Origin of the sequence: Gilliamella sp. Pas-s27, assembly GCF_009795865.1 — a bacterium.
GTDB lineage: Bacteria > Pseudomonadota > Gammaproteobacteria > Enterobacterales > Orbaceae > Gilliamella.
In genome coordinates, this window is sequence record NZ_WTEW01000001.1 from 173,015 (window position 1) to 230,685 (window position 57,671).

The following is a 57,671-nucleotide window of genomic DNA, read 5'->3' on the forward strand; positions in this document are numbered from 1 at the left end:
GTTGTATACAATAAGGAACACTGGCAAAGATACCGCTAACAATTACATTACCTTGATTATCCTTAACTCCTTCAAGTGTTTCTTTAATTGATTTTGGTCTACCAGGTAAGTTTATGATTAAACATTTTTTGCGAATAACACCAACTTGTCTTGATAAAATTGCGGTTGGTACAAAATGTAAACTGATTTGCCGCATTTGTTCTCCATACCCGGGCATTACTCGATCCGCGATTGCTAATGTTGCATCTGGTGTTACATCTCTAATTGCAGGGCCTGTACCGCCAGTGGTTAAAATTAAATGGCAATGTAGATTATCAACAAGTTCACATAATGTTTTTTCAATGACTACCTGTTCATCCGGAATAATATAATTTTCGGTTGTAAATGGTGTTTTTAATGCGGTTTGTAACCATGAAATTAAAGATGGTATACCTTCGTCTTGGTAAATGCCGTTTGAAGCTCTATCTGATACTGAGATTAACCCAATTTTAAACATGATACTTATTCCTTAAGAAGGTAATCACACTCAGTTCAAAATCGAAACCAAACTGCTAATACCTCTAATGTCTAATTAAAAATATGTGTTAATTTATTGATATAAGTAAGACTAAAATTTTTTGTAATAATTGGTTATATTGTCTGTTCTTTTAACATGATATCATACTATTCAAATAACAATTTATTCTATTAAGGTATATTCATGCCACTAATTCCTGCGCTTGAGTTGATCTCACTCAAAAAAATCTATAAAAATGGTGTAGTAGCTTTAAAAGGCATCGATTTGACTGTCGAGGCGGGCGATTTTTATGCTTTGTTAGGACCAAATGGTGCTGGAAAGTCAACAACTATCGGTATTATTAGTTCATTAGTGACTAAATCCTCAGGACAAGTTAAAATTTTTGGACATGACTTAGATACTGATGTTGTAAATGCAAAAAGACAATTAGGATTAGTGCCGCAAGAATTTAATTTTAATCAATTTGAAGAAGTGCTACAAATAGTTACTAATCAAGGTGGTTATTATGGCTTGCATCGTAAGCTTGCATTAGAACGTGCTGAAAAGTATTTGCGAGTTTTAGATTTATGGGATAAACGTCACAGCCGAGCTAGTATGTTATCAGGTGGTATGAAAAGGCGATTAATGATAGCTAGAGCCCTTGTTCACGAGCCGAAATTATTGATTCTTGATGAACCAACTGCCGGTGTTGATATTGAATTACGCCGTTCTATGTGGGATTTTCTACGTGAAATAAATCGTCAAGGTATCACAATTATTTTAACCACCCATTATTTAGAAGAAGCCGAAATGTTGTGTCGAAATATCGGTATTATTCAAAGCGGTCAATTGATAGCAAATTCATCAATGCGTGAGCTTTTGGCAAAAAGTCAATCTGAAACTATTGTTATTGATTATATTCCAATACCTAAACGGATTGAATTAAAGGATTATAATTATTCTGATGTTGAACAAGGTATGTTAGAAGTAAAAGTAGATAAACAACATGGATTAAATCAGTTATTTGAGCAACTAAATCAACAAAATATTAAAGTGATCAGCGTACGAAATAAAGCAAATCGGTTAGAAGAGTTATTTGTTGATTTGTTGCATAATGAGAACAAACAAAAGGAAAGTATTAATGAATAATTTATACTGGATTGCTTTAAAAAGTATTTGGCGTAAAGAAGTAACACGATTTTTAAGAATTTGGATCCAAACTCTAATCCCCCCCGTTATTACGATGTCACTTTATTTTATTATTTTTGGTAACTTAATTGGTTCTCGTGTTGGTGATATGGGAGGTTTTAGCTATATGGCTTTCATTGTGCCAGGTTTAATAATGATGTCTGTTATCACTAATTCTTATACTAATGTCTGTTCATCCTTTTTTAGTGCTAAGTTTCAACGTAATATTGAAGAATTATTAGTGGCGCCTGTTCCAACTCACATTCTTATTTTGGGATATGTGGGGGGAGGGGTGATGCGTGGTATTTTAACTGGTATTTTAGTTACTATTGTATCGTTATTTTTTGTTCGTTATGAAGTGCATTCCTGGTTATTTATTATATGCATATTATTACTGACCTCGATTCTGTTTTCATTGGCTGGTTTACTAAATGCAGTCTTTGCCAAGACATTTGATGATATAAGTCTTATTCCAACGTTTGTGTTAACACCATTAACTTATCTCGGTGGTGTTTTTTATTCAATTTCTATGTTACCAATATTTTGGCAATGGCTATCAAAAATTAATCCAATCGTTTATATGATTAACGGTTTTCGTTATGGCTTTTTGGGGGTGACAGATGTACCGTTATGGATCACTTTTTTGATGCTAATTTTGTTTGTGACCCTACTTTATGTTATTGCATGGCGACTTATTGAAAATGGGCGAGGATTGAGAAGCTAATAAAGTAGATCATTAGTAGTTATCCGCCGATATTGTATCGGCGGAGTATAAGGGTTATTGTGCACCAGTAATGGCTTCTTTTGCCATTTCAGTAATTTTAGCAAAATCACCTTTTGCAATTGCATCTGTTGGAATAAACCAAGTTCCACCCACGCATAGTACATTATCTAGAGCCAAATAATCACGGTAGTTTTTAGGATTTACACCGCCAGTAGGGCAAAACTTCATGTATCCACAAGGGCCAGAAAATGCTTTTAATGCTGCAACACCACCATTGATTTCAGCTGGGAAGAATTTTAATGCTGTTAGGCCATATTCTTGCGCTGTTAATAGTTCTGAAATAGTTGCAATACCAGGAATAACAGGGATAGGACCTTCAACTGCAGCTTTTAAAATAGTATCAGTAATTCCCGGTGTAATAACAAACTCAACTCCTGCTTCAGTAACCTGTTTTAGTTGTTCAACACTAGTAACTGTTCCTGCTCCTACAACTGCTTCAGGAACTTCTTTAATGATTTTCTTTATTGCATCAATCGCACAAGCCGTTCTTAGTGTCACTTCCAGTACTTTTACTCCACCAGCAATTAGAGCTTTGGCAAGAGGTACAGCATCTTCAATTCTTTCAATGACAATAACCGGAACAACAGGCCCCATGGTTAAAATTTCTTCAGCGCTTTTTTTCCAATTTTTCATTTATTTCTATTTATACCTTATTTATAATTAAATATAACAATAATCCCTAATAAATAGGGATTACTTTGTTACTCATAAATGCCTAGTTTTTTTTCTAAATAATGAATATTCGTGCCACCTTTTTGGAAACCTTCATCATTCATAATTTCAATATGGAGATCAATATTGGTTTTGATACCGTCAATAACTAGTTCAGCTAATGCATTTTTCATACGAGCAATGGCAACTTTACGGGTTTCACCATAAGAAATCAATTTACCAATCATTGAATCATAGTAAGGAGGAACAGTGTAACCAGCATAAATATGTGATTCCCAACGAATTCCAAGACCACCTGGAGCGTGGAAACGCGTAATTTTTCCTGGTGATGGCATAAAGTTTTTTGGATCTTCGGCATTAATTCTACATTCGATAGCATGACCTTTGATTTCAATATCACTTTGTTTGATCGAGAGAGGTTTTCCTGCAGCGATTAAAATTTGTTCTTTTATTAGATCAACGCCGGTTATCATTTCGGTAACCGGATGCTCTACTTGAATACGAGTATTCATCTCAATGAAATAAAACTCACCATTTTCAAATAAGAATTCGAATGTTCCTGCACCACGATAGCCAATCTCAATACATGCTTTAACGCAACGTTCGCCAATAAATTTACGCATTTTGGGAGTAATACCGACAGCCGGCGCTTCTTCAACAACTTTTTGATGACGTCTTTGCATTGAACAATCCCGTTCGCCTAAGTAAACGGCATTACCTTGTCCATCAGAGAGAACCTGAATTTCAATATGACGAGGGTTTTCAAGGAATTTTTCCATGTAAACCATATCGTTACTAAAAGCTGTTTTTGCTTCTAGCTTGGTCATTTTGATTGATTGTTCAAGATCTTTTTCTTCACGAACAATTCGCATACCACGACCACCACCTCCTCCTGAAGCTTTGATGATAACAGGATACCCAATCTGTTTTGCTATTTGTTTATTGGTTTCGATATCATTACTTAAAGGACCATCAGAACCAGGTACACAAGGAACCCCAGCTTTTTTCATGGCATGAATTGCAGATACTTTATCTCCCATTAGACGAATCGTATCCGGTTTTGGGCCAACAAAAATAAAGCCAGAACGTTCAACTTGTTCGGCAAAGTCTGCATTTTCAGATAAAAATCCGTATCCAGGATGAATTGCTGCTGTTCCTGTTACTTCAGCAGCAGAAATTAATGCAGGAATATTGAGGTAACTTTTAGAGGAAGCTGCTGGACCAATGCAAACAGTTTCATCTGCAAGAAGTACATGTTTTAAATCTTTATCTGCCGAAGAATGAACTGCGACAGTTTTAATTCCAAGTTCTTTGCATGCTCTCAAGATACGCAGAGCAATTTCTCCACGATTAGCAATAAGAATTTTATCAAGCATATCCAATCTCTTAATTTATAAATAAGTTTATATTATTCAATAATGAATAGTGGCTGATCAAATTCAACTGGTTGGCCATTTTCAACTAAAATAGCTTTAATTGTACCGGCTTTTTCTGATTCAATTTGGTTCATCATTTTCATAGCTTCAACAATACAAAGCACATCACCAATATTTACAGTTTGTCCTACTTCGACAAAAGCTTTCGATTCAGGGCTTGGTGTGCGGTAAAACGTTCCCACCATAGGTGATTTTATGGTTATGCCTGTAGAAACAATATTATCTGAATTTGTGACAACTTCTTCAGTTCGTGTACTTGGTGCCATAACGATCGGAGAAGATTGAGGAATTTGAATGTTTTGTATTGGTGCTGAATAGTTTGTTGTAGGTACAGAACGACTAATTCTAACTGATTCTTCACCTTCAGAAATTTCAATTTCTGAAATACCTGATTCTTCAACTAGTTCAATTAATTTTTTAATTTTGCGTATATCCATGAATTACACCGTGTTTATTTGATATAAGTAACAATTATTTAATGCACCCCTAATATCTTAAAAGCAATCTTTTAACGAGATAATTAAGGCAGTAACTCAACATTAACGGGAGAGCATACACTGTAAAACTGATTTTGTCATTATATATCTCATTTACAAACACTTGTTATACTATTTTCTAGGTATTATTTTATAATTGCGATACAATGGTAGACCTAAATTACTATTAAGGTTGGTCATGGTTTAAAAGGATTAAATAACGTTTTATTTAATTCAACTAATAAAGTTGAAAATATATATTTTTTGATTCCATGGTTTGTTTTTAAAAACTTAAATATACTTAAGCAAGATTAATTTTAGGAAGAGTTTTTATTATGTTCAAAAAAGTTCGTGGCTTGTTTTCAAATGATTTATCGATAGATTTAGGTACTGCAAATACACTTATTTATGTAAAAGGACAAGGTATTGTATTAAACGAACCTTCAGTTGTAGCGATTCGTCAAGATCATCGTACAGGAACACCTAAAAGTGTTGCAGCTGTTGGGCATGCTGCGAAACAAATGTTAGGGAGAACACCTGGTAACATTGCAGCTATTAGACCAATGAAAGATGGTGTTATTGCTGATTTTTCAGTTACTGAAAAAATGTTACAGTATTTTATTCGCCAAGTTCATAGTCATGGTTTTTTAAGACCAAGCCCACGAGTACTTGTTTGTGTTCCTGTTGGTGCTACACAAGTTGAACGTCGTGCAATTCGTGAGTCTGCATTAGGCGCAGGGGCTCGTGAGGTGTATTTAATTGAAGAACCAATGGCAGCAGCTATCGGTGCAGATTTACCTGTGTCTGCACCAACAGGTTCGATGGTAGTTGACATTGGTGGTGGAACGACTGAAGTTGCTGTTATTTCATTAAATGGTGTCGTTTATTCTGCATCTGCACGTATTGGTGGTGACAGATTTGATGAGGCTATTATTAATTATGTTCGTCGCAATTATGGTGCATTAATCGGTGAGGCAACTGCCGAAAAAATAAAACATTTTATTGGTAGTGCTTATCCGGGTGATGAAGTACTTGAAATTGAAGTTCGTGGTCGTAATCTTGCCGAAGGTGTGCCTCGTAGCTTCACTTTAAACTCTAACGAAATCTTAGAGGCGTTACAAGAACCTTTAAGTGGTATTGTGAGTGCAGTTAAAGTTGCATTAGAACAATGTCCTCCTGAACTTGCTTCTGATATCTCAGAGCATGGCATGGTTTTAACTGGGGGGGGAGCTTTATTACGTAATATTGATAAGTTATTGTCAGCAGAAACAGGTATTCATGTCGTTGTTGCAGAGGATCCTCTAACATGTGTTGCTAGAGGTGGTGGTAAAGCTTTAGATATGGTTGATATGCATGGCGGTGATTTATTTAGTGAAGATTAATTGCTACTTCATTATGAATTAGTTTTATATGCATGAAACGTCAGTAACAATATTTCATATTTTCTGCCGACATAGTCGGTGGAGTCATGTCTTGAAATAATTGGATCTTGAGCATAAAACAGGTAAGTACTGGACAATGAAATTACTTTTTTCTAAACGTTCGCCTCTTAGTGTACAACTATTTACTTTTTTGGCATTAGCTTTAATGCTAATTATATTAGATATCAATTATCGTCCATTTAGAGAAATTCGTTATTATTTAGATACTATTATTTCACCTATTTATTATATTTCCAATGCGCCAAAGTCTTCACTTGATTCTCTTTATGAGATGTCAAAAACACGAGAAACTTTAATTAATGAAAATACAAAATTGCATACAGAATTATTACAACAAAAAAATGATTTATTACTGCTAGAGCATCTAAAACACGAAAATACTAGGCTTCGCCAATTACTTGGTTCCCCATTAAGACCTGATGAACATAAAATGGCTGCACAGGTGTTGATGGTAGATACTGATCCTTATGTTTACCAATTTGTTGTAAATAAAGGTACACAAGATGGCGTTTATGTTGGCCAACCTGTAGTTGATGAAAAAGGTATAATAGGGCAAATCTATAAAACAGCGCAATCAACGAGCCGTGCGATTTTAGTGTGTGATTACCAACACGCAATTCCAGTGAAAGCTCTTAAAAATGATATTGGTATGATCGCAGTAGGTAATGGATGTGGTAATGATTTGACATTGGAGTTTTTGCCTAATAACGTTGATATAAAAGTAGGTGATGTTTTAGTCACTTCAGGACTTGATGGACGTTTTCCTGAAGGATATCCAGTAGCAATAGTAAGTTCAGTAAAGCTTGATATTAATGATTCAACTCCTATTATTTCAGCTACTCCAACAGCAGATTTGAAACGTTTACGTTATTTATTGTTATTGTGGGGAAATCAAGGAGTGAAAAATGATGGCACGTAATAGAATACTAATTATTTGGATAACACTATTAATTGGTTTATGTTTACAAATTATCCCTTGGTCATCACCATACGACATGTTTAAACCTCATTTGCTGATGCTCTTTTTCGCTTATTGGTTTATTGCTCTTCCCCACCGAGTTGGGATTGGCACAGCTTTTGTGTTTGGATTTATTGTGGATCTTTGCTCAGGTTCAATCCTTGGTGTCCATGCTTTTATTTATTCATTTATTGCTTATTTGCTTATTTTTCGGTTTCAATTGATACGTAATTTGGCACTATGGCAACAGTCGTTTATTATTTTTGGTATTTCGATATGCTATAGTTTTTTAGTATTTTTATTCCAAGTTAGTATTTATCATACTATAACAATATCACCTTTGATTTTATTATCAAGCTTTGTCGATGGGTTGCTATGGATTTTTGTCTATCTATTTTTGCGATTAATAAGAAGAAATTTTTCTATTAATTAAAAGGGAATTTTATGTCTGTTGAATTATTAATGAATATAACGCCATCAGAAACTCGCGTTGCTTATATTGAAGACGGTGTGTTGCAAGAAATTCATGTTGATCGCGAATCTAGACGTGGTATTGTTGGAAATATCTATAAGGGTAAAGTAATCCGTATTTTGCCTGGAATGCAGGCTGCATTTGTAGATATTGGTCTTGATAAAGCTGCTTTTTTGCATGCTTCAGATATTATGCCACATACTGAGTGTGTATCTGATACGGAACAAGAACAATTTCAAGTTAAAGATATCTCTGAACTAGTTCGCCAAGGACAGGATTTAATGGTGCAAGTGGTTAAAGATCCTCTTGGAACCAAAGGCGCTAGGCTTACAACTGATATTACTTTGCCATCGCGTTATTTAGTGTTAATGCCTGGGCCAAATTCTGCGCATGTAGCAACTTCGCAACGAATAGAAAGTGAACAAGAGCGTGAAAGATTAAAATGTATTGTTGAGCAATATGTAACTTCTGAAGGTGGTTTTATTGTCAGAACTGCAGCAGAAGGTGCTAATGCACATGAGTTAGAACAGGATGCCAATTTTTTAAAACGCCTTTGGGCTAAAATTCAAGAGCGTATGGCTCGCCCAGTAAGTAAAAATCTAGTTTATGGTGAATTGGCATTATCACAACGTGTATTACGAGATTTTGTCGGCGATCCCATAGAGAGGATCTTAGTTGATTCAAAATTAACCTATGATTTATTGGTTGATTTTACTCAAGAATTTATGCCAGAAGTGACCAGTAAATTGTCACATTATCGTGGAAGTATACCGATTTTTGATCTTTATGATACCGAAAACGAGATTCAAAGAGCATTAGAGCGTAAAGTTAAATTAAAGTCAGGCGGATATTTAATTATTGATCAAACTGAGGCAATGACAACAATTGATATCAATACTGGTGCATTTGTGGGGCATCGAAATTTAGAAGAAACAATTTTTAATACCAATATTGAAGCGACCATTGCTATTGCTCGCCAGTTACGATTACGCAATTTAGGTGGTATTATTATTATCGACTTTATTGATATGCAAGAAGATCTGCATCGTGAGAGAGTATTAAAATCACTCCAAGATTCCTTATCTAAAGATAGAGCGAGAACTACCGTTAATTTATTTTCTACTTTAGGTTTGGTTGAAATGACACGTAAACGAACACGCGAAAGTATAGGACATATTCTATGCGAGGAATGTCCAGCATGTAAAGGTCGTGGTATGGTCAAATCAGTCGAAACTGTTTGTAATGAAATTTTACGTGAGATAGTTCGTATTTATAAGGCACACCACTCAGAGTATTTTTTGGTTTATGCGTCTGCTTCTGTGGCTAATGCTTTAACTAATGACGAATCTCATGCTTTAGCTGAAGTTGAAGTATTTGTGGGTAAACGTGTTGAAGTAAAAGTTGAACCACTCTATATTCAAGAACAATACGATGTTGTATTAATGTAGAAACAATATTTTATAAAATATCTTTTATCTACAATTAGAATTTAAGGAATTTATGATACTAGCTCAAGTGAGTGAACGACTACTCAATTCAAACAATCTAAGCCAACAAGATCTTTTACATTTACTTGATATGCTGAGTTCAAGGAAAATTGATTTTGGTGATTTGTATTTTTTATCTGGTTATTATGAAAATTGGTTACTCGAAGATGGTATTATAAAAAATGCCTCATTTCACCGAGACCAAGGTGTTGGGGTTAGGGCTGTTGTTGGTGAAAAAACGGGGTTTGCTTATACTGATCAACTTTCATTAGTGAGGTTAGAGCAAAGTATATTAGCAGCAAATTCAATAACAAAAACACAAATCCCTATCAAAGTAACTTCATTTAAATCAGTTCAAATGGCACCAATATACCCATCAATAAATCCGATCAATTTGTTTTCTCAAGAACAAAAAATTGCTTTATTGTGGCAAGTTGATCAATTAGCTCGATCCATCGATCCTAGAGTTGTTGAAGTTTCAGCTAGTTTAACAGGAAGTTATGAAGATATTTTAATAGTAGCAACGGACGGTACTTTATGTGCTGATATTCGTCCTTTGGTTCGTCTATCCATTTCAGTTTTAGTTGAAAAAGATGGTAAACGTGAACGTGGCAGTAATGGTGGTGGTGGGCGATTTGGGTATGAATATTTCTCAACAATCAACCCGAAAACATCAGAGAGTTATGCTGATAGTTACGTACGAGAAGCCGTGCGACAAGCTCTTATTTCTCTTTCAGCTAAAGACGCACCAGCAGGAACAATGCCCGTTGTTTTAGGTTCTGGTTGGCCTGGTGTATTGTTACATGAAGCTGTAGGACATGGCTTAGAAGGCGATTTTAACCGTAAAAATAGCTCAGTTTTTTCAGGTAAAGTTGGTGAAAAAGTCACTTCAGAAGTTTGTACTATTGTTGATGATGGCACAATTAAAAATCGTCGAGGATCACTATCTATTGATGACGAAGGTACACCATGCCAAAAAACAGTGCTTATTGAAAATGGTATTTTAAAAAGCTATATGTTTGATAAACTCAACGCAAAATTGATGAATACGTATTCAACGGGTAATGGTCGCCGCGAAGGATATGCTTGCTTACCTATGCCTAGAATGACTAATACCTATATGTTGGCGGGAAGCTCTTCCTTTGATGATATTATTAGTAGTGTTGATTATGGTCTTTATGCTCCTAATTTTTCAGGAGGACAAGTAGATATCACTTCCGGTAAGTTTGTGTTTTCAACTTCAGAGGCTTACTTGATTAAAAAAGGTAAAATAACAACACCAATTAAAGGTGCGACGTTAATCGGTTCTGGCATTGAAACGATGCAGCAAATATCTATGGTAGGTAATGATCTAGTATTAGACCCTGGTGTAGGTGTGTGTGGTAAAGCAGGGCAGAGTGTGCCTGTTGGAGTTGGGCAACCTACTTTAAAGGTAGATAGTTTAACTGTTGGTGGTACCATTAACCACTAATAACAATAACATTAATGGGATATTTAAACTAGATGGAAACAATAATTACACTTTATCATGCTTTTGTTAGCATGGATATTGCAACTCTTTCAAATCCTAATGTCTTATGGGTATTATATGGAATGTTGTTTACTATTATTCTTTTAGAAAATGGGGTTTTACCAGCAGCTTTTTTACCTGGAGACAGTCTGTTATTTTTAACAGGGGTATTAATTAGCCAAAATGTTTTTCATTTTGGTTTAATCAATTTTATTTTAATCGCTGGTGCAGCTTTAGGTACTTGGCTAGGTTATGCTCAAGGGTTGTGGCTTGGTAATACTAAGCTTGTTCAAGGTTGGATGGCGCATATACCTGAAAAATATCATCATAAATCTGAAGTATTATTCCATAAGTACGGATTACAAGCGCTATTTATTGGGCGATTCATTGCTTTCGTACGTACGTTATTACCAATGATGGCGGGATTATCTGGATTACATAGTCGAAAATTCCATATCTATAATTTGATCAGCGCAACATTATGGATTTTTTTGATTGTAACATTAGGTTATTTGTTTGGATTATCACCAATTTTTAAAGAATATGAAAAGCAAATTATGTCTCTACTAATGTTAATACCTGTCTTTTTATTGGTGTTAGGATTGATATTTTCAGTTTTCCTTGCTGTTAAACGTTCATTAAGCAATAAAAAACAATCTAAATCTACATCAAATAATAAAAAGAAGTAGAAAGTGAAATTAACCGATAAGCCGGGTTCTGTCGTGGACAATCATTCCTCTAGGCTAATACTCACGCATCAGCTCAAGCAGTCTACCCGGATTCAACGCGGGCCACGCCAACGAATCCCTATTTGACCTTGCTCCGAGTGGAGTTTACCGTGCCACAACTGTTACCAATTGTGCGGTGTGCTCTTACCACACCCTTTCACCCTTACCTGATCTTATAAATAAGCCATCGGCGGTTTGCTCTCTGTTGCACTAGTCGTGAATTTTGGTTCTCACCAAAACTCCCCAGGCGTTACCTGGCACTCTGCCCTATGGAGCCCGGACTTTCCTCCCCCTTATTTGTCACTTTTAATAAAGGACAGCAATAAAGCAGCGATTGTCTGGTTAATTTCGTCGACAAGTATATAACCTAAAGTGCAATTTTGTCTATAATTATGTGTTTACTAAGAAATAGAAGTGAATAAAAATAAAATAGTAAATGGATAGTACATCATCAAGATGTACTATAAAAAGGGCTTTAATTTAATCACCATTTTTTCTGCTTTTGATTTTCGTCATAATTAAACCAGGTTACTACGCCTTTAGATATGATAATATCGAGTTTTCCTTCAAAAATATTATATTGTGTTTCACCAATTAACATATAGCTGGTTGAACTCTTTTTTGTATACTGATATGTCCATTGAGTTTCGTTACTATTAATAACTGTTTTATTTGTAGGTTCGCCAAATATAGATAAAATTTGGGATTCTGTTGATGACCCTTCAACAATTTTACTTACTTTTTCGTTACTAAGAGGCGTGCCTTTTTCAATAAAATTTTTTTGTGTGCACGCCGATAATGTGGTTATAAAACATATTAAAATAAGAAAATTTTTTATATTTTTCATTATATGATTGCCTGTTGCATTATAGGTTATATGAAATGAGAATTGATAATAACATATGTTTGATAACGTTTAATATGGTGGCGGCGAAAAAGGAACTGGAAAAATTATTACATCAATGTTATTCCTTAATTTTTTATTTTACAATATTGTATCATTTATATTAGCTATTAAATTTTACTTCTATTTCATTTTTTAATTTTTCTTAGTTATAAGAATCTATGCTATGTTTTTGTATTATTATATAAAATTATCAAATTATTTAACCTAAGATGCGAAGATAAGATATTTTTATAATATCATTCAAAATTTTATACTGTTTTTAATAAACAAAAAAAAGATAATTAGTGTTATTATATAAGCTACGATATACTTTAATTTTAGTGAATTTAGTTGTTATGGGATAGTCAATGGAAAATCAGTTTAAATTAACAAATAGTAAAGAAATTATTGCTTATTTAGCTCAACAATACCCAAATTGCTTTACCGTTGAAGGTGAGGCTAAGCCATTAAAAATTGGAATTTTTCAAGATATCATTTCTCGTCTGGACAATAGTGAAGTACTTAGTAAAACTAAACTTCGTGCTGCATTGCGTGCATACACAATGAGTTGGCGCTATTTGCACAGTATAAAAGAAGGATATAGTCGTGTTGATTTAGATGGCAATCCTCATGAAATTATCAATCAAGAACAAATGGAGCATGCTCAACAACAATTAAAAGAGAGTAAAGAAAAGGCTAAAATGCGGTTTAAAGAACGTGCAAAAGAAAGCCGTAAAATTACTACTCTAAAAATTGGTGATTTTGTTAAAGTTATTGTAGGTAATAAACCTATAAAAGTGCAAATCATTAATATTGAAAAAGAGCATATTAAAGTAAAGGTTGGTGTGGGTATGGAGTTAACGGTTAAACCTGAACATATTATCAATAAGTAGAGAATTTGAATGAATAAATTACTGAAAGGTATTACACTTGGTCTTATTTTGGGTATTATTAGTCAAAATATTCAGGCAAAATCGAATACTAAAGAACAAATTCCCGTTTTAAAGCAAGATGAAATCCATCAAGTTGTAGCCAAACGTGTGACTAATTTTTTTACTCAATCACATTATCGTAATTTTGCTTTAGATGGCGCCTTTTCTGCTCAAATTTTTGATCGTTATTTCAAATTATTAGATGGAAATAAATCCATATTTATTCAAAGTGATGTTGATAGTTTTCGAGATCGACAAGAGTCATTAGGTCAGGAATTAGTTAATGGTAATTTAAATACGGCTTATGACATATATAATCGTTTTTTAGTAAAACGTTATAATCGTTATCAATATGCTCTTGACGTTTTACAACGACGTATGGATTTTTCTACGAATGATGAAGTTGATTTCAATCGTGAAGAAATTGCATGGCCGACTTCTGAAACGGAACTCAATGCCTATTGGGATAAACGAGTTAAATATGATGAGTTAAGTTTATCCTTATCAGGGAAAGATGAAAAACAGATCCGTGAAGTATTAACTAAACGTTACAATCGTGTTCTAAAAACGATAATACAATCAAATAATGAAGATGCTTTTCAAGTATTTATGAATGCATTTGCAAGAGAGATCGATCCCCACACTAGCTATTTGGCACCGCGCAAAAAACGAGATTTTGATTCTGAAATGAGTTTATCATTTGAAGGGATTGGTGCAACATTAAGTCAGCAGGATGATTATACTACAATTATGTCTTTTGTAACGGGAGGACCGGCTGAAAAAAGTAAGCTACTTAGCATCGGAGACAAAATTATTGGTGTAGGTCAAAAAGAGTCGGCAATTGAAGATGTTATTGGTTGGCGTTTAGATGATATTGTCGATAAAATACGTGGTCCCAAAGGCACTGTTGTGAAATTAGAAATTTTACCCGCGGGTAATAATAGTAAGACGAAAGTTATTGAACTTACTCGTGATAAAATTCATTTTGAAGATCGTGAAGCGAAATTAAAAATTTTTGATAATCAACGTGGTAGAGTAGGGGTCATTGAAATACCAAGCTTTTATATGGGACTAACCGAAAAAGTTGAAACTCTTTTACAGAAAGCAAATAAAGAAAATTTGCAAGGTTTAGTTATTGATTTAAGAGATAATGGCGGTGGTTCCTTAGTCGAGGTTATTGCTTTAACTGGTTTATTTATTGACAGTGGACCTGTTGTTCAGGTTCGTGATAATTTACAAAAGGTTATTACATATAACGACCGAAATAAAGGTATCGAATATACTGGACCTCTCGTTGTTATGATTAATCGTTACAGCGCTTCAGCATCAGAAATATTTTCTGCAGCTATGCAAGATTATGGTCGTGCACTAATTGTTGGTGAGACGACTTATGGTAAAGGAACTGTACAAACATCTCGTAATATTTCTTATCCGGTTGATGCAAGATTACACCCAAATTGGCCTGAACTAGGTGGTGCTCAGTACACTATACAGAAATTTTATCGTATCAACGGAGGTAGTACACAGTTAAAAGGAGTTGACCCCGACATTGAAATGAATAAAGTGAAATATGTTGATGAGACAGGTGAACGATTCTTAGACAATGCATTACCTTGGGACAAAATTCCTTCAGCTGACTATTTAACTCTTGCCAACATTAAGCCATTACTACCTTATTTAGAATCACAACATTTGGCTAGAATTTCAAAAAATTCTGAGTTTATCTATATTGATGAAGATATTAAAAGGTTTAATGATAGAAAAGATCATCAATATGTTATCTCTCTTAATAAGAAAAAACGAGAATTAGAACAAAAAACTAATGAAGAACGTGATTTAACAAGAATGAATGAACGTTTAAAGAAAGCAGGCTTACCATCAATTACCAAATTAGATGATTTACCTAAAGATTACAAACAACCTGATGCTTACTTAGATGAATCAATTGAGATACTCCTAGATTTTGCTCCTAATTACCCAAAAATTGAAAGCAATAAGCCTATTAGTGAAATTATTTCGTTCGATTCGCCAATCGAAAAAGCTAATCAATAAAAAAATAATTGGAGATAATAACATGTGTTCGAATTTAAAATATGCATTGCTCACAACCGTTGGTATACTAGCTATTTTAGCCATATTTGGTATTATTGTTTGTATGCATTAAAAAAGCTTGATTAATTACCTTGTGATTATTATAGTATGCAGCCTGCTTAACAAAGCAGGCTCTAATAATTAGGTGAGGTGTCCGAGTGGTTGAAGGAGCACGCCTGGAAAGTGTGTATACGGCAACGTATCAAGGGTTCGAATCCCTTCCTCACCGCCATATTTGGTTGTTGAAAGATAGAGCTATCAAGTTTATATCACTATAAGACTAGCTAACTAGATTACTTTAATAGTTTACAATTTTTAGAGTCGTTATCAATGATCAACAATACCTCCCTCTCCTTAATCGTTTGGAGCCATTATGGAAAACTTACGCACAGTTCAAGACTTTATACGCTGGACTGCATCGCAACTTAGTCTATCAAATGTCTTTTTAGGCCATGGTACAGATAATCCTATTGATGAAGCTAAACAATTAATTTTAGCTACGTTAGGACTATCGTTGTTTATTCCTGAAGAATTTTACTCTGCAAATTTAACTAATGATGAAAAAAATCAACTTGTTGATATTATACAGAAACGGGTTAACGATCGTGTACCAACACCTTATTTAACTAACCAAGCTTGGTTTTGTGGACATGCTTTTTATGTTGATGAGCGTGTATTAATTCCCCGTTCGCCTATCGGTGAGCTAATTGATAACCATTTTGAGCAGATAATATTAACAGAGCCTAAAAATATTTTAGATCTATGTACTGGTAGTGGTTGTATAGGTATTGCTTGTGCTTATGAGTTTGCTGATGCTCAAGTTGACATAACTGATATTTCATTAGAAGCATTAGATATAGCCCAAACAAATATTGAGGTGCACGAAATGGATTTTCAGGTTACTCCTATCTTGTCAAATTTATTTGATGATGTACCTGAAAAACAATATGATCTTATTGTCTCTAATCCACCTTATGTTGATAGTGAAGATATGAGTGATTTACCAGATGAGTTTTTATATGAACCTAAATTAGCATTAGAGGCGGGCTTTGATGGTTTAGATCTTGTAAAAAAAATTTTACGAGATGCGATAGATTATTTAACACCAGCAGGTATATTAGTTTGTGAAGTCGGTAATAGTTGGGTTAGCTTACAACAACAATATCCTGATGTTCCTTTTAATTGGATAGAATTTGAACGTGGTGGATTGGGCGTATTTTCTATCACACGTGAAGAACTGATTCAATATCATTACTGTTTTAATTAAGTTATTTTTAATCATTGGAATAAATTTATTATGGCCGGAAACTCAATCGGAAAATTATTCAAAGTAACCACATTTGGTGAATCGCACGGTATAGCATTAGGGTGTGTAGTCGATGGGGTTCCACCAGGGCTTGGGTTAACAGAATCAGATATGCAATACGATCTAGATCGCCGTCGGCCTGGTTCATCTCGTTATACCACTCAACGCCGAGAAGCAGATCAAGTTAAAATTTTATCTGGCGTATTTGAAGGTGTTACAACGGGAACGAGCATTGGTTTACTTATTGAAAATACTGATCAGCGTTCTCAAGATTATAGTAAAATTAAAGATATCTTTAGACCAAGCCATGCTGATTATACTTATCAAAATAAATATGGCATACGAGATTATCGCGGTGGTGGTCGATCTTCTGCTCGTGAAACAGCTATGCGAGTAGCTGCTGGTGCTATTGCTAAAAAATATTTACAAGAAAAGCTAGGCATTACTATTCGTGGTTATTTAGCTCAGATGGGGGATGTAAAGTGTGAGTTGAAAGACTGGCAACAGGTTGAACGCAATCCATTTTTCTGTGCTGATGAGAGTAAACTAGATGAACTTGAACAGTTGCTTCGTACACTAAAAAAAGAGGGTGACTCAATTGGAGCAAAAGTTTGTATTATTGCTGAAAATATTCCTGTAGGACTTGGCGACCCCGTATTTGATAAACTTGATGCTGAACTTGCGCATGCATTAATGAGCATTAATGCCGTAAAAGGCGTTGAAATTGGTGATGGTTTTGATGTTGTAAATAAACGTGGTAGTGAAAATCGTGATGAAATAACGCCTAAGGGTTTTTTATCTAATCATGCCGGCGGTATTTTAGGTGGTATTAGTTCAGGACAAACCATATTAGCCAGTATTGCTTTAAAGCCAACACCAAGCATAGAAATCCCAGGTCAATCGATTAACGTTTTAGGTGAAAGCGTTGAAGTATCTACACATGGACGACATGACCCATGTGTTGGTATTCGAGCAGTACCTATTGCAGAGGCAATGGTTGCTATTGTACTGATGGATCAATACCTTCGTTATCGAGCTCAATGTAGTGATGTAAATAAACTATGAGTTATGATCTGCTTATATTACTTTTTTTAATTGCGTCTTTAGCCGGCTTTATTGACTCTATTGCTGGTGGAGGTGGTTTGTTGACTGTACCTGCATTACTTGCTGTTGGTCTACCTCCAGCTAGCGCGTTAGCAACCAATAAATTACAAAGTTGTGGTGGTTCGTTTTCTGCTAGTTTATATTTTATTCGTCAACAGATGGTGAATTTGAAACAACAAAAATGGGCAATTGTTTTTGCTTTTGTTGGCTCTGCAATTGGCACATTGTCCGTGATGCATATCCAAACTGAGTTTTTAAAATTATTATTACCGATTTTAACTATCAGTGTGGGATTATATTTTTTGCTTTCTCCCACAATCGGCGAAAACGACCGTAAAAGCCGTCTTTCACTTATTCAATTTGCACTAATTCCTGCTTTTGGTGTTGGTTTTTATGATGGCTTTTTTGGCCCTGGTGCAGGTTCATTTTATGCGTTAGCTTATATTATGTTAGCCGGCTTTAATTTAACTAAAGCGACTGCGCATACCAAAGTGTTAAACTTCACCTCAAATTTAGCTGGTTTACTATTTTTCATTATGGGTGGGGAAGTGATATGGTCAATTGGATTGGTTATGTTAGTTGGTCAATTTATGGGGGCAAGACTTGGAGCTAAAATGGTTATAGCTAAAGGTCGTAAATTAATCCGACCAATGTTAATTACAGTTTCGACTCTTATGAGTATAAAATTAATTTACGAAAACTTTTTTTAATTACTTATAAGCTAAATAGTTCATGTTTTGCGCTATCTAGAATATCTAAAGTAATTTTATTATCAATTCTACTTTTTCTCACTTTTACCTTTCATAATTCATTTGCATCAAAAAAATTTTTCAAAAAGTTTTTAGGAAAGCATATGCTTGAGTATAAAATAGAAACAAGTATTTACTTCACTTAAATATTATTTAGTATATATTTGTGTTATGTAAGGTAGTTTGTGTTCACACATCAACCAATATTATGAAACTTCAACAGTTACGCTATATTTTAGAAATTGCACGCTCTGGTTCAATTAATGAAGCAGCTAAGAATTTATATATTACTCAACCTAGTTTATCAACGGCGGTGAAAGATTTAGAAACAGAATTTGGTATTGAGATTTTTGTGCGTAGTTCTAAAGGGGTCTCACTTTCGATTGATGGTGTTGAGTTTTTAGGTTATGCCAAACAAGTTTTAGATCAGGCTGAGCTATTGGAACAACATTACTCCAAAAAAGAACCTTCTAAACAGTTATGCAGTATATCTACTCAACATTACGCTTTTGCGGTTAATGCTTTTGTTAATTTAATCAAAAAAAATCAAACTGATGAGTATGAGTTTACGCTCAGAGAAACAAAAACACATGATATTATCATTGATGTTGCGAATTTACGTAGTGAAGTTGGTATTTTATATTTGAATGACTTTAATCAGAAGGTGATCTTACGGTTATTGAAAGAACATCGACTAACCTTTAATCCTCTTTTTGAAGCGGATCCTCATGTATTTATTAGTACACATCATCCATTAGCTTCGATGAAGTTATTAACTTTAGATGATTTAGAAGATTATCCTTATCTCTCTTTTGAACAGGGTGAATATAACTCATTTTATTTTTCCGAAGAAATTTTAAGTACGGTTTATCATAGAAAGAGTATACACGTAAGTGATAGAGCAACTTTATTTAACCTATTGCATGGACTTAATGGTTATACCATTAGCACAGGGGTTTTAAGTGCTGACTTAAACGGATCTGATATTTTATCAATACCGCTAGATGTAGAAGAAAAAATCCTAATTGGCTGGATCACATCACAAAAGGCTCAACTAAGCTTATCAGCTCAAAATTATATTGAGGCGCTAAAAAAACTAATTCAAGAAGAGTATGGTTTCGAGCTTAAGTAAATACTGCTGCTAACTAAATAAATCAAATTGCTATTTTTATAAATTTCAGTATAATTGCGTAACTCATATATTCACTATATGGATACCGAGGAATGTCTGAATTAGAGATCGGTCATTCCATTTTTTATATTTATTTTAAGAGGTTTATTATGTCTCTAACTGTAGAAACTAAAGCGAAAATCGTTGCCGAATATGGTCGTGGCACTAATGACACTGGTTCAACAGAGGTTCAAGTTGCTCTTTTAACTGCACGTATTAATGATTTACAAGGTCATTTTTCTGAGCATAAAAAAGATCATCACAGCCGTCGTGGTCTATTACGTATGGTGTCTAGCCGTCGTAAATTATTAGATTATTTACGTCGTAAAGATATTGAACGTTATAACCAATTGATTAAAAAACTAGGTTTACGTCGCTAATTGACAATCTACTTGAAAAGAGGCTTAGGCCTCTTTTTCGTTGTGAAAAATCGCTGCTCTGATATAATATTGAGCGGTAAAAATTATTATTTTATGTAAGCCAACAAAGTAAAGATTATATCTCATGTTTCGCGCGACTAATGAGAGCTCTATAATTTATAGATTTGTCATTAGTCGTGACAGTGAAATAATCTTTATTGTTGTATATATCCCCACATAGTTGAAGAGAGTATCAATAAGCGTAGCGTAATGCTGCGTCCTGTCGAAATATCAAACTTCAACATAACAAATAACAAGAGGACACTATTTTGTTTAATCCGACATGTCAAAAATTTCAATATGGTCGTCATACCGTGACTTTAGAAACTGGTATTATGGCTCGTCAAGCAACAGCCGCTGTTATGGTTAATATGGACGATACTGCTGTGTTTGTCACGGTCGTTGCTAATAAAAAAGTAAAAGAAGGTCAAGACTTCTTCCCATTAACGGTTAACTACCAAGAACGTACCTATGCTGCAGGTCGTATTCCTGGAGGTTTTTTTAAGCGTGAGGGGCGCCCAAGTGAAGGCGAAACTTTAATAGCACGTCTAATTGACCGTCCACTTCGTCCATTGTTCCCAGAAGGATTTGTTAATGAAATCCAAATTATTGCAACTGTTGTTTCTGTTAATCCTGAAGTTAGCCCTGACTTAGTCGCAATGATTGGTGCTTCTGCTGCACTTTGTTTATCGGGTGTGCCATTCCATGGGCCTATCGGTGCTGCACGTGTTGGTTTTATTAATGATGAATTTGTACTAAATCCATCAGTTAAAGAGCTAGCAACGAGCCGTTTAGATTTAGTCGTTGCCGGAACTAAAAGTGCAGTATTAATGGTGGAATCTGAAGCTGATTTACTTACCGAAGAACAAATGTTGGCCGCAGTAGTATTTGGTCATGAACAACAACAAGTTGTTATTGATAACATCAATGAATTTGTAGAAAAAGCTAATTGTGAAAAATGGGATTGGGTAGCACCAGCTAAAAACGAAACATTATACAATGCTATTGTAGAACTAGCTAAAGATCGACTAGGTGAAGCTTATCGCATTACTGAAAAACAAGCTCGCTATGCTCAAATTGATTTAATCAAAGAAGATGTATTAACCGTATTAAAAGAACAAAACGAAGAGCTTGATGAAAACGAAATTATTAATATTATCGTTGATTTAGAAAGCCAAATCGTTCGTCAGCGTGTTATTGCCGGTGAACCACGAATTGATGGTCGTGAAAAAGATATGATTCGAGCACTTGATATTCGCACTAATGTTTTACCAAGAACACATGGTAGTGCATTGTTTACGCGAGGTGAAACTCAAGCACTAGTTACAGCGACATTAGGTACAGAACGAGACGCACAAATCATCGATGAGTTAACAGGTGAATACACTGAGCGTTTTTTACTTCATTACAACTTTCCTCCATATTCTGTTGGCGAAACAGGTATGGTTGGTTCACCAAAACGTCGTGAAATTGGTCATGGTCGCTTAGCTAAACGTGGTGTTGCAGCAGTAATGCCTAGCCGTGAAGAGTTCCCATATACAGTTCGAGTAGTATCTGAAATTACCGAGTCAAATGGTTCATCTTCAATGGCTTCTGTATGCGGTGCTTCACTTGCGCTTATGGATGCCGGTGTGCCAATTAAATCATCGGTTGCAGGTATTGCAATGGGACTGGTAAAAGAAGGTGAGCAGTTTGTAGTACTATCTGATATTCTTGGTGACGAAGATCACCTTGGTGATATGGACTTTAAAGTGGCCGGTACGCGTGAAGGTGTTAGTGCATTACAAATGGATATCAAAATTGAAGGTATCAATAAAGAAATTATGCAAGTAGCACTTAACCAAGCAAAAGGGGCACGTTTACATATTTTAGGTGTAATGGAACAAGCAATTAATAAGCCTCGCCAAGAGATTTCAGAATTTGCACCACGTATTTATACAATGAATGTAAATCCTGACAAAATTCGCGATATTATAGGTAAAGGTGGCGCAACAATTCGGGCTTTAACCGAAGAAACAGGAACAACCATTGAAATTACTGATGATGGTACCGTTAAGATTGCAGCCTCGGATGGTAATAAAGCTAAAGATGCTATGGCGCGTATTACTAACTTAGTTGCTGACGTCGAAATTGGTAAAATTTATACAGGTAAAGTAACAAGAATCGTTGATTTTGGTGCTTTTGTATCGGTTATTGGTGGTAAAGAAGGACTTGTTCATGTGTCTCAAATTGCGGATCATCGAGTTGAGAAAGTGGCTGATTATCTAAAAGTAGGCCAAGAAGTGAATGTTAAAGTACTCGAAATTGACCGCCAAGGTAGAATTCGTTTGAGTATGAAAGATGCTGTTGAGTCAACATCGGCATTAGAAACAGAACCAAACGCAGAATAAAAATATTATTCACTAGGGGATAAAAATGAAATTATTCAACCTGAGAACTGTATGCTGCTTTTTGCTAACTGTTGCTCTGTTGTCAGGTTGTTCTAATTCTCAGTATTTATTGGCTGTTCCTGAGCAAGTTTCATATGATGATGAGTTAAAAATTGCTCAGCTCAGTCAGCAATTATCACAAAAAGATCTTGATACTGTAACGCGGATGCAGCTCATATTTGAACGTGGTATTGTTTATGATTCATTGGGGTTTAAAGCTTTTGCGCAAAGTGATTTTTCGTATTTGTTAGGTTTTAACCCTGAAATTCCTGATATTTATAATTTTCTTGGTACTTATGCGTTAAGAGATGGTAACTTTGACGAAGCTTTAACGTCGTTTAATACTGCATTAGAGCTTGATCCATCTTATGCTTATGCTTACTTAAATCGTGCCATTACGTTATATCGTACAGGGCATTATCAAGCAGCAAAGCGTGATGCATTACAGTTTTATCAATATGATGTGAATGAACCCATCAGAATTTTATGGCTTTATCTGATTGAAAAGGAAACTAATGATAAAGTTGCCCAAAATGAGCTACAACAACGTTATGATCTGATTAATGATAAAACGATTTATAGTGGCAATATTATTGCATTCTATTTAGGCAAAATAAGTGAGTCTAAATTAATGCAGAACCTTCAACAAGGTGTCGAGAATAATCGTCAATTAGCTGAACGCCTTTGTGAAGCCTACTTTTACTTAGGTAAATATTATCAAAGTAAAGGTGATAACGAACGTGCCAAAATGTTATTTAAATATGCTTTAGCCAATAATATTTATAACTATGTTGAACATCAACAGGCACTCTATGAAATAAAGTTACTTGAAGAAAAAGAAAAGTAACATGGGTCATGCCAGTTTTAAAAGTGAAAATATTGTTATAGCGGAGTTCTGATTTGCCAAATAATATATTCTCAACATTGAATAATGTAATTAACTTTAAGTTTATTTATTATGTATATTGAATACTTGTTGAGTTGATATTGGCAGTTAGTTATTGGGGTGAGTTGTAAATTTTCAATTTAGTGAGCTGGCATAAATTTATATCTGCTTTTTTATTTGGTTTAACAAAAATAAGAAATACAAAATTGAGTGTTAGTTAATAACCATCAATTTTTTTGTTAACTAAATAAACAAGTTTATATATTCAAAATTTATAAGCGAGTTTACATGACAACAGAAGTTTCTTTTATTGACCTTGGTTTATCCGAGGATATCCTTAACGCATTAAATGATCTTGGTTTTAGCAAACCATCACCAATCCAATCTGAGTGTATTCCTTTATTATTAGAGGGTAACGATGTATTGGGAATGGCACAGACAGGTAGTGGAAAAACTGCTGCATTCTCAATTCCTTTTTTAATGAATATTGATGCAAATTTAAAAGCCCCACAACTTTTAGTCCTAGCACCAACGCGTGAATTGGCTATACAAGTTGCAGATGCTTGCTCTGAATATTCAAAATATATGAAAGGGATAAAAGTACTTGCTCTATATGGTGGTCAACGCTATGACGTTCAATTACGTGCGTTAAAACAAGGTCCACAGATTGTCGTTGGTACACCTGGTCGTTTATTAGATCATCTTAATCGCAAAACATTAGATCTTTCAAGTCTTAAAGGTTTAGTTCTTGATGAGGCCGATGAAATGCTAAGAATGGGCTTTATTGATGATGTTGAAAGCATCATGGCAACCATTCCTGAAAATCACCAAACAGCGTTATTTTCGGCAACGATGCCTGCTCCTATTCGTCGTATTACTAAACGGTTTATGCATAATCCCAAAGAAGTTCAAATTAAAGGTACCAATCAAACAGCACCTGATATTGACCAAAGTTATTGGCTTGTTCGTGGTATGCGTAAAAACGAAGCGATTGTTCGCTTTTTAGAAGCAGAAGATTTTGATGCTGCTATTATTTTTGTTCGAACAAAATCAGCCACTTTAGATGTGGCAGAAGTGCTTGAAAAACATGGCTATAGTTGTGCTGCATTAAATGGAGATATGACACAACAGTTGCGTGAACAAACATTAGATCGCTTACGTAATGGTCGTTTAGATATTTTAATTGCAACAGATGTTGCTGCTCGAGGTTTAGATGTTGAACGTATTAGCTTAGTAATTAACTATGACATTACATTGGATTCTGAATCTTATGTTCACCGTATTGGTCGTACAGGTCGAGCTGGTCGAGCTGGTCGTGCTATTTTATTTGTTGATAGCCGTGAACGTCGTTTGCTTAAAAACATTGAACATACTATTAAAAAACCAATTCCAGAAGTCGGATTGCCATCAAAAGAATTACTTGAAAAACGCCGTTTAGCTAAGTTTACTCAGCAAGTTCAAAAGCAATTAGAAAGTAGTGATTTAGATCAATACCAAACCTTGTTATCACAAATACACAATGGCAGTGGTACTGACATGGAAACGCTAGCAACGGCATTATTAAAATTAGCTCAAGGTGAACGCCCACTTATACTTCCTCCCGATCCTGTCTTTAAGCCATCAAGAGATATACGTGATCGTGACGATCGTCGAGGTGAACGACGCCTGCGAGGCGATAACCGCGAAATGCCAAAACGTCGTGAACGTCGCGATGTAGGTGATATGGATATGTATCGTATCGAAATAGGTAAAGAAAACGGTGTGGAAGTTCGCCATATTGTTGGTGCTATTGCTAATGAAGCAGATATTAGTAGTCGTTATATTGGTAATATTAAGCTTTATGAAACTTATTCTACTGTTGAATTGCCTAAAGGGATGCCAAAAGACATATTGAAACATTTTGAAAAAGTAAGAGTGCTTAATCAACCAATGAAAATGAGCCTTGTTAGTGGTACAAAATCTGAAGCAAAACGAGGCCGTAAAGGCGGTAAATCTGATTCATCAGATAAAGAATTTGCTAAAAAACGCGGTCGTCCTTCTGCTCCTAAATTCTAATTTGATTAACCTTTGCCCTAATGGCAAAGGTTTTTATTCATTTCTTATATATTATTACTAATTTTATTTAATAGCATTATATAATCAGTAATATAAAAATTTTTTATCTAAGTTATATCTATTCAGAATTAAAATTTTTATCTCATCATTATATTAACTGAAATAAAAAGTGTTAGCATTTTGCCCTCAGTTATGATTGAGAGTATACTGTTGAAAATATTAACTGGTAAACCGAGGTATAGCATGACAGATTATTTAAACAAATGTAAAGCAAATGAAACCGCAGCATGTTGTTGTGTGGATGTTGGTACAATAATTGATAATGAAGATTGTAGCGCGGAATATGAACATATTTTTGCTACAGAACAAGAAGCGCAAAGTAAATTAGACTTATTGACTAAAGCAGCAGAAGATGTTGCAACTGAACCATGTGAAATTACAAGCCGAATTGAAAAAGTAGACAATGCTTTTAAGCTAAATGTTAATTTTACTTTTTGTTGTGGTGCTGAATGCATGATTTTTCAATTAAAATTACGCTAATTAAATACTGATGAAAGTTTGTATTATGAGACACGGTGAAGCTAGCTTTTCTGCTTCATCGGATTCAAGTCGCACGTTAACGCATTATGGTATTCAACAGTCAAATCAAGCAGGAATATGGCTTAAACAGCAAAATTGTCGATTTGATTTTGGTTTAGTAAGCCCTTATATACGTGCTCAACAAACATTAACCGAATTATCATCACACGTTAGTGTTGCAAAAGTTGAAACTAATTCATGTTTAGTGCCAAGCGGTAGCCCATCTTCTATTGTCGATATGTTAACGATGTTGTTAAATGATGGTGTTGAAAATGTGATTGTGGTATCACATTTGCCATTAGTGGGCTATTTAGTTAATGAACTGTGTCCGCAAGTTTCTCCTCCTATGTTTCCTACTGCTGCAATTGCTTGTATTAATTTATCGCACAACTCTGCAGGAAAGTTTGAATGGTTTCATCAAGTGGAGTAAAAAAACTAAACCTTTTTGATTTGCCTTTAACAGGTCGAACTTTAATTGAAGCATCGGCAGGAACAGGTAAAACTTATTCGCTGGCCTTCATTTACTTAAGGTTATTACTTGGTATTGGTCAAAATAGCTATCCAAGGCCTTTAGAAGTTAAAGAAATTCTTGTGGTTACCTTTACTAAAGCCGCAACGCAAGAACTACGTTCACGGATAAGAAAAAACATACAAGAATTACGAATAGGACTACTACAAGGACAGCATAAAGATCCTATTTATCAAAAACTCATTGAATTAATTGTTGATCGTAAGTGGGCTGTGCAACAGCTTACTGTTGCTCAACAATCAATGGATGATGCAGCAATTTATACTATACATAGTTTTTGTCAGCGAATACTGACTAGCCATGCATTTGAATCAGGTGTTTTATTTGAACAAACGCTAATCTCGGACGAATATCAACTAAAATTACGAGTAGCTCAAGACTTTTGGCGGCACTATTTTACTCCATTAGATAAACCTCTGGCTCATTTAGTACTTAGCACATGGCGAGATCCAATCGCATTATTGAAAGATATTAAACCATATTTAAGTCTGAATCTTGATGATAATAACAAAATAAATTCTGATATCAGTACAACAATTAAGTCATTTTACCAACAAAATTATAAAAAGATTGAAGATATTAAACAGTCTTGGCTAGCATCGACTGATGAATTAGTTAAAATCATTACCGAATCAGGTGTCAATAAACAATCTTACAGTAGTCGAAACTTGCCCACTTGGATAAATAAAGTCTCTACATGGGCTAACAAGCCAACATTAACGTTTGAATTACCAATCGAGCTTGAAAAGTTTAAGCAATCGGTTTTAATTGAAAAAACAAAAGAAGGAAAGGTTGCACCATATCATTTTGTTTTTGAACAAATTGATAACTTATATCAACAGCCATTTAATTTACGTAGTCAAATCTTAATGGATATTGTTGGGGCAATTCAACAAGGGCTCTACAATGAAAAAATCAAACATGGCGAAATGAGTTTTGATGATCTTATTTGGCAACTCAATCGTGCATTACAAGCAAAAACAGGTGAACGATTAGCACAAAGTATAGCTTCAAAATATCGTGTTGCTTTGATTGACGAATTTCAAGATACCGATCCTGCTCAGTATCAAATTTTTGACCGTATTTATGACAAGCAAAAGTTAGATCGGGGGCTATTATTTATTGGTGATCCAAAACAAGCAATTTATAGTTTTCGAGGTGCCGATATATTCACTTATTTAAAAGCTAAACAATCGACTGGTGAAAATTATTTCACTATGGATGTGAACCATCGTTCATCTGCTTCGATGGTCAAATCGGTTAACCAATTATTTGCCAATAATGATAATCCATTTATATTCAATGATATTCCTTTTTTGCCTATGGATGCGGCAAAGCGAAATCAGCAAAAATTTCTACAAGTTAATAACCAAAAAATTGCTGCATTAACTGCTTATTTATTGCCAGATGATATTACCACGAATGCTGACTATCAAGAATACATAGCACGTTATTGTGCTAGCCAAATTGTGACTTTGTTATCTAACTCTTCACTATTCATTGATAACGAAAGTGAACAACGCCCAGTAACTACTGCTGATATTGCAATTTTAGTACGTACAGGGCGGGAAGCTGAAATTATCCAACAAAAATTGGCAGATTGTGGCGTTAAAAGTGTTTATTTATCAAATAATAGTAGCGTTTTTTCTTCTATTGAGGCAAAAGATGTATTGAATTTATTACAAGCGGTTTTAATGCCTGAAAACGAAACAACACTAAGATTAGCGTTAATGACCTCGCTATTGGGGCAAACAATGACCGAGCTTGAACAAATCAGCGATGATCAAGATAAGTGGGAAAGCTTAGTCGAAGAATTCAAACAATACCAAGCAATTTGGCAATACTATGGTGTATTAGTGATGCTACGCCGAATGATGAAAAAACGTCACTTAGCTGAAAATATATTAGTCCGACAAGATGGAGAGCGAATATTAACCAACTTAATGCATTTGGGGGAATTACTCCAAGACGCTTCTGATGAATTAGACAGCCCACATGCTTTAATTCGTTGGCTAACAAAACAAATCGTTAGTCCAGATCCTAATTTAGAAAACCATCAGCAACGCCTTGAAAGTGATGAAAATCTTGTCAAAATTATCACTATTCATAAATCCAAAGGATTGGAGTTTCCTGTTGTTTGGTTACCCTTTATTTCGATGTATCGTGAGTCTGACAGTCAATTTTACCATGATAAGAACAATGATTATCAACCAACCTATGCATGGTTATTGACTGATGAAATTAAGCAACAAATAGAAGATGAACGCCTTGCTGAAGATTTACGACTATTATATGTTGCAATGACTCGTTCGGTTTATCATTGTAGTATAGGGCTTGCTCCTTTGAAAAAAAACCGATCTGCTATAAGCTATTTATTAAAAGGTGAATTAAGGTCAATTGCCAATATGGCTCATTTAGTTGATATACAATTGCCAATAGAAAGCAAACAATATGATCCTCCAATTTTACCAAACCAATTATTATCGGCTAACGTATTTACCCGTAAGATCTCAAATAGCTGGCGAGTTACAAGCTATACTGAATTACAAAAACATAATCATAGTGTATTGGATTATAACTCTGATGTTATCAATGATTGGGATGAGGCTACACTTGAATCTGATACCGTGCAAGCAAACGATTTACTATATGATATTCACCATTTTCCTAAAGGTGCATATGTTGGCACATTAATGCATAGCATGATGGAAAATATCACCTCAGATAGCCTTGATGAACTATCTGACAAAATGATAAAAAAACTCAATTTAGATTCGGTATGGAATGAGGTAATAACAAAATGGATGCAACGAATACTTTTAACACAATTACAAGAACCGAATTTAATGTTATCACAAGTATTAAAAGGGCAGTGCATTAACGAATTACAATTTTACCTCCCGATACGAAGTACCGTTACTAGCCAACAATTAGATAGCTTATGTAAACAATATGATCGCTTATCAAAATTATGCCCTGAGTTAGATTTTGAGTCCGTACAAGGCATGTTAAAAGGATTTATTGATTTGGTTTTTGAATTTGAAGGTAAATATTATGTAGTCGATTATAAATCAAATTGGTTAGGTGATAGCGTTGATTCTTATAGCCAAAAATCACTAGAAAAAGTAATGTGTGAGCACCGCTATGATTTGCAGTATCAACTTTATTGTTTGGCATTACATCGTTTTTTAAAAAGCCGTTTAGCAAATTACCAATATCAAACTCATTTTGGTGGCGTTTATTATCTCTTTTTGCGTGGCATGCCCGAGCACGGCGTCTTTTACCATTTACCAGAACAAGCATTTATCGAAGATCTTGACAAGTTATTTGAAGGGAAAGTGCCAAATGAGCTATAAATTTTAAAAAATTATTATGTAAAAAAGCATGATGAAATAACTAAAAATAAGGCACAAACAAATAGTGCCTTGTTTTTTATATAGTTAATTTTTATTCATTAACATTTAAATACAAGTTGATAGCTATAATGCTTATCGGTCAATAAAAATTCACGATGTACATTTGGTGTCCAAGAGTCATCTCCGCCAATACCCATATGATAAGCATCAATACTGACATACGCATTGGGATTTGGCTCTAATAAATGGCGATGTGTTTTTGCCATTAATTGTTCAGTACCATATTGATTAATATTAAATTTAAATTGATGTCCAGTTATGATCATCTCATTAAGTTGCAGTTTTTTTACATCACAACGTAATCCATTTTCACATGGATAAATATAAGGTGTATAAAGTTCAGAAAAAGGTAATGACCAATCACCAAAAATAGCCGATGTTTTTCGATCAGGATAATTTTCATGAGGCCCTAATCCAAGCCATTTCACTTTTTTGGGAATTTGCTTTATTTTATAACTTAGTCCAATTCGTGCCGGTGCAGGCATATTATTGGCAATATCAACTTGTACAGATAAAGTTAAACTTCCTTCTTGATCAAACTGATGTTGCCATCTACTTTGAATGACTCTTTTGTTTTTAACAAAATAGCCATGTAGCGCTTCAATCACAATTTTATCGTTTAATTGTGAAATATTTATGCCCAAGCATCGGTGAGTAAGATTGTAATAACCAGCAGATTTCCACTGCTCAATCCAAGCAAATGGATTATTATTACTATCAAAATCGCCACTAATACCAATATCATTATCAATAGGAGCACGAATAAACTGATCCGTAAAAGGTGCAGCTAATAATGATTTATTGCCTTTTTTCCATTGGCAAAGTTGTCCTGTTTTTTTATTAAATTGCCAATATTGGTTTTTATAATTAACAATGTAATGATCTTTTGTTTCAGTCAATTTGAGCCTACTTTTTGCTTGGCAAAAAGCTAATGGTGGAATAAATGAATTATCAAGTCGCCACTGTTCCCATGCAACAATATGACCAGCTTGTGACCATGGTGTAGCCTTGTTTTGAATAACACAGGCTGACAAATGTAAGTCTTCACAATTTAAATCATTTGGTATCTTGGCAAGTAAAGTTATTTGTAATGAACTATTGGGTTTAATAGTAAGCTTAACTCTACCTTTTTGATATTTTTTTCCATTAACTAATAACTCCCAATATAAAGTTTCATTATTTGTATGATGGAATAAATATTCGCTTGTAATATCAATAACCAACGGTTTTTGACTAATTAGCTTAAATTGGTATGGCTGTTGCACTTTTTTTACTTCAATTAAACTAGGATGAGGTTTTCGATCTGGAAACACTAATCCATCCAAGCAAAATTGTCGGTCATGATAAGTTTCACCAAAATCACCGCCATAAGCCCAATAATTATCGCCACAAGGTGTAGAACAGCGTATCCCATGATCAGCCCATTCCCAAATAAACCCACCTTGTAGCCTAGGATATTGCCTGAATGCTTGCCAGTATTTGTAAAAAGCGCCTAGACTGTTACCCATTGCATGGGCATATTCACATAAAATAAGTGGGCGATTTTCATCAGGCATTGAGATCCATTTTTTTATTGCCCATTTAGGAACATTGGAATGGGGTTGATCTTGTTCAACGCGTGCATACATTGGACAAATGATATCGGTGGCGGTAGTATTGGCTCCACCACCTTCATATTGTACTGGGCGGGTTGGATCATTGCTTTTGATCCAAGCATAAAGGGCATCGTGGTTTGAACCATGTCCTGATTCATTTCCTAGCGACCAGATTATAATGGAAGGATGATTACGATCACGTTGAACCATTCGTGTCACTCGCTCACTATAAGCAGAAAACCATCGAGGATCTGCCGATAGGCGAGACATAGGAAACATACCATGCGATTCAATATTTGCTTCATTAACTAAATACAAACCATATTGATCGCAAAGATCATACCAACGTGGATCATTAGGATAATGACTGCATCTCACCGCATTAAAATTATGTTGCTTAATCAATTTAATATCATGCAACATTGCTTCTTCAGTTAATGCATATCCCAAATCAGGATAGAATTCATGGCGATTTGTGCCTTTTATTAATAGTGGTTTACCATTTAAGCATAGTTGTCCATGTTTTATTTCAACATTTCTAAATCCAACGTTATACGCTTCTGATTCAATTAATCCTGTTTTCTTGTGATATAAACTAACCACAATTCGGTAAAGATTTGGTGTTTCAGCGCTCCATAATTGTGGTTTAGTGACTGGTATTTGGCAATGTAAACGGTCAGAGTATCCTCCTTTTTCGTCAACAAAAGGTAGGCCGATTGATTGCATATGATCGACAACCAATTTATCTTGTTGCCACAATTCAACACCGACATTTAATAAATCTATATTTCCATCATGTTGAACATCAACTTGTAGCGATAAAGTGGCATTTTGATAACAAGCATCAAGTAAGGTGTCAATGTGAATATCACGTAAGTGTGATTTAGGTTTATTTAATAACGAAACACTACGAAAGATACCGCTTAACCGCCACATATCTTGATCTTCAAGATAACTACCATCACACCATTTTAGAACTAATACAGCTATGCGGTTTTTACCAACTTTCAAAAACGGAGTTAGATCAAATTCTGCAGGAATTCTACTATCTTGCGAATATCCAATCCATCGCTCATTACACCAAAGATGAAAAGCAGAACTAACTCCATCAAATATAATCCGTGTATCACCTTTAGCAAGCCATTCTTTAGTAATATTTATGTATCGAGAATAACATCCTGTTGGGTTTTCTTCTGGTACATAAGGAGGATTATAAGGGAAAGGGTAACGGATATTGGTATAAACTGGTGCATCATAGTTTTGTAACTGCCAGTTGGATGGTACTGGAATTGTTTTTGTATCAAGTTCCTTTGTTAACCATGATTCTGGTACTTGTTTTGGGTTTGAAAAATAGCTAAAAAACCAATTACCATTTAGCGATATTATTGAATCTGAATTACTATTATTATTAGCTTGTTGTTTATTTCTCCAACTATTAAATTTGGGGTGAGTATTAAGTTTATTAATACTTAATACAGATAAATTATTCCAATCGTGTCGACTTATAATGTCATTAAAAGAAGGATTCATATGTTCTCCGTTTTGCCTTGATTATTGTTACTATCAACCAGTTATTAATTATTATAGGTGGTCTGCGACTAAATACGGTGATCTTGTTAACATTTATGTAATCGTATACATAAAATGTTAAATCTAGTTTTATTAGATTTTATTGATTAAAAATTGTGTGGAGGAAATATATTCGCTAATGTTGTATACAAAATTAGAATTTTTAATGTGATATTAATCACAATATTAGCATTTAGCTTTTGAATAGTTCTTTTTATTGGTTATATTGAAAGTGCCTATTAAAAGGTATTGGATTGTTACCGACTTATAGCGGGCAAAACCTAAAGAATAGCTGTGGCCATTCTTTAGGTTTTTTTTTGTCTCGAATTTAAAAAATTTTTATGTATTTTTTAAAACAATTAGGTAGGGAAAAATGAAAACTTCAAAAAAAAATAGTATGTAAAATCAAGCCAAAAAGAATTGTTTTAATAACTATACTAGGCTTATGTTATTTACCAAGTGTTATGGCAGCAACTCAAGATGAGTTAGAAGCAAGAATAGCGTTATTAGAACAAAAGTTATTAGCACTTAGCCAAGAGTCTAATGATTTGAAAAAACAAGTAATAGAGTCTAATAAACAGCTTGCTAAATTGAATAGTCATCTGCAACAACAAGTTGTTATAAATAATCAGAAAAAAACACTTAAAAATAGTCAAAAAGCAACAATTACAAAGCAACATCTACCAACTAATCCTGTACACGCAAGTAATAATCAAATTGTACTAGTTAACACACCAAAAACAGATACTGTAAGAGATGAAAATAATTCAGAAAAGACATCATTTACATTGGCTGAGTTTAAAGACTATATTAAAGATGAAATAGGGTTTTCTTATAACGGCTACTTTCGTGGTGGTTGGTCAACTTCAAGTAATGGTAAACCTAAAAATTACGCTGAAGGTGCATTAGGTCGATTTGGCAATGAATATGGTGGTTGGTATGATCTTATCTTTAAACAAAAAGTTTATGACCAAGATGGAAGGCGAGTTGATGCAATTGTTATGATTGATGGAAACGTGGCAACAAATAAAGCTGCAGGGTTATTTAATACGCAAGATGATAATATTATGCAATTTTCAGATATTTATTTAGAGACCAAAGGGTTTGTACCGAGTTTTCCTGATGTAAAATTATGGGTTGGTAAACATTCTTTACCTTATAATGAAATACAAATGCTTGATTGGAAAACACAAAAAACGCCAGCGGGTGGGGGGATTGGTATCGAAAATTTAAATATCGGTATTGGTACTTTTGATTTAGCTCTAGTTAGAGCAGATGTAAATGTAAAAAATAAAAAAGAAATAATTAAAAATGATAGTAATGGAAATAAATTTACTCAATATAAAAAAGAAGAAGTTGATTTAAACCAACTAGAAATTCGCTATCGTGATATTCCATTATGGCGAAATGCAACGTTTGGTGTGAATGCTCGTTACTCAGCACCGAATAAATCCAAAATCCAAAATAGTGTATCTATTAAAAATGCTTGGCTTGGTAGCTTTGTCTTGCGTCAAAATGAGTTTTTTGGCGGATTTAATCAGTTTACATTACAGACAGCAACCAATTCTGTTGCTTCTCAGTTGGCTAACATTAATACCAATAACCCAGAGTTTGCCAGTAATTCGGATAATGATTATATTGGTCTCCATACTGGAGGTAAAGCTTATCGTCTAGTATCAGAAGGAGAAGCCTATTTAAGCGATAATATTATTGTTGCTCATGCTTTAGCGTTAACTTCAGGAAATGATGTTTATTCTTATGATCTTAATCTTCCTCACAGCGATTTCAAAAGTTTTAAATCAGCAATAAGACCTGCTTATATATGGGATACTTACAATCAAAGTGGTGTTGAATTAGGTTATTTTAGACAAAAAAATAAAGTCAAAAGTAAAACTTATGTTGAAGAAGGGTATAAAACTACGCTTTATCATTCATTTAAAGTAGGGAAAAGTATTTTATCTTCAAGACCAGATATTCGGTTCTATGTTTCTTATATAGAAGCGTTACAAAATGATATTAGTAAATTTTATTTTAATGGTAAAGATCATCAAATTAGCTTCGGCGTACAAACAGAAGTTTGGTTTTGAGTATAAGGTTGTAGATATAAAATTTATCATCTGAACTATATTCTAAATATAAAATAATGCCAATTATTTATTATATAGTTCAGATGCACAATATGAACTGCTTTCCGATATACATCTACTTTATTTTAGCTATTTATTAATCATAGTTACCGAATAACGTTTAGTTAAGGTTGGTGTATAAACATTAATCAAATTTGTTGGAATATTTCCTCCTTTAGAAAGCTTTAGTGCTAATTCAGCTGCTTGTTCAGCCATTGTCTGTAATGGGTAACGAATAGTAGTTAATTTAGGATGTAAATAACGTGATAAAATAAGATCATCAAAACCGATGATAGAAATATCGCTTGGAATGTTAATATCATTATCATAAAGCACAGACATTGCACCAGCTGCCATTGAATCGTTATAACAAGCAATTGCAGTTATATGACAGTTTCGTTCAAGTAAAGACATCATTGCTTGTTCACCGCCCATTTCATTTGGCAAACCAATAGCGATTAAGTTTTCATTAATATCTATATTATGCTCTAATAAAGCATCTTTATAGCCTTGTAAACGATCAGAAGAATCAGATATATTATGATTTGAACATAAATAACCAATTTTAGTATGTCCATGTTGAATTAGATGTTTGACCGCAAGATAAGCACCATAACGGTCATCAAGGGCAATGCAGCGTTTTTCAAAACCTTCTATGATTCGGTTTATCAAAACCATTCCCGGTACTTGTAACATTAATTTTTTAAGAGTGTTGTCGGGAATCATTTTTGCGTGTACAACTAATGATGAACAACGATGTTCAATTAATTGAGTAATGGCATTATATTCTTGTTGCTCATTATGATAACCATTACCAATCAACAAAAAATGCCCTTTTCGAGAGGCAACTTTTTCAACGGTACTAACCATAGCACCAAAAAATGGATCTGAAACATCAGCTACGACAATACCAATAGTATTTGAGTTTTGTTGCGACAAAGCTCGGGCATTGGCATCAGGATAGTAGTTTAGTTTTTCCATAGCATTTTTTACGGTATCTCGGGTATTATCTCGTACATTATTTGCGTTATTTATAACGCGAGATACGGTTGCAACCGAAACTTTAGCTAAACGTGCAACATCTTTTATTGTTGTCATAAAAAACCTTTTAATTAATTACTGCTAATATATTGTTTTATATATCACCTAAAATATAATACAAAAAAGATGCATAAAGCGAAAGTTAACTATTTTGTTTGTATTCTTGAGCAGATTAATTTGCTGTACTCTTATATAAAAATACAAATAGGGAATTAGCGATTTTTGCTAATTCCCTATTTGTTGCTAAGTGATAATATAATAAATTAATAATATTATTTAGCGGTTAACTTTATTAACATTGCTGTTGCAGGATCAAGTACTGGTAATGGTAATCCTATATTCATTAACCAATCACCAGATAGCGTTGTTTTATCTTTCATCCATTGTGGTAATACTTTCATAACATGACTATTTATTTTAGGATCAATATTATCAGGCATATCAAGCACCTCAATTTGGTATTGCTTATCAGCTAACAAACCTGCCAATCGCAAATTGCCGCTTAACGCATAGGTTGGTAATGTGAGTTGTGTAATGATAAATGCAGCTTCTTTTTTGTCTTGACTTACAACACCATAACTTTGCATTGCAGAGCTATCATCAACATCTAATCGTATGGTGTTACCACTATGCAATAAAGAACGCAATTGCTTATGTAAACAAATATAATGTGTAAAGCCTTTTTGTTCTTCCTCAGACTCTTTTACGGGATCGAGTTCAACTCCCATATGTCCAAATAAAGCGGTTAGACCACGTAAATTCATATGTAGTTCACGAAATGTGGTATGGCATAATTTTCCACCAATATGCGCTCCCATTACTTCTGGAGGAAAAAAGTAACTCATACCACGTTGAATTATTTGTCTATCTAATGCATCGTTAGAATCGGAAGTCCAAAAACGTTGGGTACGTTTTAAAATTTCGTAATCAATACGCCCACCACCTGATGAACAAGATTCAATCTCAACATTAGGGAATCTTTCTTGCAAAATATCAAGTAATCGATAAAGTGATTTTGTTTGCCCAACAATAGCAGGATTTCCTCCATGTCCAGGTTGTACGATTTCTCGATTCATATCCCATTTTATATAATCAATATCATGGCTACCAAGTAACCACGTTAGTCTTTCAAGTAGGTATTCAAATACAGCAGGATTTTGTAAATCAAGCAAATACTGATGGCGACCTTCTGGTTGTTGATAACCTGGTAGCTCAAGCAACCAATCAGGATGAGTACGATAAAGATCTGAATTTTTATTAATCATCTCTGGCTCAACCCAAATACCGAATTCCATTCCAAGATCTTTAACATGCTTAATCACAGGTTCTAAACCATTGGGATATTTGCGTCTATCTAAATACCAATCGCCTAATCCTTGATAATCATCATCACGCTTACCAAACCAACCATCATCAATAATAAAGCGTTCAACACCAATTTGAGCGGCTTTAGTTGCCATTTCCATAATGTAACTAGGATTGTGGTCAAAAAAGATACCTTCCCATGTATTAAGATGGACGGGCCTAGGTCTATTATTACAGAATTTAATAATATTGTTACGTAAATATTGATGAAAATGTTGGCTCATTTTGTTCAACCCTTCATCACTGTAGGTTGCGTATAACCAAGGTGTTGTTAAAGATTCATCCTTAGCTAGTAAAATTTCACCGGCAAGATAAAGTGCTTCGGCTTGAATAAAGCGCTTACCATTACTTTTAACCGCAACTTGAATACGATGGTTACCACTCCAACCTAAATGGAATCCCCAAACTTCACCCGTTTGTTCCTTAAAGCCTTCAGTTCCAACCATCATTCCTGGGAAATACTCGTGAGATGTTCGACCGCGGCGATTTTCTTGTAAATAACCGCAATGTGAGATTTTTGTTCGATGAGGAAAGAATTCCTTAATCCAACGCCCACTAAATGACATTAATTCTTGGGCTCGTTCAGTAATAGGTAATGTCACAGCAAGGCGATTAACTTGGTATGGTTCATCACCTAAATTAGTTAAGGTATTTTGACATTGTAGTACACCACTTTTATCTAAAATAAAATGACTAGTTAAGCGCAGTTTAGCGATAACGTCTTCGCTAATGATCGTTATATCATTATCATTTTTGATAACTTCTTTGGTAGCAAAAACTGGGGACCAATCTTTACCCTCTCTATGTCCTTCAAGCCCTGGTGTACTAAAATTACCTAAGCCTTCTTCAGGGCAAAGAGTGAAGGGTACATTGACATCTATACGAGAATTAGGCACAGCAGGCATCAACATATCGACCATTTCGAGTTGAGAGTTTTGTAAACGTTTACCAAAATAGCATAGTTCAGCATAAGGTTCAGTGCGAAAAAAAACATCAATATTATTATTGTTAATACGATAATTCATAGCGGCTCCAAAGTTATAATTCCTATATTTTATAAAATAATCATATTTTGTATAAAATAATACCTTTAATTTCATATTTTGTGATTAAGATCTCATGAAGATGTAATCGATTTCATTTTTGGTTTTCAAAATGGTTTGCTATAAAATGATTATGCGAATTGCTGTTTATTTATGTTATTATGTACTTGTTTATGGGCTATATTATTGGAAATATAATGAAAAAACAAAATATTATTGCGGTTCTTTCGTTTTTTACAATGGCTTTTGATACGTATGCTGTAGACAAATATGTGACTGATAATGTCGATATTTATTTGCGTCGAGGACCTGGTTCGCAATATGCGTTTTCTAATGCTGTTAAAGCGGGAGAAAAAGTTGTCGAGCTTGAAAAAAGTACAGATGGTAAGTATACCCGAATTCAACTCAATAATGGACGTACAGCTTGGATTGAAACAAATAAACTCAATGAACAACCAAGTTATAAAGAACGCTTTCCATCATTAGAAGCGAAACTTGCCGAATATCAAGACAAAGTAGATAACGCCGAAGCAAATCAACAAAAATTGGTGAGCGACTATGTTCAAAAACTAAAACTGGCAGAAGAATCAATAGCAACACTGCAAAATAAAAATGCAGTTTTAGAACAACAAGTTAAAGAGCAGGACTCACAAATTGAATCGATGTTAAATCAAGTGGACGATAAACGCCGTGATCTTATTGTAACTTGGTTTACCTATGGCGGACTTGTTGCCGGAGGAGGACTTATTTTAGGATTGATATTACCAAGTATTATACCTAGCCGACGCAAAAAAGACCGTTGGATGCGATAGATGAGAAAAATCTATCTTGTAGGCGGAAGTGTACGTGATAGATTGTTACATCTGCCCGTTTCTGACCATGACTGGGTTGTTGTTGGTGCTACGCCTGAAGAACTTTTGGCTTTAGGGTATCAACAAGTAGGTAAAGACTTCCCCGTGTTTTTGCATCCTATAACAAAAGAAGAATACGCATTAGCTCGAACTGAGCGCAAATCAGGTAAAGGCTATACTGGATTTATTTGTGATTTTGGTAAAGAAATTACATTAGAACAAGACCTCATTCGTCGGGATTTAACCATTAACGCTATTGCCATGGATGAAAATGGCAATATTGTCGATCCTTATCATGGTGTGGATGATATTAAACATAAGATTTTACGCCATGTATCACCTGCTTTTCGTGAAGATCCATTGCGTATTTTGCGTGTTGCTCGCTTTGCAGCACGTTTTTATCAGCTTGGTTTTAAGGTAGCACCACAAACCTTAGCGCTAATGAAACAAATGGTAATAGCGGGTGAAATTAGCTATCTAACTGCCGAACGTGTATGGAAGGAAACTGAAAAAGCATTATCAGCAAAAAATCCACAAATCTACTTTCAAGTGCTTGAACAATGCGGTGCGTTGACATTACTCTTTCCCTCATTAGAGTTATCAACCAATATAGTTGATGCACTAAAACAATCTGCTTTATTAACTGATGATTTAACCATCCGATTTGCCGTGTTGTGTGCTCAGTTACCTAGCAAGCCAGTGGTTGAAGCCCTATGTAAAAAAATCAAAGCACCTAATAATTACACTAAAATTGCCGTTATGGTTCAGCAATATCGTCATGATTTTGAGCATATACACATGCTCACCGCTGAGCAAATTGTGTCTTTACTAAATAGTATCGATGTTTGGCGTAACCCTTCACACCTTGAGCAACTCATTACAGCAAGTCAATCGTTTGCCAAAACGCCTGAATTTGTACAAGCAAATTACCTAAAAGAAGCTTATAAGATTGCCAATAATGTCAATGTACAACACATTATTGTGGAAGGTTACACAGGAAAGCAAATTCATTTTGAACTACAAAAAAGGCGAATTGAAGCGTTATTAAACTGGATTTGATTGCATCTTAATCAGTCGTCAATTTTTTTCAAAATATCTAAAAAAAAGGGTTGACGATTTGGCGTAATACAAGCATAATGCGCCTCGCAGTGTTGGTTATGACGTTGCGAATGAATGGCTACGTAGCTCAGTTGGTTAGAGCACATCACTCATAATGATGGGGTCACAGGTTCGAATCCCGTCGTAGCCACCATTAAGATTAGGTAGTACTTTTACCGGAAGTATTCAGTGCGGGTGTGGCGAAATTGGTAGACGCACCAGATTTAGGTTCTGGCGCCGCAAGGTGTGTGAGTTCAAGTCTCTCCACCCGCACCATTTAATTTTAGTGTCTTCTTTATTGGGGTATAGCCAAGCGGTAAGGCAGCGGGTTTTGATCCCGCCACGCCCAGGTTCGAATCCTGGTACCCCAGCCATTCCAACTGCTTAATTTTTTGATATCTGATTATTCAGTCTACTATTGCTTTTGCAATTTATTTTTTCGATTATCCTAAACGGGTATAGAGGAATGGGTAGACGCACTAGGTTCAGATTCTAGTTCCGGAAGGTGTGCGAGTTCAAATCCCACTACTCGTACCAGATATCACCTCCTTCAATTGGGGTATAGCCAAGCGGTAAGGCAGCGGGTTTTGATCCCGCCATGCCCAGGTTCGAATCCTGGTACCCCAGCCAAAAAAATTATATTAAATACTGTTGCGTTTTAATCAAAAAGACAGCAGTAAAAAACTCCAAAAATAAAATTTTCAATAAGATAGTTACACGGTAGCCCTTATCAAAATGGCTATATTGAACGATTTAACCGTTCGTACCGTACAGAGGTATTGGATTTATATCTTTTTAATAATCTGGAACAGGTAAGGAGAATAACCGAAGAATGGTTAACGATTTATAACACCGAAAGACCGCATGAGGCATTAAATAACATGACACCGATTGAGTATAAAACACTAAAACAAGCAGCTTAATTTTCTACGTGAGTTGTGTACTAAGTTTGGGAAATTTACAATTAAATTATTATGCATTACTTGGTGCAGGTAGTTATATTTTTAATTAAATTTATTTCAATAAGGACAGCTTCGAAGTTTTTATATGTTTTTTATAGGATAAAAGATTTTTATTTCAGTTTTTTCACAAAATAGTCTCCTTCTTCGTCTTTAAATATATCTTCAACGATAAAATTAATAATCAATTTTATTACGATGGCAAATAAGGTAAATAGCATACTTACAAATAATATTTTGAAAGAATACTCCACTTTTATGCGTGCAGTCATTAGCTGTGTATTATCGCAAAGCCAAACGAATGCTACACAACACATTGCTATAATATAACAAAGAAATGTCCAACCAAGCATCAGTCTTCCCATTATGTGTCCTTTTCTATCTCAAATTTTATTTTATCTAAAATGGTAGCATTAAAACATGCATTTTTTTCACCAATAACCATTTGTTTATTGTCAATCTGAGAGGCATACTCGATAGCTAAAGCTAATGCAACCCAATAATCACACTCACCGCATTTACCGAATGCTGAATCAACATTATAAATATTTTTAATTGAACACCGCTTATCAATATATCGTGATAAAACATTGACGTTAGTTTCTGGTGATAATTGCGATAGCCAAATAGCGCCTAACTGAGTTTTATTATTTTCATTATTATCTAATTTTCCCCATAATTCAGCATGCTCAAGAACATGCTCAAGTTTTTCACCTTCTTCTGTTCGATGCAAGGCAACTACCACCGATTTTCTTTTTTGTATATATTGAATAGTATTTTGTTTATTAATAAGATTTTTACCTAAAAAAATCATACTTGTCATAGCCTCAGCACTATACGCTGCAGTTTTTTCAAATAAATGCAAACTAATACAACACAATAAATAATCATCATTTGCAAAATCATCTAACCAGTCATCTAAAAAAATAGTACTCTGTTTTGCGTCAATAACCTGCCAAGAATCAAATAAGTTTGTATTCCCTAGCTTATGCTCCCAAATTTTTTTAATATCTTCGGTTAATATGGGGACATCAATAAATAAGCGAATATGTTTTTGAACGCCATTAAAAGTGTTATCGTTTAAAATTGATAAAGTCTTATGTAACTTATCAAATAACTTATCTAGTTTTTGATTAAAATCGTCAGGTTTTAAATCATTAAATAGAAATTTTGAATAAAAAATTGGATTTTCATAATAATTTGACAAGTTAGTTGTTCTTGTTTCAAGTGACATTAGACCACCAACAAGCGCCTGAGCATGATTATCATCACCAAATTCAGATATCAAGTGGTGAAAAATAACATACAACGGTCTTTGACCATACTCAATGAGCTGTTGTTTCCGTTCTTCTCTTAATTGATTCCAAGTTTCAGCATAGCCTTTTTTACACCCTTGAACAAAAAACCATATGGATAATAATATCAACCAACTTAAAACTGAAAAACTAATACCAATCATTAGATGTTCCAGTGTTAAATTACTATTGAGTTGCTTCATGCAGGTAAAAAATAAGCCAATAGCAATAAATACAATTAATGCAATAAACCAAAATAGGCGAGATAGCCCTTTTTTTAGAATTATTGGTTGTGGAAGCGAAGTTAAATCGATAGCCATTAATTATTTTTACCAAAATTAGTTAGTGATGAAATTAGTGTACAGCCACATGCTGATCTATGTCCATGAAAAGCAACTTGTTTACCGTCTTCTATAAATTGAGGATCTCCTTCAATTATAGGATTAACACCATGATTTTTGATTGGGCAACTGACCATATCACCAACACGCGCAACACCTTTATTAAATACGACAAGTTTTGATGAAGCAGAAATAACTTTACCTCCGTGGTTAGTTAAATCGCCTAATCTAATTACCCCTTTCATGATTTTATTTCCTTTGACTTTGATAATTTATTAAGAAATAGCACATATAATTTCTAAAATTTAGTCAAAAATCTATTTTTCAGATTCTAATCTATCAACGGCTTTGTACTCTTTACTAGTATCAATTGTAAGATTTTTATAGCGTTCTTCCTCAGGAAAGTCTGGAATTCTATGATATGGAACACTGCCATATGTTACGTCAGTTATATTTCCTTGTTTATCAAGATGAACAATTTTGCTGTTCCCAGAACTAGGGGTATAAAAGATAGCTGTTTTATCACCTTGTTCATTAAATAACGTGGTTTCAGAATAATATTGACTTCCTTTGGGATAATATTTTTCCACACTTATTAGTTTATTATTTTGATCTTTTCTTATGACCATTAAATCATTACCTTCTTCGTCATATTCCACATAACGAGATTGTAATAGTGTTTTTTTATCCATTGCATAGATAAAAAATCTTAAATAACGCATATTAGCGCTATGGGGCCAGTAGCCATATTCCCATTTACAAATCGAAAGCAAAGGTTTTTTTTCAATAGCAATAATTTTGCCCATTTCTCTTGTTACTTTAATATAATTGGGTAATGTAATTGCTTGTTCAATGGTGATCGGTTGCAGTTGTAAATGCGTATCTAAAATAAAAAAGTGAGTGCCATTTTCAAGATCTTTTAAACTGTTTAATTGCCGCTCATTAAGTAAAATATATTGTGGTTTACGTTTATAACTCCAACGCTCTTTAAATTGATAATTATCACCAACTTCATTGATTTTAAGTTTAGTACTAAACGGAGATTGAACGCGATAGGGCGCATTTTCAGCTTCTTCAAGGGAAATTGGGGCAAAATCAGGATAATTGGTAGGCATTCGGTAATGATTGAGTATTATTCTGGTCGAGCCATAATAAGGCACGTGAGGTTTAATCCCCATTGTGCGAACTTTAATGCATTTAGCAACATCTAATGGATTGATTAAGCCAGTCATAATTGCTCCTAATACATAGATTAATAATGGCATCATTATTAAGGTTAATGTTAATTTTTTTTTCATAGATATTATTTTTTATATATTATGCTTTCAGTATATCAGCTAATTTTTTTGCATTATCATTAACTTGCTTCATTTTTTTATAAATTTCATTAGCTTGTTTTCTGATACTTCCTGGGTTTTTTAATTTAATTACATGTCCATGATAATCAGTAGTATATCGATATTCATCTTTGTGATCACTAGCTGAGGCTAAAAACCTCATAAAATGTACATCTTTTAAAATATATCTATCTGCCAAATTTGCCTCATATAATAAATTAAATAGAAAAGTATGACAGTTATATTCTGTGTAACGCTCAAATGCATAAGACCATTTTTTTACTGCTTTATTTTCTTCTTCAGAAATATGACTTATTGCAAAGTTTCTTATCTCTTCAATGACGTCTTCTTCGGTTCGAGGATCATTGACAAAAAGATAAGGATGATTAACTTCACCTTTATCACTATTAGGGATAGTATATCTTCCATTATGATGGGGATCAAAAGGATATAAAGAATAAATTTTATCTTCTTCTTTAATAATTGCTCTGCCTGCTTCATTAGGCTCTCCTTCTCCTTCGCCTTTTCTATCCTTATCCCGAAAATATTTACAATCACTATTTAAACAGCCATCAGCGGTAAAATTTTTTAAGAAAGTTGCGGGTTCTTTTGGATACCACCCATAACTTTCAATAAATCCTTCGCTGCCATCCATTTTGCTTAAATCATTAATTATTTCAATCCAATAGTGACCAGGCGCTGTTTCTGTATCCCATTCTATACGTCCACCAAGTATTAGGGTTGGAAGGCGACAAATTCGGATCCGTGTTAACTCTTTAAGACCAGCTATAACAATTTGTTTGCGTAGATTATCTTGTGAATCAGCAACCGTTCTTCCAACTACATCAACCCAACCAGGAGGTGGCGTCCAAGTCTCAAAACCCATTTTTACTCCTTATAAATATATTACATATATTTCTGAGCTTTATTATTTGTTTACCTTTGTTCTAAATAATGTCAAAAATAATACCTCACATTTTGCAAAAATAAATGGCTGTTAATCTTTTATTGATACTCATTTATTATCTAAAAATTTGTTGAACATTAGCCCAATAAATTCATCAGAATAAACTGGTAACATATCGTAAAGTTGAGGATTATTTTTATTTTTAATATGGCTTGTTGTAAATTTGATATTGCCTTCTTCATCCAGATATTGATTTTCAACACCATCACTATAATAACCGTAATAGCGAATAATATGATTGGTTTTTACACCATCAGGGGTAAAACGTTCTATTACGCCATAAATCCTATCTTTCTGAACTTTACTAAAAACTGCGATTTTTCTATTTTCATTATCTTTGATTGTTTGCGACACTGTATATAAACCAATATCATCATAGATCGTTTCTATGGTTATTGATGGCATAACAGGGCTTTCTAATACTTTCAATATTTGTTTAATCATTTGATTGTTATCTTTATATTCATACTGCTGTAACGTCTTTTGTATCCTCGTTTTTTGTAGTATTGAATCAATTTTCCCCATTACTTTTTCTACTCGAACGTATCTAGGCAATGAAATAGCTTGTTCAATGCCATCTAATGGGATTAATTGACCTTTATCATCTAAGCTAAAAAAATAGGAACCATTTTCTAACGATTTGAATTGTTCTAAAGGCAGTGATAACGGAACTTGTTGCCATTTTTCCATTGAAATTGTTTGATATTGATAATTATCACCTACTGTTACTTTAACTAAATCTACATACTCTTCTTTAGGATACTGAAATTCAGCTTCAGATAAGCTCATTGCAAATTGATGTGGGTAATTTTTATAACGTTCTTCCGCCCATTTTGGAAATGGAGTTGGGTGGTAATAACTACTGTTCGGTTTTATACCTAAAAATTTGGCTCGAGTGATGGCTTCTTGATCTGCTAGTGTGGTATCTTTATTAAATGCCATTTGTTGAATGAAATTACTTATATGAAAATGATGTGCCCTTTTAAAATCCATAGGAATAGATTGATAAATAGCGGGTTGAGGTAAATCCTGATCATAGAAAATTTCTGGTTTAGAATTTGTGGTTTTTACAATATTCCCTGATTCATCTAAATATTGGCTTTCAACATTACCTGTTTTATCATGGGTAATGGTACGATTAACCTTAACCCCCTTTTCATTAAAAATATCCATGATTGAATAAACATCGTTTGTATATAAATAAGTCATAACCGCTTTATAATTTGTCACTAGGTTATGTTCTAACATTTTAATTCGCTTGCCAGTTTGATCATTTTCAATTTCGTAGCGAACAAGTGGCTTATTATTTAAATCGAGTTTTTCACTAATATCTGTTTGTATATTACCATTTGGCCAATATGTAAATATCGTTTTTCTTATAAAAGTCAAAGGACGTTTTTGCATTTTTACCACTTTACCTTGTTGGATGATTATCTTTAGATAACAGTCTTGTGCTAATGCTTCTTCAGCCGAGTTTAAGTGATGAAGTTGATGCTTTTCGTCCAAGGTAAAAAAGTGTTCACCATCCGGATATCCATCAAACATTGCGGTGGGAAATAAAATATCAATTAAATCTCTGTCTTTTTCGAGAATACTTTTATATTGATAATTATCATCCAATTCAATAAATTGAATTATATTATCAGAAGAGTTGGGGTTTATTTTTTCTGCTTCAGCCAAAGTGATAAATGGCTGTGTTGGAAAATTTTTGTATTTACTATAATTATAATCAGAGTGAATGTATGTGATATGGGGCTGAATTCCTTGTGCTTTTAATTGGTTAATGATGATATCATCGGATAAATTTTCTTTTTGCATTGTTAGTCCTAAATTCGAATAAAATACATTTGGTAATAAAATAAAAAGGTAAATTAATTTTAGAAATTTTTTTCTCATCAGTGACGCCTTTATTTTTCATACTTAACAAGCAACTTTATACTCATAATTTTCTTTGATTTTTTTCGAAATATCCTCTAGTTTGGTTAATATTTGAAAATAAATAGGTTTTTCTTTTTTCCTTTTTTTGATATTTTTAAAATATTTTTTAAAATGTTCATCTTTATCTTCAGCAATAATTGGATCGGCTAGACCAACATGACCTAATAATAAAAATAGAAAGGTGTGACAATTGACTTCATTATAGCCATCATTATACCAACTCCACTCTTTTGAATATTTATCGTAAAATGAGTTTGCAAATTTTCTAATTTCTTCAATAATGTCTTCTTTCGTTCTATTATCATTGGGAAGTAAATAAGGGTGTGACATCATTTTTATTTCACCTTTATGAAATCGTGAACATTGATGAGGATCAAAAGCGTAAATAGACAAGTTATTATTCATTGTTTTCCTTCCAGCTTCGCGTTTTGTTATATGGTTAAGACGTTTGGATTCGTCTTGTTCTCGTCTTCCTTTTGAATCACCATTTAACGTTCCGGCTTCTTTAATATCAAACGACTGAAAAGGAGCATGAGCGGCTATCATAGGATCTGTATTAAGAGTTATTGTAAAAGGAAATCTTGCAGGATACCATCCATAACTTTCTCTAAAACCATTAGCCGATTTAACATTTCCCAAATTAATGATTTCTGCTTCGGTTTTATATTTTTCTCTGGCTACCTTTATATGTTTATCAATAATATCTTCATTATCATGGATAATTTCAATCCAATAATGACCAGGAAAAGCACCATCTTTCCCAAAAAGAGCTAATGGAATTCTACATATCCGAATCCAATCAAGTTCTCTATAACCTGCTTTTACATATTTATACGAAGTACAAGGATTATTAGGATCATAAAGAACAGTATTCCCCATAATAGCAGTAGCTAAGTCGCCCCAATCACTCATAAATATTTTCTCCATTATTTATATTTAAAAATAACGTTATCTTCTTCATATCCTGATGTTACAATTTGCGCTTTACCTTGTGCATCGGTTTTGCCTTCGGCAATTACTTGATTATCTTTATTTACGATTTGATATTCTCTATTAATAATCGGTTTGCCGGTTCCCTCTTCAACCAATATAAATTGTTTAACGTAAGGTGCTTGTGGTTGCTGTTTTGGGAATGAATAAAGTGTTGGTAACATTTTTTGTGGACCAGAGTATGGAAAGGCTTGTGCGCCATGTTTAATTATACCTGGTGCATAAAGTTCAATATTGCCATCAGCAATACGGATATAAGCACCACCACACGCAATGGTTATTTCTTTTTTGGCATTAATATTAATTTTATCGTCATTGCTGACTATTTTGAGTGATTTATCGGCTATTACCTCTATATCGCCATTATGGGCTTGCAGCTGGACTTTAGCTTCACCGCTAAATAATTTAATATTTTCTTTGGCAAAAACAGAATAATCTTTAGTTGCGCTAACATGCACTGAATTATTGGCGGCAATATTTGTATCATGTTTGCTAGTTAGCAAAATATTCTGTTCAGCAAATTGATAAATACTATCAGGAGTGACTGCCGCTATACCTTTGGGACTAGATAACACCATACTTGGCTGAGTAAATGATAAATTATCATCAATTTTTGTTGCGGTATAACTTACAAACAAATTAAAGCTATCAGAGCCCTCCAATTTACCCGCACGGTGACTATCTGAACGTTTAGATAAGCGATTAGATACACTCAAACCTGTTTTTAATAATATTGCTGTTTCACCACCATCTAAACTGGCTTTTTTAACACCTTGGTTGCCCTCTCGTTTATATGATGTTAAATAAACCCCTTTACCCGCTCGTATTACCCCCCACTCATCGGTACGTAGTTCAAAGCCTTCACCTCGCTTACTTTTTTTATTATCAACTAAATGTCCTAGATTGAGTTGTGTTTTACCGTATTCGGTGGCAAGTTTGATATGCTCTTGTCCGCGCTTATCATCCATTCGCAATTTGTTATTGGCGGGTGTTCGAATTACATTGCGGTGTTTGTTGATGAGCGAAACATGGTCTGGGTGAGCACTGTCATGCATAGCATGGGCGATATATGGCCGATCTGGATTGCCGTTCATAAAGGCAATAGCAACTTCGGTACCATCTATCAGTGGAAAATGAAAACCATAATTATTCCCTGCGTAGGGTTTGGCAAATCTTATCCATAAACTTTCTTCACCATTTTTCCATTTTTTTAAGTCAAAGTTAAATTTAACACGGTAACGCCCTTGAGTGTCGAGATAACCATAAATGTCATTATCAGGGCTTGTTACCCTTGCGGGTAACGTTCCAATAGCCTGTGGCCAGGGTAATGGTTCTGGGCGATAAGGTTTGATTACATTAAATGGTATAGCTGTAAAATGTGTATGATATGGTTGTGTGCGATCTGCCTGACAATGTATTGATATAATGATAATACCGTCTTTAATATCTTTAATTGGGCATTCTTCAATGATAATATGTTGCCCAGGCATTAATTGATAATCATTACATTCACCATAAATAATCAATTGTTCACTAATATGTTGTTGATGGCGGATACGAGCATACCATTTACCGCTTTCAACAGTTCGTATATCTCCTTCTGTTTTGTAGTGTTCTTCATAACGATATTCATTGCCTCGTGTTGTTATGTCCTTGGGCTGACTATTGTCTGTCATATGAAGACCGTTATTTGCAATGCGGTAATTGTAATCATTAACACTAACCTGATTCGGTTTGGTTTTACAGCTAAATTGTAAGTCCCATACACTATGTCGGTAACTATCATTTAAACCACTTGGCTGTTTAATTACAATATTATTTGCTTTTTTTAAGCCTTGTTCATAATCACTGATGACAATAACATCACGGTGATGTTTTGGATGCGTTTCAAAATAAAACCAGATACCAACATCAGCCAATAAACGTTGGATAAAAGCTAAATCACTTTCTTGCCATTGGGTAATAAACTCACGAGCAGGGTAGGTTTCATTTAACTCTATTCGAAAATCAATTCCAATAAAATCATGATTACGTAGGATTTCTTCTACAACTTCAATCACACTTTTATTTTGGAAAATTGCGCTTTGGTAATAGTTAGCAAGTAATGCCAACCTAGGTTCAAGCACAACACGGTAGTGAGCTTGGTCTTCACTCATTGAGACAAAACTAAATTCAGTAATCACCCCATAGAGTGTGCGGGGTTTATCTTCAATATCCAGTGAGCTTATTTGGGTGAGTGTAATTGGTAAGGAATTGGGATGAAAAGTCAATGATGCTTTTTGGCTAAGTACCGAATCAATTAAAATCTGTTTATTTTGGCTGGTAAAATTGATGGTATATTTCCAAGGTTGATTTAATTGTTCTTTGCCTTCAAGTGATAAGACCGAAATTTCTGTTGTAACCTCAAGCCCATCTATAGAAAGTGAGTAACGATTAAGTGGTTTAGTTTTGCCAAGCAAATCAACATGGCTGGCTAACTGCTCTATTATACCCATAGCTTAGTCTTTGTTTTATATTTATAATTTTGGTTATCTAAAATAAATCATAAGGTAATCTATACCATTAAAATACGTATTTTTTTTGAACAGTCAAGAGCTTTTTATGCTCAGCAAAACTTTTATAAGTTATAACCTTATTGATGCAAGTTTTTATTTTTGATGATTTTAGATAATAAGTAGTTGGAGCTTTTATTTAAGGAAAGGCTAGTATAAAAATAACTTTCCACGTGCACAGTCTATATGTAACACGTGGAATATCATGAGTAACGGGTTATTATTTATATAAATTGATAAAAACAGTTTGCGCTGTACTTGCTGGGTTGTTTGATACTTCTTTTACATAATAAAAATGTGCACCATTAGCAACAGCATGTTTTTGTGCTGCTTCGCTGATTTCAGAAGTATCGTTAAAGACACCATGGAAGCTAATAGTATCGTATGGTGTCATGCGTTTAAATGCCTCGCTACTGATTTCGTAAGCATCTTGACCTTGTATTGCGGTTGTAACGATGTAATCCCTCACAGGTGCATCTTGTTTATATAATGAAACATTGATGTCTTGGGCTTGGTCTTGACTACCGACTGATGAAATAGAATCGATATAAAACGCATAGGCATTTTTTTCAGCGGCTAATTTACTTGCCGCTTCAGTAATTTCGGAAGTGTTGTTGTAATTACCTTTAAATTTAACGACTTCAAATGGTACATAGTAAAGGGCTTTTGAGCGGTTATAGGAAACAACGCCATTATAAGTGGTTGGATTTTGCTCGACAGCTATTTGAGCATTAGATTTGTAAATATTAGCGTAAACAATAGCACGATCTGAAGAAGTTCCACTAGCTGGAGTTTCCATTGCTGTAATATAATAATATTGAGCACCGGCTTCATCAGCTGCACGCGAAATATCATCTGCAGCATTATCAGCTTGTAGATAATTTCCCGTTACTGAAATTTCTTTCAATGGTATTAAATGGCGGCTTTCTTTAGATGTTAATGGTTGAGCAGCATAAAGATTAGCAATAGGTAAAGATAATAATACAGCTAAAGCAATAGAAGATTTAGTAAAACGTTTCATGATATAGCCCTTCAATTTGAATTATTAAAATAGAAAATCACTGTTTAACGCTTATTTAATTTGCAGATGTATTAATGATGTCGCTTAGAGAGTATTCGAATTTATGAAGCTCCTGAGTGTTTTATCCTTGTCTACTTGTTAAAAGCATTAAGATATAGTTGTTTTAGTAGGAACAGATAGTAAAACAACTAGCTACTGTTATAAGATGTTTATGAAAAATCCTCAAGCTCTTTTAATGAAACAGCAAATCGCCTAGCATTATTTGCTTAAAATGAAATTAATTGCTAAAAATGGCGTTAATTCAGCACTGATTTTGTTTGCTATTTTTTTAACAGTATTTTATTGATGACAGTTATTCACAAATATTTTCAATAAATAAATTAATCAATTGTGCGGTTAAACCCCAAATAACCCAATCTTGATACTGATAAAAATAGACCGAATGTTCAGATCTTTTTTGCCAATTGGCTGAACGGTTGACAATAATATCAAAAGGAAAGTCATCGGCAGGTTTATGTCCAATAAACATCGTTGCACGTTGTGGTGGGTTGTCAATAAACCATGCAATAGGTACAGTAAAAATTTGTTCAACTTCATCATGGTTTAGTTGCAAATCATCTAGTGAATTTATTGTACCTACGAATGGATAAATCATCATACCCAACGTGGCAATAAATTTAGGTAATTGCCCTAAAATTTTAATTTGATTAAGGGGGAGGCCTAATTCTTCAACGGTTTCGCGTTTAGCTGTGTATTCGGGATTGATATCCGCTAATTCAACACGCCCACCAGGGAAACAAATATCCCCCGGTTGTCGTTTTAGTTTTTTTGATCTGACTTGAAACAATAGCTGAAGTTGATCATCAACATGAACGATCGGTAATAGCACAGCAGCTTTATTATCAACACGTTTTATAGTTGTACATTTTTGAATCTGTTTTGTTATCCTTTCGATTGTGATCATAATAATTAATTTTATCCAGCATTTAATTTAAATTGTTGCTCTATTTACCTTACACGAATAACATGCTAACTTAATAAAAGCGTTAGTTTAATACGCACGTTTTTCCTAATTGAAGCTATGCAATATTATATCAATAACCTAAAAAAAGAACTCGAAGATCTTGCCAATTTAAAGCGTGAGCGTGCGCTTATAGGCATGTCAGCTGAATTTCAACAGGTTTTTTTGTTACTTCCGGCACTTTTTCATTACCATACTCCTCAATTACCCGGATATATAGAAGGTCATATACCTTCTGGTATTGCGTATTATCAATTATCTGACGATGCAAATGAACTACTGAAAAACCAATACAATTTTATTCCACCTACAGACCAAACGCCAACCGAAAAAACACTACCAGCAGCGATCTCCGCTTTATATTCGATGGGTAGTACTTGCTCTCTTGGGCAATCAGTTCAATCTGATCTTGATATTTGGATATGTATTGAAAATAACTTAACAGATCAGCAAAAAGATAATTTACAACAAAAATGTCGATTAATCGAAAAATGGGCAGAAAGTTTACAAGTCAAGTTAACGTTATTTGTGGTTGATGCCGATCGTTTTATTAAACAACATCACGAATGTTTAATGGGTGAAAATTGTGGCTCTGCGCAACATATTTTATTACTTGAAGAATTTTACCGCTCTGCAAATTTATTAGCAGGAAAACTTTTGTTGTGGTTTGCTGTGCCTTATAACTATACCATAAATAATGTCACTTATCCCACATACGAACAGTGCGTTAGAGCTATGGTAGATCTTAATTTAATTGAGAGAAATGACTGGATTGATTTTGGTCCACTAACTAGCTTATCCGCGCAAGAATATTTTGGTGCAAGTTTATGGCAGCTTTATAAAAGTATCGATTCCCCCTTTAAAGCGGTACTTAAAACTCTATTATTAGAAGCGTATTCATGGATCTATCCCGAAAATAAGCCGATTGCTTACCAGATGAAGGAATTCATTCAAAAAGGTAAAAAACATCAAGGAATGAATCTAGATTCATACTACATGCTGTTAGACCGAATCAGTAACTATCTTATAGAAATTAATGACTATGAACGACTTGAACTAATTCGCAACTGTTTTTATTTAAAAGTGAATGAAAAACTATCTGTCTCTATGCAATCACCATCTTGGCGCCGTAAAATTTTGAGCGATTTAGTTAAAGATTGGGGATGGAATGAGCACCAAATTGCTAAATTAGATGCCTGCCAAACTTGGAAAATAGAGCAAGTTCGTGAAATGCATGAAATTTTATTACACACTATGATGACAGGCTATCGGAACCTACTCAATTTTGGTCGTCGTAATAATTTAGACTCATTAATTAGTCCTCAAGATCTTGCGATTTTAACGCGTAAACTCTATGCTGCTTTTGAAGTGTTGCCGGGAAAAATAACAACATTAAAACTTAACATATCCGACAATTTGCAAGAAGATGCCTTGACGTTTATTCATGTGGCAGAAGATCGCATTAATCGAGCGGGATGGTATGTTTACAATCAAAAACCCATGTTGCAATCAATTATTGGTCATCAATATCTTGAATATAGCAAGTATTTAGTAAAGCTTGTTAGTTGGTGTTATTTTAACGGTTTAATTGCTGATACTACCCAATTTTATTATCGGGATGGTAAAAACCGTAATAACGCAAAAATTAATAAATTGATCGCTGATCTAAAAAATTACTTTCCTATCGATGTTCCTGCAGCAACTGAAGAACAGTTATATGGGCCATGTGAAATCCGTCACTTGGCGATCATTTTAAATCTGGAAGACGATCCAACTGCTAATATTGAATTAGATGATGAAGTTACCAATAGTGTACTTAATTATGGTAAAGATGAACTAAGCTTAGTTGGAACGATTGATCTTCTTTATCGAAATTCGTGGAATGAAATTCGCATACTTCACTTTAGTGGAACATTGTCTGTGCTTGAAGCCATAAAAGCATTATTAAATCGTATGCACAAAGATGCCGATCTACCCAATTCCATTGACATTTTTTGTTATAGTGAGCACCTAAGTTACGAAATCAAACAGCAAATAAAAAAACTCATGGATGAATGTGTTGATTTACGTCTAACTACGACACAAAATAATTCAACACAAGTCAAACCGCTAAGAGTAGGGGGATCTTCTTGGTACCTATTTTTTGAAAGATTAGGTGTTTCTAGTCATCAATTTGAAAATGCGATCGACTTTTATGGTGCAGTATCAAATAATAAAATACAAGGCAGACCGCTAAATATCTTAGATCAAACTAATGAACTACCGAAAGAAATAGACAGTTTTGCTTATCGAGGTATCATCCAATTCTTTTTTGAAGATACTGATTTAGGTTTTGATCTTTATATCTTAAACGAACATAATCAAGTTGAAATTTACCGTAATTGCAATGGATCAAAAGAAAACATGGTAAAAGATATTAACGATTTTTATGTTTTATCTGATGACCGTTTTACTTTTACTACTGGCAGTGCCGTTAATTTTAATTTACCACAATTTTATCAAATCACTTATAATGACTCTGGAGATCGAGAGATCATTCCGCTTAATTAAATGATCGACAATGATCTTATTTAACTATAATTCCTGCCAAAAACTTTCAGGGAAGCATGTTTTTTAGTATAAAAAGATAAAAATTTACAATTAATAAGTAAAATAATTCAATTTCTATTAGAATAATGGGAACTTTTTTTAAATTTAAGAATCTAACTGTCTGAGAGCACAAATTTGGGCCGATTGACAGTTATTAACGTAATAAGGAATGGCCTTTAATGGGGGAGCAAGTAACAGACCAAGTATTAGTTGATCGCGTTGTTAATGGAGACAAAAACGCATTCAATCTACTTGTGGTTCGTTATCAAAACAAATTAGCTCATTTGGTTTCTCGTTATGTATTAGCGTCAGAAGTCCCTGATGTTGTGCAAGAAAGCTTTATTAAGGCATATCGCTCATTAAGTCTTTTTAAAGGTGAAAGCGTTTTTTACACATGGTTGTACCGCATTGCGGTTAATACGGCAAAAAATTACTTAACTTCTCAAGGGCGACGGCCGCCAGCATCAGATATCGAAGCTAGCGAAGCCGAAGGTTACGAAGGTGCAGATTCACTAAGGGATCTTGATAATCCTGAAAATTTAGCACTTTCAGATGAAGTGAAAAAAACTGTATTTGCAGCGATTGAGGCTCTGCCTGATGATTTAAAAACGGCAATTACATTGCGTGAAATCGATGGTTTAAGCTACGAAGAGATTGCTGAAATTATGGATTCACCTGTTGGAACAGTGCGATCACGTATCTTTAGAGCTCGTGAAGCAATAGATGAAAAATTAAAACCATTACTCAATTAATGGCTACAAACAGATTGATAAAAGTAGTCATAAATTTAAGGTATTTACTATGCAAATAGAACAGAAAGAGCAACTTTCATCACTTATGGATGGCGAGTTCACTCATGATCATATTGTTGATGAAGTATCGCATAATGAGAGTTTGCAATCATGCTGGCACCGCTATCATATTGTAAGAGATACAATGCGAGGTGAGTTGCATAGTAGCTCATTAACATTAGATATCTCTAATCAAATTGCTCAAGCTATTGCGAGTGAAGATCTATACAATCCACTAACAGATCAACCGAATATCAACGCAACAGCACTACCAAAAGCTGAAAACCTAATTTGGATTCACCTTAAAGACTTTTTTGTTAAAGTGAGCCAAGTTGGACTTGCGGCGTGTGTCACACTCGGTATTATTGCTGGTGTTCAATATCAACAAAGCCAAACGGATAATGTGAATGGCACTCCTACATTAAACACTGTGCCGGTGGGCGTTAATATCGCACCTGTAGGTGGCATTCATCAGCAAAACGATCAGCAACTGCTTGAAAAGCGACAATACGACAAAATTAGATTGCTTGTGCAAGATTACGAATTACAGAAAAGACTTAATGCTCACTAATTCGAAATGAAATTACCCTATTATTTTGTGCTACATTTTATAAAACAGAGTAGAAATTTTATTTTCACTCTGTTTTTCGTGTTTTTTTCCGCATCCGTTTATGCTAATGACACCAATGATGCCTTAACACTATTAAACAAAATGCATTATGCAGCTCAAACACAAAATTATCATATCCACTTCTTATTTGAAGATAAAGATCAGTATGCAACCACATTTGAATATAGCCATTTAGGTGCAGCAGACACAAACGATATTAATGCCTGTTTACGCTATCTTGAAGGTCCAGATAAAGAGATCATCTTGCACAATGGCGTAACGAGTTACTTTCAACCTGATAGCCCATCGTTTTCGATCACTAGCCCACGCATTATCGAAGCTTTTCCTGATGTGATTTACAATAATTTTAA

At 34.2% G+C, this 57,671-nt stretch carries 47 protein-coding genes, 5 tRNA genes, 1 other RNA gene and 1 pseudogene (2 of these 54 running past the window's edge); 35 read left to right on the forward strand and 19 right to left on the reverse strand.

Going from position 1 to position 57,671, the window contains the following annotated elements:
• Window positions 1–496: the 5' portion of a molybdopterin adenylyltransferase gene (gene mog / locus GQ589_RS00775; RefSeq protein ID WP_160400368.1), read on the reverse strand. It extends 83 nt beyond the left edge of the window; the window shows 496 of its 579 coding nt (coding positions 1–496); it begins with the start codon at window positions 494–496; its stop codon lies off the left edge, out of view.
• A 204-nt stretch (window positions 497–700) separates the two neighbouring features.
• Between mog and GQ589_RS00780 the strand changes: the two genes are divergently transcribed.
• A complete protein-coding gene (locus GQ589_RS00780) occupies window positions 701–1,645 on the forward strand; it encodes an ABC transporter ATP-binding protein (RefSeq protein ID WP_160400369.1) in 945 nt (314 codons plus the stop codon).
• Window positions 1,638–2,408 carry an ABC transporter permease gene (locus tag GQ589_RS00785; RefSeq protein ID WP_160411164.1) on the forward strand — a complete coding sequence of 257 codons (771 nt, stop codon included), beginning with the start codon at window positions 1,638–1,640 and terminating at the stop codon, window positions 2,406–2,408. Before GQ589_RS00780 ends, GQ589_RS00785 begins: the two co-directional genes overlap by 8 nt.
• 54 nt (window positions 2,409–2,462) lie before the next feature.
• Here GQ589_RS00785 and GQ589_RS00790 read toward each other — a convergent pair whose 3' ends face one another.
• The 3 genes from GQ589_RS00790 to accB all read right to left on the reverse strand — a co-directional run bounded on the left by GQ589_RS00790 (window position 2,463) and on the right by accB (window position 5,013).
• Window positions 2,463–3,101, reverse strand: coding sequence for a bifunctional 4-hydroxy-2-oxoglutarate aldolase/2-dehydro-3-deoxy-phosphogluconate aldolase (locus GQ589_RS00790; RefSeq protein WP_160400371.1), 639 nt, complete (start codon window positions 3,099–3,101; stop codon window positions 2,463–2,465).
• Between the two features lie 68 nt (window positions 3,102–3,169).
• A complete protein-coding gene (gene accC, locus GQ589_RS00795) occupies window positions 3,170–4,516 on the reverse strand; it encodes an acetyl-CoA carboxylase biotin carboxylase subunit (protein WP_160423946.1) in 1,347 nt (448 codons plus the stop codon).
• A gap of 32 nt (window positions 4,517–4,548) precedes the next feature.
• Entirely contained in the window at window positions 4,549–5,013 is a 465-nt protein-coding gene (gene accB, locus GQ589_RS00800) for an acetyl-CoA carboxylase biotin carboxyl carrier protein (protein ID WP_160423948.1), read from the reverse strand.
• Between the two features lie 374 nt (window positions 5,014–5,387).
• Here accB and GQ589_RS00805 point away from each other — a divergent pair, with 374 nt between their 5' ends.
• The 6 genes from GQ589_RS00805 (at window position 5,388) to GQ589_RS00830 (ending at window position 11,610) form a co-directional block, all read left to right on the forward strand.
• Window positions 5,388–6,434 (forward strand): rod shape-determining protein, encoded by a 1,047-nt coding sequence (locus GQ589_RS00805; protein ID WP_160411168.1) that lies wholly within the window; start codon window positions 5,388–5,390, stop codon window positions 6,432–6,434.
• Between the two features lie 136 nt (window positions 6,435–6,570).
• Window positions 6,571–7,413, forward strand: coding sequence for a rod shape-determining protein MreC (mreC, locus tag GQ589_RS00810; protein WP_160411169.1), 843 nt, complete (start codon window positions 6,571–6,573; stop codon window positions 7,411–7,413).
• A complete protein-coding gene (gene mreD / locus GQ589_RS00815; protein ID WP_160423950.1) occupies window positions 7,400–7,885 on the forward strand; it encodes a rod shape-determining protein MreD in 486 nt (161 codons plus the stop codon). Before mreC ends, mreD begins: the two co-directional genes overlap by 14 nt.
• 11 nt (window positions 7,886–7,896) lie before the next feature.
• Window positions 7,897–9,372 carry a ribonuclease G gene (gene rng / locus GQ589_RS00820; RefSeq protein WP_160423953.1) on the forward strand — a complete coding sequence of 492 codons (1,476 nt, stop codon included), beginning with the start codon at window positions 7,897–7,899 and terminating at the stop codon, window positions 9,370–9,372.
• A gap of 52 nt (window positions 9,373–9,424) precedes the next feature.
• A complete protein-coding gene (tldD, locus tag GQ589_RS00825) occupies window positions 9,425–10,882 on the forward strand; it encodes a metalloprotease TldD (protein WP_160423955.1) in 1,458 nt (485 codons plus the stop codon).
• 32 nt (window positions 10,883–10,914) lie between these two features.
• Window positions 10,915–11,610 (forward strand): DedA family protein, encoded by a 696-nt coding sequence (locus GQ589_RS00830; RefSeq protein WP_160400379.1) that lies wholly within the window; start codon window positions 10,915–10,917, stop codon window positions 11,608–11,610.
• A 1-nt stretch (window position 11,611) separates the two neighbouring features.
• Here the strand turns inward: GQ589_RS00830 and rnpB are convergent.
• An RNA gene (gene rnpB / locus GQ589_RS00835) (RNase P RNA component class A) lies at window positions 11,612–11,999 on the reverse strand.
• Window positions 12,000–12,133: 134 nt separating this feature from the next.
• The gene (gene bamE, locus GQ589_RS00840; protein ID WP_160423956.1) at window positions 12,134–12,496 is read right to left on the reverse strand and encodes an outer membrane protein assembly factor BamE; all 363 of its coding nucleotides are present in this window, start codon (window positions 12,494–12,496) and stop codon (window positions 12,134–12,136) included.
• A gap of 407 nt (window positions 12,497–12,903) precedes the next feature.
• On the opposite strand from bamE, the gene proQ reads away from it, so the two are divergent.
• From proQ to recB, 15 genes are all read left to right on the forward strand, one after another.
• Window positions 12,904–13,428, forward strand: a complete 525-nt coding sequence (gene proQ / locus GQ589_RS00845) for an RNA chaperone ProQ (protein ID WP_160423958.1) — start codon at window positions 12,904–12,906, stop codon at window positions 13,426–13,428.
• 9 nt (window positions 13,429–13,437) lie between these two features.
• On the forward strand, window positions 13,438–15,519 hold the full coding sequence (prc, locus tag GQ589_RS00850; RefSeq protein ID WP_160423960.1) for a carboxy terminal-processing peptidase: 2,082 nt from the start codon (window positions 13,438–13,440) through the stop codon (window positions 15,517–15,519).
• Between the two features lie 22 nt (window positions 15,520–15,541).
• Window positions 15,542–15,631: a YnhF family membrane protein gene (locus GQ589_RS12475; protein ID WP_160400383.1), complete on the forward strand. Its 90-nt coding sequence runs from the start codon at window positions 15,542–15,544 to the stop codon at window positions 15,629–15,631.
• A gap of 71 nt (window positions 15,632–15,702) precedes the next feature.
• Window positions 15,703–15,790 (forward strand) — tRNA-Ser (locus GQ589_RS00860).
• 141 nt (window positions 15,791–15,931) lie between these two features.
• On the forward strand, window positions 15,932–16,825 hold the full coding sequence (gene prmB / locus GQ589_RS00865) for a 50S ribosomal protein L3 N(5)-glutamine methyltransferase (RefSeq protein ID WP_160423962.1): 894 nt from the start codon (window positions 15,932–15,934) through the stop codon (window positions 16,823–16,825).
• Between the two features lie 30 nt (window positions 16,826–16,855).
• On the forward strand, window positions 16,856–17,929 hold the full coding sequence (gene aroC / locus GQ589_RS00870) for a chorismate synthase (RefSeq protein ID WP_160423964.1): 1,074 nt from the start codon (window positions 16,856–16,858) through the stop codon (window positions 17,927–17,929).
• Window positions 17,926–18,678, forward strand: coding sequence for a TSUP family transporter (locus GQ589_RS00875; protein WP_160400386.1), 753 nt, complete (start codon window positions 17,926–17,928; stop codon window positions 18,676–18,678). The genes aroC and GQ589_RS00875 overlap by 4 nt, the downstream gene beginning before the upstream one ends.
• A gap of 247 nt (window positions 18,679–18,925) precedes the next feature.
• A complete protein-coding gene (locus GQ589_RS00880) occupies window positions 18,926–19,849 on the forward strand; it encodes a LysR family transcriptional regulator (RefSeq protein ID WP_160423966.1) in 924 nt (307 codons plus the stop codon).
• 149 nt (window positions 19,850–19,998) lie between these two features.
• On the forward strand, window positions 19,999–20,268 hold the full coding sequence (gene rpsO / locus GQ589_RS00885; protein WP_085164450.1) for a 30S ribosomal protein S15: 270 nt from the start codon (window positions 19,999–20,001) through the stop codon (window positions 20,266–20,268).
• A gap of 308 nt (window positions 20,269–20,576) precedes the next feature.
• Entirely contained in the window at window positions 20,577–22,697 is a 2,121-nt protein-coding gene (gene pnp / locus GQ589_RS00890) for a polyribonucleotide nucleotidyltransferase (protein ID WP_160423968.1), read from the forward strand.
• 25 nt (window positions 22,698–22,722) lie between these two features.
• The gene (gene nlpI, locus GQ589_RS00895; protein WP_160423970.1) at window positions 22,723–23,583 is read left to right on the forward strand and encodes a lipoprotein NlpI; all 861 of its coding nucleotides are present in this window, start codon (window positions 22,723–22,725) and stop codon (window positions 23,581–23,583) included.
• Between the two features lie 327 nt (window positions 23,584–23,910).
• Window positions 23,911–25,677 (forward strand): DEAD/DEAH family ATP-dependent RNA helicase, encoded by a 1,767-nt coding sequence (locus tag GQ589_RS00900; RefSeq protein WP_160400390.1) that lies wholly within the window; start codon window positions 23,911–23,913, stop codon window positions 25,675–25,677.
• Window positions 25,678–25,920: 243 nt separating this feature from the next.
• On the forward strand, window positions 25,921–26,217 hold the full coding sequence (locus tag GQ589_RS00905) for a YfcZ/YiiS family protein (RefSeq protein WP_160423972.1): 297 nt from the start codon (window positions 25,921–25,923) through the stop codon (window positions 26,215–26,217).
• Window positions 26,218–26,242: 25 nt separating this feature from the next.
• On the forward strand, window positions 26,243–26,686 hold the full coding sequence (gene sixA / locus GQ589_RS00910; RefSeq protein ID WP_202112417.1) for a phosphohistidine phosphatase SixA: 444 nt from the start codon (window positions 26,243–26,245) through the stop codon (window positions 26,684–26,686).
• A complete protein-coding gene (gene recB / locus GQ589_RS00915) occupies window positions 26,665–30,141 on the forward strand; it encodes an exodeoxyribonuclease V subunit beta (protein WP_160423974.1) in 3,477 nt (1,158 codons plus the stop codon). Before sixA ends, recB begins: the two co-directional genes overlap by 22 nt.
• A gap of 98 nt (window positions 30,142–30,239) precedes the next feature.
• On the opposite strand, the gene GQ589_RS00920 is transcribed toward recB, so the two are convergent.
• Window positions 30,240–33,326: a beta-galactosidase gene (locus GQ589_RS00920; RefSeq protein WP_160423976.1), complete on the reverse strand. Its 3,087-nt coding sequence runs from the start codon at window positions 33,324–33,326 to the stop codon at window positions 30,240–30,242.
• 503 nt (window positions 33,327–33,829) lie between these two features.
• Here GQ589_RS00920 and GQ589_RS00925 point away from each other — a divergent pair.
• A complete protein-coding gene (locus GQ589_RS00925) occupies window positions 33,830–35,452 on the forward strand; it encodes a carbohydrate porin (RefSeq protein ID WP_160423978.1) in 1,623 nt (540 codons plus the stop codon).
• A 129-nt stretch (window positions 35,453–35,581) separates the two neighbouring features.
• On the opposite strand, the gene GQ589_RS00930 is transcribed toward GQ589_RS00925, so the two are convergent.
• Complete coding sequence (locus GQ589_RS00930) at window positions 35,582–36,589, reverse strand: substrate-binding domain-containing protein (protein ID WP_160411184.1); 1,008 nt, start codon at window positions 36,587–36,589, stop codon at window positions 35,582–35,584.
• Window positions 36,590–36,804: 215 nt separating this feature from the next.
• Complete coding sequence (locus tag GQ589_RS00935) at window positions 36,805–38,922, reverse strand: alpha-galactosidase (protein ID WP_160411185.1); 2,118 nt, start codon at window positions 38,920–38,922, stop codon at window positions 36,805–36,807.
• Between the two features lie 215 nt (window positions 38,923–39,137).
• Here GQ589_RS00935 and GQ589_RS00940 point away from each other — a divergent pair, with 215 nt between their 5' ends.
• From GQ589_RS00940 to GQ589_RS00970, 7 genes and pseudogenes are all read left to right on the forward strand, one after another.
• A complete protein-coding gene (locus GQ589_RS00940) occupies window positions 39,138–39,752 on the forward strand; it encodes a TIGR04211 family SH3 domain-containing protein (RefSeq protein ID WP_160411186.1) in 615 nt (204 codons plus the stop codon).
• Window positions 39,753–40,850, forward strand: a complete 1,098-nt coding sequence (locus tag GQ589_RS00945; protein WP_160400396.1) for a multifunctional CCA addition/repair protein — start codon at window positions 39,753–39,755, stop codon at window positions 40,848–40,850.
• 116 nt (window positions 40,851–40,966) lie between these two features.
• Window positions 40,967–41,043 (forward strand) — tRNA-Met (locus GQ589_RS00950).
• Window positions 41,044–41,080: 37 nt separating this feature from the next.
• A tRNA-Leu gene (locus tag GQ589_RS00955) sits at window positions 41,081–41,165 on the forward strand.
• 23 nt (window positions 41,166–41,188) lie between these two features.
• A tRNA-Gln gene (locus GQ589_RS00960) sits at window positions 41,189–41,263 on the forward strand.
• Window positions 41,264–41,444: 181 nt separating this feature from the next.
• Window positions 41,445–41,519, forward strand: a tRNA-Gln gene (locus tag GQ589_RS00965).
• A gap of 89 nt (window positions 41,520–41,608) precedes the next feature.
• A pseudogene (locus GQ589_RS00970) lies at window positions 41,609–41,812 on the forward strand (transposase); the annotation flags it as partial.
• A gap of 149 nt (window positions 41,813–41,961) precedes the next feature.
• On the opposite strand, the gene GQ589_RS00975 reads toward GQ589_RS00970, so the two are convergent.
• The 10 genes from GQ589_RS00975 to GQ589_RS01020 all read right to left on the reverse strand — a co-directional run bounded on the left by GQ589_RS00975 (window position 41,962) and on the right by GQ589_RS01020 (window position 53,253).
• Window positions 41,962–42,201 carry a hypothetical protein gene (locus GQ589_RS00975; RefSeq protein WP_160423980.1) on the reverse strand — a complete coding sequence of 80 codons (240 nt, stop codon included), beginning with the start codon at window positions 42,199–42,201 and terminating at the stop codon, window positions 41,962–41,964.
• An 11-nt stretch (window positions 42,202–42,212) separates the two neighbouring features.
• Window positions 42,213–43,463 carry a hypothetical protein gene (locus GQ589_RS00980; RefSeq protein WP_160423982.1) on the reverse strand — a complete coding sequence of 417 codons (1,251 nt, stop codon included), beginning with the start codon at window positions 43,461–43,463 and terminating at the stop codon, window positions 42,213–42,215.
• Window positions 43,463–43,729, reverse strand: coding sequence for a PAAR domain-containing protein (locus GQ589_RS00985; protein WP_065636308.1), 267 nt, complete (start codon window positions 43,727–43,729; stop codon window positions 43,463–43,465). Before GQ589_RS00985 ends, GQ589_RS00980 begins: the two co-directional genes overlap by 1 nt.
• Window positions 43,730–43,801: 72 nt before the next feature.
• A complete protein-coding gene (locus GQ589_RS00990) occupies window positions 43,802–44,716 on the reverse strand; it encodes a hypothetical protein (protein WP_160423985.1) in 915 nt (304 codons plus the stop codon).
• Between the two features lie 85 nt (window positions 44,717–44,801).
• Window positions 44,802–45,707, reverse strand: a complete 906-nt coding sequence (locus GQ589_RS00995; protein WP_160423987.1) for a hypothetical protein — start codon at window positions 45,705–45,707, stop codon at window positions 44,802–44,804.
• A 129-nt stretch (window positions 45,708–45,836) separates the two neighbouring features.
• A complete protein-coding gene (locus GQ589_RS01000; protein ID WP_160423989.1) occupies window positions 45,837–47,606 on the reverse strand; it encodes a hypothetical protein in 1,770 nt (589 codons plus the stop codon).
• A gap of 102 nt (window positions 47,607–47,708) precedes the next feature.
• Complete coding sequence (locus tag GQ589_RS01005; protein ID WP_160423991.1) at window positions 47,709–48,638, reverse strand: hypothetical protein; 930 nt, start codon at window positions 48,636–48,638, stop codon at window positions 47,709–47,711.
• A gap of 14 nt (window positions 48,639–48,652) precedes the next feature.
• Window positions 48,653–51,211: a type VI secretion system Vgr family protein gene (gene vgrG / locus GQ589_RS01010; protein WP_160423993.1), complete on the reverse strand. Its 2,559-nt coding sequence runs from the start codon at window positions 51,209–51,211 to the stop codon at window positions 48,653–48,655.
• Between the two features lie 277 nt (window positions 51,212–51,488).
• Window positions 51,489–52,289 (reverse strand): YdgH/BhsA/McbA-like domain containing protein, encoded by an 801-nt coding sequence (locus GQ589_RS01015; protein WP_160423995.1) that lies wholly within the window; start codon window positions 52,287–52,289, stop codon window positions 51,489–51,491.
• Between the two features lie 352 nt (window positions 52,290–52,641).
• Window positions 52,642–53,253, reverse strand: coding sequence for a CoA pyrophosphatase (locus tag GQ589_RS01020; RefSeq protein ID WP_160400398.1), 612 nt, complete (start codon window positions 53,251–53,253; stop codon window positions 52,642–52,644).
• 117 nt (window positions 53,254–53,370) lie between these two features.
• Here GQ589_RS01020 and GQ589_RS01025 point away from each other — a divergent pair, with 117 nt between their 5' ends.
• From GQ589_RS01025 to GQ589_RS01040, 4 genes are all read left to right on the forward strand, one after another.
• Window positions 53,371–55,860 carry a class I adenylate cyclase gene (locus GQ589_RS01025; RefSeq protein WP_160423998.1) on the forward strand — a complete coding sequence of 830 codons (2,490 nt, stop codon included), beginning with the start codon at window positions 53,371–53,373 and terminating at the stop codon, window positions 55,858–55,860.
• A 218-nt stretch (window positions 55,861–56,078) separates the two neighbouring features.
• The gene (rpoE, locus tag GQ589_RS01030; protein WP_160400400.1) at window positions 56,079–56,651 is read left to right on the forward strand and encodes an RNA polymerase sigma factor RpoE; all 573 of its coding nucleotides are present in this window, start codon (window positions 56,079–56,081) and stop codon (window positions 56,649–56,651) included.
• 49 nt (window positions 56,652–56,700) lie between these two features.
• Complete coding sequence (locus GQ589_RS01035) at window positions 56,701–57,261, forward strand: sigma-E factor negative regulatory protein (protein ID WP_160424000.1); 561 nt, start codon at window positions 56,701–56,703, stop codon at window positions 57,259–57,261.
• A gap of 78 nt (window positions 57,262–57,339) precedes the next feature.
• Window positions 57,340–57,671, forward strand: partial view of a MucB/RseB C-terminal domain-containing protein gene (locus GQ589_RS01040; RefSeq protein WP_160424002.1) — the beginning only. It continues 580 nt past the right edge of the window; only the first 332 of its 912 coding nucleotides appear in the window; the start codon lies at window positions 57,340–57,342; the stop codon falls past the right edge of the window.

Excerpts from the sequence above, each read along its gene's own strand:
- GQ589_RS00780 (WP_160400369.1), top strand. The coding sequence starts at position 701 with ATGCCACTAATTCCTGCGCTTGAGTTGATCTCACTCAAAAAAATCTAT.
- GQ589_RS00785 (WP_160411164.1), top strand. The coding sequence starts at position 1,638 with ATGAATAATTTATACTGGATTGCTTTAAAAAGTATTTGGCGTAAAGAA.
- GQ589_RS00790 (WP_160400371.1), bottom strand. The coding sequence starts at position 3,101 with ATGAAAAATTGGAAAAAAAGCGCTGAAGAAATTTTAACCATGGGGCCT.
- accC (WP_160423946.1), bottom strand. The coding sequence starts at position 4,516 with ATGCTTGATAAAATTCTTATTGCTAATCGTGGAGAAATTGCTCTGCGT.
- accB (WP_160423948.1), bottom strand. The coding sequence starts at position 5,013 with ATGGATATACGCAAAATTAAAAAATTAATTGAACTAGTTGAAGAATCA.
- GQ589_RS00805 (WP_160411168.1), top strand. The coding sequence starts at position 5,388 with ATGTTCAAAAAAGTTCGTGGCTTGTTTTCAAATGATTTATCGATAGAT.
- mreC (WP_160411169.1), top strand. The coding sequence starts at position 6,571 with ATGAAATTACTTTTTTCTAAACGTTCGCCTCTTAGTGTACAACTATTT.
- mreD (WP_160423950.1), top strand. The coding sequence starts at position 7,400 with ATGATGGCACGTAATAGAATACTAATTATTTGGATAACACTATTAATT.
- rng (WP_160423953.1), top strand. The coding sequence starts at position 7,897 with ATGTCTGTTGAATTATTAATGAATATAACGCCATCAGAAACTCGCGTT.
- tldD (WP_160423955.1), top strand. The coding sequence starts at position 9,425 with ATGATACTAGCTCAAGTGAGTGAACGACTACTCAATTCAAACAATCTA.
- GQ589_RS00830 (WP_160400379.1), top strand. The coding sequence starts at position 10,915 with ATGGAAACAATAATTACACTTTATCATGCTTTTGTTAGCATGGATATT.
- bamE (WP_160423956.1), bottom strand. The coding sequence starts at position 12,496 with ATGAAAAATATAAAAAATTTTCTTATTTTAATATGTTTTATAACCACA.
- proQ (WP_160423958.1), top strand. The coding sequence starts at position 12,904 with ATGGAAAATCAGTTTAAATTAACAAATAGTAAAGAAATTATTGCTTAT.
- prc (WP_160423960.1), top strand. The coding sequence starts at position 13,438 with ATGAATAAATTACTGAAAGGTATTACACTTGGTCTTATTTTGGGTATT.
- GQ589_RS12475 (WP_160400383.1), top strand. The coding sequence starts at position 15,542 with ATGTGTTCGAATTTAAAATATGCATTGCTCACAACCGTTGGTATACTA.
- prmB (WP_160423962.1), top strand. The coding sequence starts at position 15,932 with ATGGAAAACTTACGCACAGTTCAAGACTTTATACGCTGGACTGCATCG.
- aroC (WP_160423964.1), top strand. The coding sequence starts at position 16,856 with ATGGCCGGAAACTCAATCGGAAAATTATTCAAAGTAACCACATTTGGT.
- GQ589_RS00875 (WP_160400386.1), top strand. The coding sequence starts at position 17,926 with ATGAGTTATGATCTGCTTATATTACTTTTTTTAATTGCGTCTTTAGCC.
- GQ589_RS00880 (WP_160423966.1), top strand. The coding sequence starts at position 18,926 with ATGAAACTTCAACAGTTACGCTATATTTTAGAAATTGCACGCTCTGGT.
- rpsO (WP_085164450.1), top strand. The coding sequence starts at position 19,999 with ATGTCTCTAACTGTAGAAACTAAAGCGAAAATCGTTGCCGAATATGGT.
- nlpI (WP_160423970.1), top strand. The coding sequence starts at position 22,723 with ATGAAATTATTCAACCTGAGAACTGTATGCTGCTTTTTGCTAACTGTT.
- GQ589_RS00900 (WP_160400390.1), top strand. The coding sequence starts at position 23,911 with ATGACAACAGAAGTTTCTTTTATTGACCTTGGTTTATCCGAGGATATC.
- GQ589_RS00905 (WP_160423972.1), top strand. The coding sequence starts at position 25,921 with ATGACAGATTATTTAAACAAATGTAAAGCAAATGAAACCGCAGCATGT.
- sixA (WP_202112417.1), top strand. The coding sequence starts at position 26,243 with ATGAGACACGGTGAAGCTAGCTTTTCTGCTTCATCGGATTCAAGTCGC.
- recB (WP_160423974.1), top strand. The coding sequence starts at position 26,665 with ATGGTTTCATCAAGTGGAGTAAAAAAACTAAACCTTTTTGATTTGCCT.
- GQ589_RS00920 (WP_160423976.1), bottom strand. The coding sequence starts at position 33,326 with ATGAATCCTTCTTTTAATGACATTATAAGTCGACACGATTGGAATAAT.
- GQ589_RS00925 (WP_160423978.1), top strand. The coding sequence starts at position 33,830 with ATGGCAGCAACTCAAGATGAGTTAGAAGCAAGAATAGCGTTATTAGAA.
- GQ589_RS00930 (WP_160411184.1), bottom strand. The coding sequence starts at position 36,589 with ATGACAACAATAAAAGATGTTGCACGTTTAGCTAAAGTTTCGGTTGCA.
- GQ589_RS00935 (WP_160411185.1), bottom strand. The coding sequence starts at position 38,922 with ATGAATTATCGTATTAACAATAATAATATTGATGTTTTTTTTCGCACT.
- GQ589_RS00940 (WP_160411186.1), top strand. The coding sequence starts at position 39,138 with ATGAAAAAACAAAATATTATTGCGGTTCTTTCGTTTTTTACAATGGCT.
- GQ589_RS00945 (WP_160400396.1), top strand. The coding sequence starts at position 39,753 with ATGAGAAAAATCTATCTTGTAGGCGGAAGTGTACGTGATAGATTGTTA.
- GQ589_RS00975 (WP_160423980.1), bottom strand. The coding sequence starts at position 42,201 with ATGCTTGGTTGGACATTTCTTTGTTATATTATAGCAATGTGTTGTGTA.
- GQ589_RS00980 (WP_160423982.1), bottom strand. The coding sequence starts at position 43,463 with ATGGCTATCGATTTAACTTCGCTTCCACAACCAATAATTCTAAAAAAA.
- GQ589_RS00985 (WP_065636308.1), bottom strand. The coding sequence starts at position 43,729 with ATGAAAGGGGTAATTAGATTAGGCGATTTAACTAACCACGGAGGTAAA.
- GQ589_RS00990 (WP_160423985.1), bottom strand. The coding sequence starts at position 44,716 with ATGACTGGCTTAATCAATCCATTAGATGTTGCTAAATGCATTAAAGTT.
- GQ589_RS00995 (WP_160423987.1), bottom strand. The coding sequence starts at position 45,707 with ATGGGTTTTGAGACTTGGACGCCACCTCCTGGTTGGGTTGATGTAGTT.
- GQ589_RS01000 (WP_160423989.1), bottom strand. The coding sequence starts at position 47,606 with ATGCAAAAAGAAAATTTATCCGATGATATCATCATTAACCAATTAAAA.
- GQ589_RS01005 (WP_160423991.1), bottom strand. The coding sequence starts at position 48,638 with ATGAGTGATTGGGGCGACTTAGCTACTGCTATTATGGGGAATACTGTT.
- vgrG (WP_160423993.1), bottom strand. The coding sequence starts at position 51,211 with ATGGGTATAATAGAGCAGTTAGCCAGCCATGTTGATTTGCTTGGCAAA.
- GQ589_RS01015 (WP_160423995.1), bottom strand. The coding sequence starts at position 52,289 with ATGAAACGTTTTACTAAATCTTCTATTGCTTTAGCTGTATTATTATCT.
- GQ589_RS01020 (WP_160400398.1), bottom strand. The coding sequence starts at position 53,253 with ATGATCACAATCGAAAGGATAACAAAACAGATTCAAAAATGTACAACT.
- GQ589_RS01025 (WP_160423998.1), top strand. The coding sequence starts at position 53,371 with ATGCAATATTATATCAATAACCTAAAAAAAGAACTCGAAGATCTTGCC.
- rpoE (WP_160400400.1), top strand. The coding sequence starts at position 56,079 with ATGGGGGAGCAAGTAACAGACCAAGTATTAGTTGATCGCGTTGTTAAT.
- GQ589_RS01035 (WP_160424000.1), top strand. The coding sequence starts at position 56,701 with ATGCAAATAGAACAGAAAGAGCAACTTTCATCACTTATGGATGGCGAG.